54 protein-coding genes and 1 pseudogene (1 of these 55 cut by a window edge) are annotated in these 54,604 nt (G+C 71.7%); 28 read left to right on the top strand and 27 right to left on the bottom strand.

Features of this window, described 5'->3' with window-relative positions:
- Both ASF20_RS11440 and ASF20_RS11435 read right to left on the bottom strand, forming a co-directional pair.
- Positions 1–812, bottom strand: the beginning of a protein-coding gene (locus tag ASF20_RS11440; RefSeq protein WP_056274280.1) for a carbohydrate porin. Its footprint begins 1,324 nt before the window's first position; the window shows 812 of its 2,136 coding nt (coding positions 1–812); its start codon is at positions 810–812; the stop codon falls past the left edge of the window.
- Positions 813–1,169: 357 nt separating this feature from the next.
- A complete protein-coding gene (locus tag ASF20_RS11435; RefSeq protein WP_156389600.1) occupies positions 1,170–1,388 on the bottom strand; it encodes a hypothetical protein in 219 nt (72 codons plus the stop codon).
- A 443-nt stretch (positions 1,389–1,831) separates the two neighbouring features.
- Between ASF20_RS11435 and ASF20_RS11430 the strand changes: the two genes are divergently transcribed.
- Positions 1,832–3,523, top strand: a complete 1,692-nt coding sequence (locus ASF20_RS11430) for a methyl-accepting chemotaxis protein (RefSeq protein ID WP_056274275.1) — start codon at positions 1,832–1,834, stop codon at positions 3,521–3,523.
- Here the strand turns inward: ASF20_RS11430 and ASF20_RS24625 are convergent.
- The 4 genes from ASF20_RS24625 to gntA all read right to left on the bottom strand — a co-directional run bounded on the left by ASF20_RS24625 (position 3,489) and on the right by gntA (position 6,301).
- Positions 3,489–4,124 (bottom strand): DNA-3-methyladenine glycosylase, encoded by a 636-nt coding sequence (locus ASF20_RS24625; RefSeq protein WP_056274271.1) that lies wholly within the window; start codon positions 4,122–4,124, stop codon positions 3,489–3,491. The two genes, ASF20_RS11430 and ASF20_RS24625, sit on opposite strands and share 35 nt — an antisense overlap.
- Positions 4,121–4,894 carry a ribonuclease HI gene (gene rnhA / locus ASF20_RS24620; RefSeq protein WP_056274268.1) on the bottom strand — a complete coding sequence of 258 codons (774 nt, stop codon included), beginning with the start codon at positions 4,892–4,894 and terminating at the stop codon, positions 4,121–4,123. The genes ASF20_RS24625 and rnhA overlap by 4 nt, the downstream gene beginning before the upstream one ends.
- A 95-nt stretch (positions 4,895–4,989) precedes the next feature.
- Positions 4,990–5,613, bottom strand: coding sequence for an urea carboxylase-associated family protein (locus tag ASF20_RS11415; RefSeq protein ID WP_244476400.1), 624 nt, complete (start codon positions 5,611–5,613; stop codon positions 4,990–4,992).
- Positions 5,603–6,301 (bottom strand): guanitoxin biosynthesis heme-dependent pre-guanitoxin N-hydroxylase GntA, encoded by a 699-nt coding sequence (gene gntA, locus ASF20_RS11410; protein ID WP_056274265.1) that lies wholly within the window; start codon positions 6,299–6,301, stop codon positions 5,603–5,605. The genes ASF20_RS11415 and gntA overlap by 11 nt, the downstream gene beginning before the upstream one ends.
- 208 nt (positions 6,302–6,509) lie before the next feature.
- Between gntA and ASF20_RS11405 the strand changes: the two genes are divergently transcribed.
- Positions 6,510–7,736, top strand: coding sequence for a phosphatase domain-containing protein (locus ASF20_RS11405; protein ID WP_056274262.1), 1,227 nt, complete (start codon positions 6,510–6,512; stop codon positions 7,734–7,736).
- A gap of 217 nt (positions 7,737–7,953) precedes the next feature.
- Complete coding sequence (locus ASF20_RS11400) at positions 7,954–9,093, top strand: HPP family protein (protein WP_056274259.1); 1,140 nt, start codon at positions 7,954–7,956, stop codon at positions 9,091–9,093.
- A 339-nt stretch (positions 9,094–9,432) separates the two neighbouring features.
- On the opposite strand, the gene ASF20_RS11395 is transcribed toward ASF20_RS11400, so the two are convergent.
- A complete protein-coding gene (locus ASF20_RS11395) occupies positions 9,433–9,864 on the bottom strand; it encodes a hypothetical protein (RefSeq protein ID WP_056274256.1) in 432 nt (143 codons plus the stop codon).
- A gap of 745 nt (positions 9,865–10,609) precedes the next feature.
- On the opposite strand from ASF20_RS11395, the gene ASF20_RS11390 reads away from it, so the two are divergent.
- Entirely contained in the window at positions 10,610–10,963 is a 354-nt protein-coding gene (locus ASF20_RS11390; RefSeq protein WP_056274253.1) for a cupin domain-containing protein, read from the top strand.
- Between the two features lie 4 nt (positions 10,964–10,967).
- Here the strand turns inward: ASF20_RS11390 and ASF20_RS11385 are convergent, their stop codons facing one another.
- The 4 genes from ASF20_RS11385 to ASF20_RS11370 form a co-directional block, all read right to left on the bottom strand.
- Entirely contained in the window at positions 10,968–11,771 is an 804-nt protein-coding gene (locus tag ASF20_RS11385) for a hypothetical protein (protein WP_056274285.1), read from the bottom strand.
- A gap of 66 nt (positions 11,772–11,837) precedes the next feature.
- Positions 11,838–12,665, bottom strand: coding sequence for a pyrroline-5-carboxylate reductase (gene proC, locus ASF20_RS11380; protein WP_056274251.1), 828 nt, complete (start codon positions 12,663–12,665; stop codon positions 11,838–11,840).
- Entirely contained in the window at positions 12,662–13,165 is a 504-nt protein-coding gene (locus ASF20_RS11375; protein WP_055957499.1) for a YbjN domain-containing protein, read from the bottom strand. Before ASF20_RS11375 ends, proC begins: the two co-directional genes overlap by 4 nt.
- 303 nt (positions 13,166–13,468) lie before the next feature.
- Complete coding sequence (locus tag ASF20_RS11370) at positions 13,469–13,747, bottom strand: accessory factor UbiK family protein (protein WP_056213148.1); 279 nt, start codon at positions 13,745–13,747, stop codon at positions 13,469–13,471.
- Positions 13,748–14,045: 298 nt separating this feature from the next.
- Here ASF20_RS11370 and ASF20_RS11365 point away from each other — a divergent pair, with 298 nt between their 5' ends.
- Together ASF20_RS11365 and ASF20_RS11360 are read left to right on the top strand one after the other, a co-directional pair.
- The gene (locus ASF20_RS11365; protein ID WP_056213417.1) at positions 14,046–14,774 is read left to right on the top strand and encodes a response regulator; all 729 of its coding nucleotides are present in this window, start codon (positions 14,046–14,048) and stop codon (positions 14,772–14,774) included.
- The gene (locus ASF20_RS11360) at positions 14,771–16,204 is read left to right on the top strand and encodes an ATP-binding protein (protein WP_056274247.1); all 1,434 of its coding nucleotides are present in this window, start codon (positions 14,771–14,773) and stop codon (positions 16,202–16,204) included. Before ASF20_RS11365 ends, ASF20_RS11360 begins: the two co-directional genes overlap by 4 nt.
- A gap of 104 nt (positions 16,205–16,308) precedes the next feature.
- Here ASF20_RS11360 and ASF20_RS11355 read toward each other — a convergent pair whose 3' ends face one another.
- Complete coding sequence (locus ASF20_RS11355) at positions 16,309–16,578, bottom strand: hypothetical protein (protein WP_056213152.1); 270 nt, start codon at positions 16,576–16,578, stop codon at positions 16,309–16,311.
- Between the two features lie 260 nt (positions 16,579–16,838).
- Positions 16,839–17,495: a glutathione S-transferase family protein gene (locus ASF20_RS11350; RefSeq protein WP_056274243.1), complete on the bottom strand. Its 657-nt coding sequence runs from the start codon at positions 17,493–17,495 to the stop codon at positions 16,839–16,841.
- A 374-nt stretch (positions 17,496–17,869) separates the two neighbouring features.
- On the opposite strand from ASF20_RS11350, the gene phaZ reads away from it, so the two are divergent.
- Positions 17,870–19,084, top strand: coding sequence for a polyhydroxyalkanoate depolymerase (phaZ, locus tag ASF20_RS11345; protein ID WP_056274239.1), 1,215 nt, complete (start codon positions 17,870–17,872; stop codon positions 19,082–19,084).
- Positions 19,085–19,292: 208 nt separating this feature from the next.
- On the opposite strand, the gene ASF20_RS11340 is transcribed toward phaZ, so the two are convergent.
- The 3 genes from ASF20_RS11340 to ASF20_RS11330 all read right to left on the bottom strand — a co-directional run bounded on the left by ASF20_RS11340 (position 19,293) and on the right by ASF20_RS11330 (position 23,494).
- Positions 19,293–21,056 carry an ABC transporter ATP-binding protein gene (locus ASF20_RS11340; protein ID WP_056213159.1) on the bottom strand — a complete coding sequence of 588 codons (1,764 nt, stop codon included), beginning with the start codon at positions 21,054–21,056 and terminating at the stop codon, positions 19,293–19,295.
- A 255-nt stretch (positions 21,057–21,311) separates the two neighbouring features.
- Complete coding sequence (locus ASF20_RS11335; protein ID WP_244476401.1) at positions 21,312–22,520, bottom strand: MFS transporter; 1,209 nt, start codon at positions 22,518–22,520, stop codon at positions 21,312–21,314.
- A 140-nt stretch (positions 22,521–22,660) separates the two neighbouring features.
- Positions 22,661–23,494 carry a PRC-barrel domain-containing protein gene (locus ASF20_RS11330; protein ID WP_244476399.1) on the bottom strand — a complete coding sequence of 278 codons (834 nt, stop codon included), beginning with the start codon at positions 23,492–23,494 and terminating at the stop codon, positions 22,661–22,663.
- Positions 23,495–23,897: 403 nt separating this feature from the next.
- On the opposite strand from ASF20_RS11330, the gene ASF20_RS11325 reads away from it, so the two are divergent.
- The 4 genes from ASF20_RS11325 to ASF20_RS11310 all read left to right on the top strand — a co-directional run bounded on the left by ASF20_RS11325 (position 23,898) and on the right by ASF20_RS11310 (position 29,014).
- The gene (locus ASF20_RS11325) at positions 23,898–24,275 is read left to right on the top strand and encodes a hypothetical protein (RefSeq protein ID WP_056213166.1); all 378 of its coding nucleotides are present in this window, start codon (positions 23,898–23,900) and stop codon (positions 24,273–24,275) included.
- Positions 24,276–24,813: 538 nt separating this feature from the next.
- The gene (gene aqpZ / locus ASF20_RS11320; RefSeq protein ID WP_056213419.1) at positions 24,814–25,554 is read left to right on the top strand and encodes an aquaporin Z; all 741 of its coding nucleotides are present in this window, start codon (positions 24,814–24,816) and stop codon (positions 25,552–25,554) included.
- Positions 25,555–25,790: 236 nt separating this feature from the next.
- Positions 25,791–27,947 (top strand): FUSC family protein, encoded by a 2,157-nt coding sequence (locus tag ASF20_RS11315; protein ID WP_056274228.1) that lies wholly within the window; start codon positions 25,791–25,793, stop codon positions 27,945–27,947.
- 392 nt (positions 27,948–28,339) lie between these two features.
- Positions 28,340–29,014: a response regulator transcription factor gene (locus ASF20_RS11310; protein WP_056213171.1), complete on the top strand. Its 675-nt coding sequence runs from the start codon at positions 28,340–28,342 to the stop codon at positions 29,012–29,014.
- Between the two features lie 119 nt (positions 29,015–29,133).
- Here the strand turns inward: ASF20_RS11310 and ASF20_RS11305 are convergent, their stop codons facing one another.
- Both ASF20_RS11305 and ASF20_RS11300 read right to left on the bottom strand, forming a co-directional pair.
- On the bottom strand, positions 29,134–30,537 hold the full coding sequence (locus ASF20_RS11305; protein WP_056274226.1) for a flagellin: 1,404 nt from the start codon (positions 30,535–30,537) through the stop codon (positions 29,134–29,136).
- A 333-nt stretch (positions 30,538–30,870) separates the two neighbouring features.
- Positions 30,871–31,164 carry a PilZ domain-containing protein gene (locus tag ASF20_RS11300; RefSeq protein WP_056274220.1) on the bottom strand — a complete coding sequence of 98 codons (294 nt, stop codon included), beginning with the start codon at positions 31,162–31,164 and terminating at the stop codon, positions 30,871–30,873.
- 140 nt (positions 31,165–31,304) lie between these two features.
- Here ASF20_RS11300 and ASF20_RS11295 point away from each other — a divergent pair, with 140 nt between their 5' ends.
- From ASF20_RS11295 to ASF20_RS11245, 11 genes are all read left to right on the top strand, one after another.
- Complete coding sequence (locus ASF20_RS11295) at positions 31,305–31,856, top strand: hypothetical protein (protein WP_056274217.1); 552 nt, start codon at positions 31,305–31,307, stop codon at positions 31,854–31,856.
- Positions 31,857–32,025: 169 nt separating this feature from the next.
- Entirely contained in the window at positions 32,026–32,802 is a 777-nt protein-coding gene (locus ASF20_RS11290; protein WP_056274215.1) for a DUF1217 domain-containing protein, read from the top strand.
- Between the two features lie 6 nt (positions 32,803–32,808).
- Positions 32,809–33,534, top strand: coding sequence for a flagellar basal-body rod protein FlgF (gene flgF, locus ASF20_RS11285; protein WP_056274212.1), 726 nt, complete (start codon positions 32,809–32,811; stop codon positions 33,532–33,534).
- A 4-nt stretch (positions 33,535–33,538) separates the two neighbouring features.
- The gene (fliI, locus tag ASF20_RS11280; RefSeq protein WP_056213188.1) at positions 33,539–34,864 is read left to right on the top strand and encodes a flagellar protein export ATPase FliI; all 1,326 of its coding nucleotides are present in this window, start codon (positions 33,539–33,541) and stop codon (positions 34,862–34,864) included.
- A 142-nt stretch (positions 34,865–35,006) separates the two neighbouring features.
- On the top strand, positions 35,007–36,245 hold the full coding sequence (locus ASF20_RS11275) for a flagellar hook protein FlgE (protein WP_056274209.1): 1,239 nt from the start codon (positions 35,007–35,009) through the stop codon (positions 36,243–36,245).
- 125 nt (positions 36,246–36,370) lie between these two features.
- Complete coding sequence (gene flgK, locus ASF20_RS24975) at positions 36,371–38,266, top strand: flagellar hook-associated protein FlgK (protein WP_056274205.1); 1,896 nt, start codon at positions 36,371–36,373, stop codon at positions 38,264–38,266.
- A 5-nt stretch (positions 38,267–38,271) separates the two neighbouring features.
- Positions 38,272–39,321, top strand: coding sequence for a flagellar hook-associated family protein (locus ASF20_RS11265; RefSeq protein WP_056274202.1), 1,050 nt, complete (start codon positions 38,272–38,274; stop codon positions 39,319–39,321).
- A 143-nt stretch (positions 39,322–39,464) separates the two neighbouring features.
- Positions 39,465–39,812: a flagellar biosynthesis regulator FlaF gene (gene flaF, locus ASF20_RS11260; RefSeq protein WP_056213195.1), complete on the top strand. Its 348-nt coding sequence runs from the start codon at positions 39,465–39,467 to the stop codon at positions 39,810–39,812.
- Between the two features lie 8 nt (positions 39,813–39,820).
- A complete protein-coding gene (gene flbT, locus ASF20_RS11255; RefSeq protein WP_056274198.1) occupies positions 39,821–40,294 on the top strand; it encodes a flagellar biosynthesis repressor FlbT in 474 nt (157 codons plus the stop codon).
- A gap of 28 nt (positions 40,295–40,322) precedes the next feature.
- Positions 40,323–40,742: a flagellar hook assembly protein FlgD gene (gene flgD, locus ASF20_RS11250; RefSeq protein ID WP_056274195.1), complete on the top strand. Its 420-nt coding sequence runs from the start codon at positions 40,323–40,325 to the stop codon at positions 40,740–40,742.
- 55 nt (positions 40,743–40,797) lie between these two features.
- The gene (locus ASF20_RS11245) at positions 40,798–41,064 is read left to right on the top strand and encodes a flagellar biosynthetic protein FliQ (protein ID WP_056181443.1); all 267 of its coding nucleotides are present in this window, start codon (positions 40,798–40,800) and stop codon (positions 41,062–41,064) included.
- Here the strand turns inward: ASF20_RS11245 and ASF20_RS11240 are convergent.
- Genes ASF20_RS11240 through ASF20_RS11225 form a run of 4 tightly spaced genes read right to left on the bottom strand, consistent with a single transcriptional unit; the run spans position 41,037 to position 43,985 of the window.
- Positions 41,037–41,819 (bottom strand): 5-oxoprolinase subunit PxpA, encoded by a 783-nt coding sequence (locus tag ASF20_RS11240; RefSeq protein WP_082487887.1) that lies wholly within the window; start codon positions 41,817–41,819, stop codon positions 41,037–41,039. The two genes, ASF20_RS11245 and ASF20_RS11240, sit on opposite strands and share 28 nt — an antisense overlap.
- Positions 41,820–41,868: 49 nt before the next feature.
- On the bottom strand, positions 41,869–42,924 hold the full coding sequence (locus ASF20_RS11235) for a biotin-dependent carboxyltransferase family protein (protein ID WP_056274192.1): 1,056 nt from the start codon (positions 42,922–42,924) through the stop codon (positions 41,869–41,871).
- Positions 42,924–43,685, bottom strand: coding sequence for an allophanate hydrolase subunit 1 (locus ASF20_RS11230; RefSeq protein ID WP_056274189.1), 762 nt, complete (start codon positions 43,683–43,685; stop codon positions 42,924–42,926). Before ASF20_RS11230 ends, ASF20_RS11235 begins: the two co-directional genes overlap by 1 nt.
- Positions 43,686–43,733: 48 nt before the next feature.
- Positions 43,734–43,985, bottom strand: coding sequence for a hypothetical protein (locus ASF20_RS11225; protein WP_056213202.1), 252 nt, complete (start codon positions 43,983–43,985; stop codon positions 43,734–43,736).
- Positions 43,986–44,232: 247 nt separating this feature from the next.
- On the opposite strand from ASF20_RS11225, the gene flhA reads away from it, so the two are divergent.
- The 6 genes from flhA to ASF20_RS11195 all read left to right on the top strand — a co-directional run bounded on the left by flhA (position 44,233) and on the right by ASF20_RS11195 (position 48,864).
- On the top strand, positions 44,233–46,314 hold the full coding sequence (gene flhA, locus ASF20_RS11220; protein WP_056213205.1) for a flagellar biosynthesis protein FlhA: 2,082 nt from the start codon (positions 44,233–44,235) through the stop codon (positions 46,312–46,314).
- Positions 46,311–47,081: a flagellar biosynthesis protein FliR gene (fliR, locus tag ASF20_RS11215; RefSeq protein ID WP_056274186.1), complete on the top strand. Its 771-nt coding sequence runs from the start codon at positions 46,311–46,313 to the stop codon at positions 47,079–47,081. Before flhA ends, fliR begins: the two co-directional genes overlap by 4 nt.
- Before the next feature lie 4 nt (positions 47,082–47,085).
- A complete protein-coding gene (locus ASF20_RS11210; protein WP_056213209.1) occupies positions 47,086–47,487 on the top strand; it encodes a hypothetical protein in 402 nt (133 codons plus the stop codon).
- Between the two features lie 87 nt (positions 47,488–47,574).
- Positions 47,575–48,066 carry a rod-binding protein gene (locus ASF20_RS11205; RefSeq protein WP_056213211.1) on the top strand — a complete coding sequence of 164 codons (492 nt, stop codon included), beginning with the start codon at positions 47,575–47,577 and terminating at the stop codon, positions 48,064–48,066.
- A gap of 6 nt (positions 48,067–48,072) precedes the next feature.
- Entirely contained in the window at positions 48,073–48,402 is a 330-nt protein-coding gene (locus ASF20_RS11200) for a hypothetical protein (RefSeq protein ID WP_056213212.1), read from the top strand.
- Between the two features lie 15 nt (positions 48,403–48,417).
- Positions 48,418–48,864, top strand: a complete 447-nt coding sequence (locus tag ASF20_RS11195) for a hypothetical protein (protein WP_056213214.1) — start codon at positions 48,418–48,420, stop codon at positions 48,862–48,864.
- A gap of 63 nt (positions 48,865–48,927) precedes the next feature.
- On the opposite strand, the gene ASF20_RS11190 is transcribed toward ASF20_RS11195, so the two are convergent.
- The 5 genes and pseudogenes from ASF20_RS11190 to ASF20_RS11175 form a co-directional block, all read right to left on the bottom strand.
- Positions 48,928–51,669 (bottom strand): heparinase II/III family protein, encoded by a 2,742-nt coding sequence (locus ASF20_RS11190; RefSeq protein ID WP_056274179.1) that lies wholly within the window; start codon positions 51,667–51,669, stop codon positions 48,928–48,930.
- A 162-nt stretch (positions 51,670–51,831) separates the two neighbouring features.
- Positions 51,832–52,101 carry a hypothetical protein gene (locus tag ASF20_RS24015; RefSeq protein WP_156648037.1) on the bottom strand — a complete coding sequence of 90 codons (270 nt, stop codon included), beginning with the start codon at positions 52,099–52,101 and terminating at the stop codon, positions 51,832–51,834.
- A 290-nt stretch (positions 52,102–52,391) separates the two neighbouring features.
- Positions 52,392–53,669 carry an MFS transporter gene (locus ASF20_RS11185; protein WP_056274175.1) on the bottom strand — a complete coding sequence of 426 codons (1,278 nt, stop codon included), beginning with the start codon at positions 53,667–53,669 and terminating at the stop codon, positions 52,392–52,394.
- Positions 53,670–53,881: 212 nt separating this feature from the next.
- Positions 53,882–54,202, bottom strand: a complete 321-nt coding sequence (locus tag ASF20_RS11180) for a hypothetical protein (protein WP_056213219.1) — start codon at positions 54,200–54,202, stop codon at positions 53,882–53,884.
- A 170-nt stretch (positions 54,203–54,372) separates the two neighbouring features.
- Positions 54,373–54,604: pseudogene (locus ASF20_RS11175) on the bottom strand (transporter); the annotation flags it as partial.

The following is a 54,604-nucleotide window of genomic DNA, read 5'->3' as shown; positions in this document are numbered from 1 at the left end:
GACAGGCGCGCCATCATCTGGTGCGAGGTGAAGGAATCCTGCCGCGTCGCCACCGGGCCGAGGCCCGGTACGGCGCCGAGATCGAAGCGGTCGCTGCCGCCGAGGTCGAGATAGCGGTAGTCGATCCCGAGGGCGAGGCTCTCGGTCACGGCGAACTGCACGCCGGCTCCCAGGGTGAAGCCGAGCGAGGAGAGGTCGCGCCGCGCGGTGGTGACGCGGCCGGTGCCGGGGTCGGGATAGCTCGCCAGGATGCGGGCATTGGCGCCGGCGAGCCCGAAGCTCGCATAGACCAGCGACCGCTCGAAGGCGTAGCCGAAGCGCCCGCGCAGGGTGCCGTAGACGTCGGTCTTGGCGCGGATCAGGCCGAGGCCCGGATCGCCGTCGCCGACGAAGCCGGGGGTGGGCAGGAGCACCGGCCGCTTCAGGTTCGCGCCCGCGACATCAGCCTCGATCCCGTACAGCCAGGGGCCGGTCTGCCAGTTGTAGCCGCCGAACAGGCCGCCGACGGCGGTGGTGGCGTCGCGGCCGAGGTCGGACCGACCGGTGGCGTCGCCCGTCTTGAACGGACGGACCGGGCGACCGCCGACCGTGGTGTCGCGAAAGGTGTAGGCACCGTAGGAATTGCCGGCGCTGCCCTCGATTCCGAGATAGGGTCCCGACCAGTCGACGAAGGCCGGTGTCGTGGCCAGGGGGCGTGGCGTGCCGAGATCGGCGGCGTGGACGCCGGAAGCGGCCGTCAGCGTGAGCAGGGCGAGGCCGGCGGCTCCCGCGCGGTCAGGGACGCCGCGTCCATAGCGATTTGCTCTCGTCATACCGCCCCCGCGCCGTTTGTCTGAGGACGGGGTATAGACGGTGCTATAACTATGACAATATGGTTTAATCCAAGCCGGGACGGGATCGGGGCCACTGTTGCGCAAACAGCGCAGGGGCGATCCGCGCGGGATCTCGCGTCCCTGCGATCGACCGTCCGGAGCGCGGCCCGTCGGGACGATCCCTTAGCCGTTCTCTGCGAAGATCGGATGACCCGCTCGGCACCCTCCATTTGGGGGATGTCAGGCACCGGGGCTGCGGTCTAGCCTGGGCGTCTCCAAGGTTTCGGACCGTCTCGGCCCGCAGGGCATCGCCCCTGCGGGCTTCTTTTTCGGTCGCGGCGGCCGATCCACTCTCCGTCAGGCGGTGCCGGTCTCGATCTTCTCGATGAGCGCCGTCAATTCACCGATGCGCAGGCGGAGGCCTTCCCGGGTGCTCTCGTCCATGTCGCGCAGGGCGTACCCGTCCTCGAACTGGCGCTCCTCCGTATGGGCCTCCTGCCCGCGTGCGGCGAGTTCCGCCATCAGACGATCGCGCTCGGCGCGGTACTGGGACTTTCGGTCATCGGTGACGGGCATGGTCATTCCCTGGCGGATGGCGCGCAACGCGTCCGGCTCGCCTGACGGGCGGGCCTTGGGCGGGAAACGCGGACCTTCGCCCCCGGGTTCAGACGGCGCGGACCGGAACCATAGCGCCGGCCGACCGTTGAACCGACGACCCAAGCTCGAAGACCTCATCCCCGCCCGGCTCGCGCCGAGGCGGGTTTTTTCGGGCCTGTGTCCGCTCTCCGATCCGGCCTCCGCCCCCGGCGGCCCGCGTTCGTCGAGGTATTGCCACCGGTCCGGTTCGGATAAGGCCCGGATCAAGTCCGTAATCGGAGACGTTCAGATACGATCAGGAAAGTAAATATAATTCAATAACTTCGTAATCCAGCGCAAACGATGAGCAGTCACGATGCTTTAGCGGTGCCTTAAGTTTCCCGCTGCTAGCTCTGGCACCGATACCGGTCCGGAGATCTCTCGTGGCTTTGCTCGCGCGCTTCAGCATCATCACCAAACTGATCGCGGTGGTCAGTCTGATCGGGGTCATCGTCAGTGGCTGCCTCTGGTACGCCACCACCCAGATGACGCAGATCGACGAGGCCTACAGCCGCTTCGTCTCCCATGACACGAAGGCGATCGCCGACCTGCGGACGGTCAACCGGCTGGTCTTCACGATGAGCTACTTCAACTTCCGCAACATCGCCGAGGGCAGCTCCGACGAGATGCAGAAGACCGACAAGGGATTCGACGAGGCGAGCGAGCGCCTGAACAAGGTGCTGGCGGAACTGCGGGATGCCGCTCCCAGCTTCGCGCCGCGCATCGACGGTCTGAAACAGAAGGTCAACCGCTTCATGGCCGACAGCTCCGAGGCACGCACCCTGGCGAGCAGCGGCCTGAAGACGGAGGCCCTCGTCCTGCTGCACCAGACCGTCGACCCGACCTTCGACGCGATGGTGTCGGAGGGAAGCGCCCTCGGCCGGGACATCCGGACCTTCGTCGACGCGGGCGCCCGCGATCTCGCGGCGATGACGGACCGGACCCGGACCAACACCCTGCTCCTCGGCGGCCTCGGCCTGCTCGCGGGCCTCTTCGCGGCCGGGCTCGTCGCCGTGTTCGGTATCACCCGTCCGATCGGCCAGCTGGTCGAGGCCCTGCGCCGGATGGCGCGGGGGGACAGCGACGCGGTGATCCTCGGGCGCGACCGGCGCGACGAGGTCGGCGCCGTGGGTCGCGCGGTGGAGGAGATCCGCGCCCTGGTCGCCCGCAAGGCCTCGGAGGAGGCCGAGCGCCGGCAGATCGCCGATGCGGCGGCGGCGGCCGAGCGCCAGCGCACCATGCATGAGCTCGCCGACGGCTTCGAGGTGGCGGTCGGCTCGATCATCGCCACGGTGTCGGCCTCCGCCGGCGCGCTGCAGGAGACCGCCGCGGCGATGAGCACCAACGCGGCCCGGACCACCGATCAATCGGTGACGGTGGCGGCCGCCGCCGAGGAGGCGGCCTCCAACGTCAACACCGTGGCGGCCGCAGCCGAGGAGCTCGGTTCGTCGGTGCAGGAGATCGGCCGCCAGGTCGACGGCTCGGCCAACCTCGCCCTGCGGGCGGTGGAGGAGGCGGCCCAGACCGCCGGGCTCGTCCAGGACCTCAGCAGCGCCGCCGCGCGGATCGGCGACGTCGTCGCGCTGATCACCACCATCGCGGGCCAGACCAACCTGCTGGCGCTGAACGCGACGATCGAGGCGGCGCGGGCTGGCGAGGCGGGCCGCGGCTTCGCGGTGGTCGCCGCCGAGGTCAAGGAACTCGCCAACCAGACCACGCGGGCGACCCACGAGATCGAGGAGCAGATCGGCCGCATCCAAGCCTCGACGGAGCAGGCGGTCGGGGCCATCCGCACCATCAGCGGCCGGATCGGCGAGATCAGCCAGGTGACGACCTCGATCGCGGCGGCGGTGGAGGAGCAGGGGTCGGCGACCCAGGAGATCGTGCGCAACGTCGGCCAGGCCGCCAGCGGCACCAGCGAGGTCACCGAGAACATCTCGGGCGTCGCCCACGCGGCCGAGGAGACCGGCGCCGCCGCCCGTCAGGTGCTCGTCTCGGCCTCCGACCTGACGGCCCAGTCGGAGCACCTGACCGTGCAGGTCACGCGCTTCCTGGAGACGGTCCGGGCGGCGTGAGGGGGCCGCCCGGCGTCGCGTGGCGCGAGGGCGGCCGGCTCACGGCCCGCGAGCCGGCGAGCAGGAAGCGCCAGGGCGTCTCCACCGCGCGGGAGATGCCGATCCGGCGATCGGCGATCCAGGCCGGCGCCGTCTCGGGGGCGGCCAGCGCGAAGGGGGGCGCGTCGAGGGCCAGGCCGTCCATCGCGAGGGTGACGGCGAGCGCCTGGCAGAGGCGGCCGGGTCCGGCGCAGAACAGGCGCGGATCGGACAGCCTCCGCCGCGCCGCCATCGCGTCGAGCCCGTGGCGGGGCTCCAGCGCCCGGATCAGGACCGCGCTGCCCGGCTCGCAGACGAGGTTCAGGCACCAGTGCAGGCCGTAGGAGCGGTAGACGTAGGCGTGCCCCGGCGGCCCGAACATGCTGGCATTGCGCCGGGTCGGGCCGTTGACGCTGTGCGAGGCCGGGTCGCTCCGGTCATAGGCCTCCGTCTCGACGACCATCCCGCCGATCCCGTCCACCCGCAGGTCACAGCCAATGAGGGACGCGGCCACGTCCGCCGCCGGGCGGGCGAAGAAGCCGGCCGGGAGGCGTGCGCCGAGGGGATCGCCCGCTGGACTCAAGGGGTGGAGACGCCCTTGCCCGCGTTGGCAGCCTTGGCGCCGCGCAGGTCGGCGCGGGCCCGCTCCAGCCCCTCGGGGCCGAGGTCGAGGGCGAGCCGCACCGCCCGTTCCACGTAGGCCTGCGGCGTCAGGCCGGAGGCTTTCGCGGCGCGCGAGACCTCCAAGCCGAGGCCGAGATCGAGGGGGATCGCGCTCGTGCGCGCCGGGGCGGGCTCGGACGCGGCGGGCGCCGTGGCCAAGGCTGCCTGCGAGACCGCCTGCGAGACCGCCGGGGCAACCGCCGCGCGCAGGGCGGCCGTTCCGGTGAGCGGTGCCGGTCCGCTCTCCGGGCGCAGCGCCAGGCCGAGGGCCTCGCGCCGGCCCTGCGCCGCGAGCCGGTCTGCGCGTTCGTTGCCGGCCTCGCCCGCATGGCCCCGGACCCAGGTCCAGCGCACGTCGCGGCGGGCCGCCAGGCCATCGAGTTCCTGCATCAGCTCGACGTTCTTCACCGGGCCGGTGGCGGTGCGCCAGCCCTTGGCCTTCCAGCCGCGCATCCACTCGGTCACCGACTTGATGACGTACTGGCTGTCGCAGCGCATCTCGATCTGCGCGCCCTCGGGGAAGTGACGCAGGGCGTTGATCGCCGCGGTCAGCTCCATGCGGTTGTTGGTGGTGGCCCGGTCGCCGCCGCAGAGCTCGATGCGGCCGTTCTCGGCCTCGATGACGACGCCCCAGCCACCGGGGCCGGGATTGGGATCGCATCCGCCGTCGGCATAGACGATGGTTCGCATGGGACTCGCTTCGACCTGTTCACGACGGGGCCCCCCGGGAGAGGGGGCGCCGGGCGCCGCCCATAGCACGGGCGCGGCCCCGTCGGGCACCCGCTTCAGAGGCGGGCCGGGTCGATGCGGTAGCGGATCGGCTTGAAGCTGTTGTTGTTCGATTGCAGGGCCGAACAGGCGGTGAGCCCGATCACGAGGTCGCATTCCGCCTCGAAGGTGACGTGGTCGCCCGCCCGACTCAGGGGCGGCTCGACCTTCAAGTCGCCCGTGCCGCCATCGACGGTGACGTTCATGAACACGTTGAAGGCCACCGGGATCCGGTCCGGCACGACGCCGTAGGGCGCCAGCGCCGCCGCGAGGTTGCCGAAGCAGCCCCGGTGCGGGTGGGTGTCGCCGTAGATGATCCGGAAGGTGTCGGCCGAGCATGGGGTCAGCAGGAAGTCGTGGCGGCCCACCGTGTCCGCGACGATGCGCAAAAGCACATTCGAGCGGTTGGAATAGATCGGGTCGCCGGTGGTGAGGTAGATTCGGCTGGCATAATCGAGGGTCCGGCCCGAGGAGATCACCTCGTCGAGGTCGCCGCGGACGAAGGCGAGGAGGTCGGCCACCTGCTCGCCCTGCGGGTCGATCACGGTGAGGCGCTCGCCCTTGTCGAGGGTGAAGGCGACGCCGGAGCGCGGCGCGATCTCGTGCATGGTCGATGGGTGCGGGCGGGGCTCAGGCGGCATCGCGGGCCTCCGCGTCGCGGCCGCGGAACGGGCAGACCCAGTCGGCGTCGACGGCGCGGCCGCTGTACTGGCGCGCCTCCGAGGCGTCGCCATGCCGGGCGAGCATCGGGTTGATCGAGCCGGCCAGCGCCTCGTCGCGCGAGAGGATTGCGCTGCGCAGCTTCTCGTAGCGCCCCTCGGCGCGCAGCTGCTCGAACTGGGCGCGCAGGTTGAACACCAGGACCGGATGCGGGAAGCGCCGGGCCGGCCGGCTGGCACCGGGATGCATGCCGACCACAAAGAACGCCTCGCCGCCGAAGGAGAGGGAGAAGTGCGGGTCGTTCGGATCGGCCTCGACGCGGGTGTCGTAGCGCTGGCCGAGGAACGCGTCCTTGTCCGAAAGGGACTGCACGCGGTCCCAGAGGTGGCCCTCGAAGGCCTCCTCGCCGAGATCCGTCGGACCTTCGAAGATCACGGCGAAGCTCTGGAACAGGTTGGGCTTGGCCCGGTAGCGGCAGATGAAGGCGAGAAGCGCGGGATAGAGCCGGGGATCGTCCCAGCTCGAGGCGATGCTGCGCGCCACGACGATCTTCATCTGGCCCTTCGACAGGGCCGATTTCGCGCCGACGCAGGGGAAGGGCTGGCTTCGGATGAAATCCTGGAACTCCACGGCCAGGGGATGGCCGCTGTCGTCGGTGGGAAGATGCATGGAGACTCGACGCTGACAGCACCCGGAACGCAGGGTGCATGGGGTGAACCGGAGGGACATGGCCGAGTTCCGTTCGCGCGACGGCATGGCACGCATGCTCCACAGCCCTCCCGGCGACGGCGGCGATGCCCCGCGGCGAACCTTTGCCGGCGCCGGGCATTGAACCGACGATGTCGAGACGGGGCCCCACGACGATGGCGACGCAACCATGACCGGCCGACAGGGGGTCGCCCGGTTCGCGAAAGGCACCCTGCGGGCGTTGCGCCTGCTGGCCAAGCCGGTTCGACGGTCTCAAGGCCGCGCCGGGACGGTGGTGGAAACTTATCGGGGCTACGGCTCCCGCGACGAGGTCTTCCTCATCGGCCGGGTCTTTCGGCAGTCGAGCCGGGCGGCCGACGCGCCGGACGAGGGCTGGGCCGCCGAGCTGCGCGACATCCGGCGCCGCATCACCCGCCGCACGGTGGCGGGTGCCGCGCTCACCGCGCGCTTTTTCGGCTGCGAGGAGCAGGTCGTCACCGACCGGGACGGCTACTTCCGCGTCCACCTGCGCCCGAACCTGCCCGCGCCGCCGCAGGCCTCCTGGCACAGCCTGGAGCTCGATCTGGCCGGCCCCGAGCCCGTGCGGGCGAAGGCGCAGGTGTTCATCCCCTCGGTCGATTGCCGGCGGGTGGTGATCAGCGACATCGACGACACGATCATGCACACGGGCGTGGCCAACAAGGTCAAGATGCTCTGGCGGCTGTTCGTGGAGGATGCCGAGAACCGGGTCGCCTTCCCGGGGGCCGCCGCCCTGTACCGGGCGCTCTATGCCGGGCCGTGCGGGGCGGAGGGCAATCCCATGCTCTACGTCTCCCGGGCGCCGTGGGGCATCTACGACATGCTCAGCGAATTCTTCGTCATGCACCGGATCCCGGTCGGGCCGGTGCTCTTCTTGCGCGAATGGGGTCTGTCCTGGACGAGCCCGCTGCCGCGCCGGGCCGAGGATCACAAGCGCCACCTCATCGACCACATGCTGACGCTCTACCACGACCTGCCCTTCGTGCTCATCGGCGACAGCGGCCAGCACGATCCCGAGGTCTACGCGGGCATCGTCGCGGCCTATCCCGGCCGGGTGGCCGCGGTCTATATCCGCAACGTCTCGCGGGATGCGGGCCGGCTGGAAGAGATCGCCAAGCTCGCCGAGGCGGTGGAGGCGGCCGGCAGCAGCCTGGTTCTGGCCGCCGACAGCCTCGCCATGGCCGAGCATGCCGCCGAGCACGGCCTGATCGCCTACGCGGACGTTGCCGATGTGGCGCGGGAACACGGGACCGTGCCGGAAACCCGCCGTCGCGCCGGCCGCATTCGCGCCCGCGGCCTGCGCAAGATCCTGGGCGGGGCCGGGCCGACGCCGCCCAACGTCATCGTCGAGCCCGGCCGGTCCGATCCGCCGGCCTGAACCCGCCATCGGAGCGCCGGCTTGCGCCGATCCGGGCCGGTCTCCGGGAAACCGCTCGCCGCCCTGCGCAGGGCTCTGCCGTCGAGGTGGGCAATCTGCCCTAACCGTTTGCAATTCTGACCTCGCCCTGTAAGGTCTCTCTGGTATACCAGAGGCGTCGGCCTGCATTTTCAGCGTTCGCTCGAGCAGCGCGCGCTTCGCGAGCGAGGGGGAGAGGATGTCAGACCCTACCGGTCCCGACCGCCCGGCCGGCGCGCTGCTCGGCGCCCGTCTGTTCCGGCCGATCCTGGCCGGCGCCACCCTGCGAGAGCGCCTGATCGGCTGCCTTGGCGCCCTCATCGGCATCGCCCTGACGGGACTCGTGACCGGCTGGATGGTCGGGCAGGGCCCATACATTCCCCTTATCGTGGCGCCCATGGGGGCCACGGCGGTGCTGCTCTTCGCCGTGCCGGCGAGCCCCTTGGCTCAGCCCTGGCCGATCATCGGCGGCAACACGATCTCGGCCCTGATCGGCGTGACCGCCGCCCACTTCATCCCCAATCCGGTGCTGGCCATCGGGGTCGGCGTCTCGCTGGCCATCGCGGCGATGTCGTTCACGCGCAGCCTGCATCCGCCGGGCGGGGCCGCGGCGCTCACCGCGCTCATCGGCGGCCCGGCCATCGCCTCCTCGGGCTTCCTGTTCCCCTTCGTGCCGGTCTGCCTGAACTCCATCATCCTGGTCAGCCTCGGCATCGCCTTCCACCGGATTTCCGGGCGCACCTATCCGCACGTCCCGTCGGCCCCCCCGGCCAACCTGCACGGCACGACCGACCTGCCGGCCCCCATCCGGGTCGGCTTCAACGCCCGCGACGTCGACGCCGCGCTCCTCAACCTCAACGAGACCCTCGACATCGACCGCAGCGACCTCGACCGGCTGCTGCGGGAGGTCGAGAGCCAGGCCCTGGTGCGGGCGCACGGGGCCCTGGACTGCGGCGCGGTGATGTCCCGCGACGTGGTGACGATCGGCCTGCACGAGTCGCTCGCCCGGGCACGCGACCTCCTGCTCCGGCACAACATCCGGACCCTGCCGGTGGTGGACGAGGCGGGCCGCCTCGCCGGAACCCTGGGCCTGCGCGAACTGGCCCTGCGCGGGGAGGGCAGCCTCGCGCAGGTGATGTCCGAGGCGCACACGGCCCGGGCGGCCGAGCCCGTGCTGAGCCTGGTGGAGCCCCTGACCAACGGGCACGCGCATGCGGTGGTGGTGACGGGCGAGGACCGCCGGATCCACGGGATCATCACCCAGACCGACCTGCTCGCCGTGCTGACGCGCCTCGCCTCCGCCAAGGCCTTCGACGCGAGCCCGGCCGCGGCGGCCTGAGCGGGGCAGGGGCCGGCGGCACTTGGTCCGACACTTCGCCCCGGGCGCTTGGCCCGGCGCTTGGTCCCGGGCGCGTGGCGCGGTTGTTGCGAGGAGACGTACTCCCTCGCACCGAAGCCCACGGGTTCGAGCCGATGCACGACGCGCCGCTTCTCCTCCACCTCCTGTACGCCACCCTGATGGTGGCCAGCATGATGCTGACCTGGCAGGTCCATCGGCTCCTCGGCCGGGCCTGACGGATGATGGCCGGCAGGCGTGCCGGCCGGCTGCGTGGTCCATTACGACGGCAGGGGGCCCCGCCGTCGCCGGTCGACGCACGCCCCGCACCGTGCACCTGTCTTAGGGAGCCAATCGGAAACTGGCGCTCTCGATCGTCTCCGGGTCGTTCATGGTGAGCCGCCATTCGCTTTGCGCGGCAGAGAACATGACGGTGAAGACATCGCTGTCGTCGACGCGGGAGATGCCCTTGAAGGCGATCGACACGAGGTCGCCCCAGAACCTCACCGTCCTCATGTTGTCCGGCAACTGCTCCTTGAACGCCCGTGCGAGCGGCTTGCTCATGCGCGCGAGTTCCGGGCTGCCCCGCTGGGTCGCCTCGATGATCCGACGCAGAGCCGCTTCACTTCCAGGGGCCGGCGTATTCGCAGCCTGCCGCGCCTCCCGCCGTGCCTCGATGGCGTTCGCCCGGTCTTCCCTGATCCGCGGAGAGGTCTGTTCAAGCCCGTTCTGATGAAGGATGGCGGCAGTCGCGGTGCCATCCGGACCGACCATGAAGCTGATCTGTGCCTGGATATTGCGATTTCGATAGAAAATTTTCGACTGCTTTCCGGGATGATCGAGTAAAACGACTGTCCCGTGAGGCGAACGATGAGATCGTTCGCGTCCCGCTGTACAACGATGATGGTCTTGGGAGTCAGTTCGTAGAAGCCGACGTATCCGTCCACGACCTTTGGATCGATCCGGACTTCCATTCGTGGACGCGCCTGCCCGATCCTGAGCCGCTCCATGCGGTCTTTGTCGGTCTCCGTCCGCCCCTCGGTCAACCGCCGGACCTCCGCCCGGAGCCGGCGCCAACTGGGGAAACCGTAGTCACGGGCGAGATCGCGTTGCGCCGTCGCGAACTGCGCTGTCGGGTCGGCGGCGCGCATCTGCTTCAACCGAGACTTGGCTTCATTTCGCAGGTGTTCGAGGTTGGGGCGGTCGGGGAGTGCGCGGGGGCAAGCGCCGCTCGACGGAAGCGTAGCCGTCATCGAATCCTTCCTTCCTCAGCGCCCTTTGTCCGCGTTCTCGGGCAGGAAGTCGGGGAATGATCAGACGACGACGAACGGGCTGAGCCCTTCACGCGGACCGTTGGCTTATCCTGAGGCCGAGGCGATGTTAGGATCAGGTCCGCAAAACGACGAGAGGGGCCGCCGCCCGTCCATGGCGGACCCTCACGGGCCAGTCGGGCAAATCCGGTTCCGGCCGCTCATGTCGGAACCCTTCTTCAGTCGCCCAAACGACCAGGATCCGCCGCATGACCCGCCCCGCCCACGCGGGCAACCTGCTCGCGAACCTGCCCGACGCCGCGGCGGGCGAGGTCTTCACCGAACTCCTTGCGCGGCCGGGCTGCCGGATCGAGCGTATCGTCTCGCAGGGCCAGGTCACGCCGCCGGACGAGCCCTATCGCCAAGCCCACGACGAGTGGGTGCTGCTTCTCGCGGGTGCGGCCCGCGTCGCGCTGGCGGGCGCTGAGGTCGCGCTCGGGCCGGGCGATACCCTGTTCATCCCGGCCGGGTGCGTGCACCGCGTCACCTTCACGGATCCCGACCGGCCGACGGTCTGGCTCGCCGTCCATCTCGGCGAGAACGATTGCCCGGCCGGGGCCTAGGGCTTCAGATCGCCGCGGCCGGGTCGCCGCCGAGGGGATTGCCCGCATCCTCGTTGCGGTCGTCCGCCGCGTGCCGTTCCCGGCGCGCGCGGCCGCCGCGGTCGAGCAGCGAGCGGCCGAGCGCCCGGAAGGGGGCCGTGAGGCGGCGGGCATCGTCGGCGCGCTCCATGAAGCGCTCGCCGTTGCGGATCTCCTTGTCGAGGCGCGCCATGGTGCGCGCCAGGGCCGGATCGTCGTCGTCCAGCCAGACCTCCACCGTGCGGGCGAAGGCGATGACCACGCCCTGGAGCTTGAGGCGGCCGAGCGGACCCTCGGTGTTGATGCCGGCGGCGGCCAGCATGAAGCGGTGCGAGTTCAGCGCGACGCCGTTCAACGCCAGCATCGAGAGCGGATCGCCGCGCAGGGCGTAGGAGATCCGACGCAGGGCGTCCTTGTAGGGCGTCATCGCGTCGAGGCGGCGCATCAGCACGTCGAACAGGCGCTCGCGGGTCGGCTCGTCGGCGAGATCGGCGGTGTCGCCCTCCAGCACCGCGCGGTCGATGAGGCGCGACAGGCCGCCGAGTACGGCGCCCTTCGAGGGGAACAGGTCGCGGAACTCCGCCAGCGTCAGGCCGGCCTCCCGGGCGATGTCGCCGATCTCGATGTCGTTCCACGGCTGCTCGGCGGCGAGCCGCATCAGCGCCTCGACGGCCGCCTCGCGTGGGGGCAGCGCCTTCTCGGGCGCTGCGGCCGCCACCGGCAGGGTGTCGGCGGAGTCCGTCTCGGTCGTCTGGGTCTCAGGCTTGGGAGAGCCGGGGCGTTTGGCCATGGTCGTGCGATCCTCGTCCAATCAGGCCTTCATGTAGGGTCCCGCGGCCGGATCGTCAGGTCCGGCTCAGCCCGCGAGGGCCCCGGCGCGGCGCCGCGCCGCGTCCACGGCCTCGCGCATCAGGTCCGGCAGGCCGCCGCTGCGCATCAGCACCGCGAGGGCTTCGGCGGTGGTGCCGCCCGGCGAGGTCACATCCTGGCGCAGACGCGCGGCGTCCCGGGGATCGGCCGCGAGGAGCGCGGCGGCCCCCGAGACGGTTTCGCGGGCGAGGCGCGTGGCCATGTCCGCGGGCAGGCCGGCGGCGATGCCCGCCTCGGCCATCGCCTCGGCCAGGAGGAAGACGTAGGCGGGCCCGGAGCCCGACACGGCCGTCAGGGCGTCGATCAGCCCCTCGTCGTCGAGCCACTCCACCAAGCCGACGCTGGCGAGGAGCGCGTGCGCCTGCGCCCGCTGCCCGTCATCGACCTCCGGGCTGGCCACCGCGCCGGTGGCCCCCCGTCCGATGCTGGCGGGCAGGTTCGGCATCGCCCGCACGATGGCGCGGGCGCCGGGCAGGCGGTCGCGCAGGTTGGCGATGGTCTTGCCCGCTAGCACCGACACCACCAGGGTTCCGGGACCGATCAGCGGCGCCAGCGCGGGCTCCGCGGCGTCCAGCCCCTGGGGCTTCATGGCGAGCACCAGGGCCTCCGCGACCGGGGGCGCGGCGGGGTTCAGGGCGAGCCCGCGCGCGGCGCAGAGCGCCTGCAGTTCGGGGGAGGCCTGCGGATCCAGGATCGTGGTCCGGGCGGGGTCGAGCCCCCCCGCCAGCCAGCCGGAGAGCATGGCGCCCCCCATCTTGCCGGCCCCCACCAGAGTGAGGGAGGCGGGGAGGGCGGCGTCGACGGGCGCGCTCACGCCTCGCCTTCGGTCTCGAACAGCACCGCGTCGAGGGCCTCGCGGGCGGACTTGCCGGCCCAGAGCACGAACTGGAAGGCCTGGTAGTAGCGCTCGCAGGCATCGACCGCCGACTTCAGCATCATGGTGCACTGGCCCTGGGTCGGGGCCGCGCCGCCGGTCAGCAGCAGCGAGTGGCGGAACATCACGACGTTGTCGGTGGACCACAGGTCGAAATGCCCGACCCACAGCTGCTCGTTGACCAGGGAGACCAGCGTCAGGATCTCGGTGCGCCGGCGCTCCGGCACCTTGAGGTCGAAGGCGGAGGCGACGTGGAGCGCCTCCACGTCCTCGATCCAGGTGAAGGCCACGTGGTAGTCGGCCCAGCGCCCGGCGACGGAGACGGACATCTCGTCGGTCTCGGCCCGGTCGAAGATCCAGTCGCGCAGCGACGCGAGGCGCTCGACGATGTCGAGGGGATGCTCGTGCCGATCGTGATCTTCGATGTGGAGTTGGGTCATGGCGGTCCAGTGTGTCGATCTCGTCGAAGATCGGCGAAGTCGTTGTGAAACGCGCTCCGGTGACCGTCGGCCCTCTGTTCCGGACTTGCTCCACGCCCACCCGGACGGGTGTGGCAGGGAACGATTCTGTTCGGTTCAGGGCGTTTCGGGGCAGGAGCGAATCAGGTCATGACCCACTATAGACCGTGCCGGACTCGCGTTTCAAAGCGGCCCGGGAAGCCGGTGAACAGGAAAGCGACCGTCCACCGTTCCTTCCTGTGCACAAGCGTGGCGGGGCCGGAGCCCCCGCGAATCAACCTGGAATCAGATCGCCTCGCTGGCTCCGGCCACGGGCTCGGGGCCGAGTTTCGCCTCGAGCGCGGTGATCCGGGCGGCCAGGGCGTCGTTCTGGCTGCGCAGTGCCGAGACGAGGTCGCGCAGCACGTCGAGCTCCTCGCGGGAGGCGATGTCCATGTCGCGGATCAGGCGCTCGACCTGGGCCTTGAACACCGTCTCCGCCTCGCGGCGCACGCCCTGCGCGGCGCCGGCGGCATCGGTCATCAGGCGGGCGAAATCGTCGAACAGCCGGTTCGAGCCTTGCATCGTCGTCTCCCGGAGCAATGAGGCCGCCATCCGTCCGTGACGGCCACGAGACCGGCGCCTGTGCGGCACGACATAAGAATCCCCGCGCGTCCCGGCAATCCGCGCCGGTGCTTCGAGAGCCCCGACGGGAATGTTTCCGCCGTTGTCCGATGGGGCCGCGCGAAACAGGCGTTTACAAAATCCTGCCCCGCCGGCCCTTCGAACTCCGGGCGTGCCGGCGCATAGTCGCGCGTTGACAGATCCGCAGGAGAGCCGGGCACCGGCCCCGGATGCGGAGGGAGCCGCGATGCTCGGGACCATGACGCAGACGACCACGACCCATCCGCACATCCTCCTCGTGGAGGACGACCGCGAGATCAGCGCCCTCGTCGCCCGCTACCTGCGCGCCAACGAGTGCCGGGTCAGCCTCGCCGGGGACGGGGCAGCCATGGACAAGGTCCTGGCCGATGCCCGGGTCGACCTCGTCGTGCTCGACCTGATGCTCCCGGGCGAGGACGGCCTGAGCCTGTGCCGACGCCTGCGCGCCACCTCGCGCATTCCCATCCTGATGCTCACCGCCAAGGCCGAGGAGATCGACCGCATCATCGGCCTCGAGATCGGCGCCGACGACTATCTCGGCAAGCCCTTCAACCCGCGCGAGCTCCTGGCACGCATCCGCGCCATCCTGCGGCGGGGCTCGGGCACGGAGGCCGAGGCGGAGGAGGGCGTACGCCGCCTCCACTTCCTGGGCTGGACCCTCGACGTCTCCCTGCGCCAGCTCCTCAGCCCGGAGGACGCGCGCATCGCCATCACGGGGGCGGAGTTCGACCTGCTGCACGCCCTCTGCCTGCGTCCCGGCCGGGTGCTTTCCCGCGACCAGCTTCTCGACCTGACGCAGGGGCGCGCCGCCGGCCCGTTCGAGCGCAGCATCGACGTCCTGATCAGCCGCATCCGCCAGAAGATCGAGCCGGATCCGCGCAACCCGGAGATCATCCGCACCATCCGCTCCGGTGGTTATCTCTTCACGCCCGAGGTCACCCGTACATGAGGCCCCCCTGGAGCCGCCTGCGCGCCCTCGTGCCGTCGAGCGTCGCCGGGCAGATCGCCCTGCTCATCGTCGCCGCCGTGGTCCTGGCCCACGCCATGGCGACGCTGGCGTTCTTCACCCTGCGCGAGCCCTGGCGGCCCGACGACCATCCCGGCGTCGCCGCGAACCGCCTCGCCACCGTCGCCCGCCTCCTCGACGGTGCGAGCCCGGCCGATCGCCCGGCGCTCCTGGCCAACGCCGCCCGGATGCTGCCGACCCTGCGGATCGAGCCCTGGGACGCGGCCGATTCCGGGGCCGCCGCCACGGAGCCGGCCGGCGGCGATCGGATCGGCGATCATTTCGTGGTCCAGCGCCTGCGCGACGGCTTCGGACGCCCCCTCGCCATCACCGACCTGTCGGCGGCCAAGCGACCGGCGGAGGCGCCCACGGGCGTGCGCGTGGGCCTCGCGACGCCGGGCGGCGCCCGGCTCTCCGCCCTGGTGCCGGACGACGACCGCCCGCCCATGCGGCAGGGCGCGATCATCTTCACCTTCGTGTTCCTGGGCGTGGCCGTCTCGCTGATCTGCCTCTGGGCCACGCGGGCGCTGACGGCGCCCCTGGCGCGCCTCGCCGAGGCCGCGGACGTGTTCGGCACCCGCATGAACCTGGTGGATCTGCCCGAGAACGGCCCGCGCGAGGTCGTCGCCCTGTCCCGCGCCCTCGACCGGATGCGGGCCCGCGTGCGGCGCCTGATCGACGACCGCACCCAGATGCTCGCGGCCATCAGCCACGACCTGCGCACCCCGATCACCCGCCTGCGCCTGCGCGCCGAGTTCATCGAGGACGATCACGCGCGGACCATGACCCTGCGGGACCTCGACCAGATGAACGGCCTCGTGGAGGCGGCCCTGTCCTTCGTGCGGGACGGCCACGGCCCGGAGGGGGGCGCGAAGATGCTGATCGACCTCGCCTCCATCGTCCAGACCGTCGCCGACGAGTTCGCTGATATCGGCGCCGACGTCCGGGTGGCCGAGACCCGCCACGTGCTGGTCCAGGGCCGACCGGAGGAGCTTCAGCGCGCGATCATGAACCTCGTGGACAACGCGGTGAAGTATGGCGGCGCGGCGCGGCTGACGGTGACCCAGACCGAGCGCGGCGTCGCCGTGGAGGTCAGCGACGACGGCCCCGGTATCCCGGAGGCGGAGCGGGACGCGATGCTCCAGCCCTTCGTGCGTGGCGACCGGGCGCGCAACCTCGACACCGCCAGCGGCTTCGGCCTCGGCCTGTCCATCGTGCTCGCCATCGCGGATTCGCACGAGGGTCGCTTCACCCTGCGCAACCGGACCCCGCGGGGCCTCACGGCGCGGATCGAATTGCCGCGCGCCGCCACCGCCCAGGCGACCCCAGCGGGCGTCACGGTCGATGCGGACCACCGCGCCGCCGCCGCCTGATCGCGCCGGAGGGGCGCAGAAGCAAAGGAGACCCGCCCCTCCCGGGGCGGGCCTTACCGCGAGGCCGGGCGCTCCGCGCCGGCTTGCGTCACCCCGTCAGGGCGTCAGCAGCGCGGGCCGCCCGAGGTCTGGCCGTATTGCTGGACCGGGAAGTTCTGCTGGTTGGCGTTGCCCTGGCTCGCCGAATTGTCCGCACAACGGCCGGTCACCGGGACGTCGTAGGAGCGGATCGACCCCGTCGTGATGTCGTCGTAGCGCGAGGCCGGCACATCGCCGTAGGTCGGCGCGACGCGATCGAGCGCGAAGCTGCCGGTCGCCGGGGCCGCAACGGCAAGAACAGTCGCGGCGGCGAGGGCGAAAAGACGATGTTTCATCGAAAGAATATCACTCTTGTGGGAGGCGAGGACCGTATGTCCCTGCGTCTCGACTGCGGTGAGGGTGATATGGGACGCGTCCGACCGGGACGACGTGCCACCGCGCACGTAGGCGCGGCGGGGCGCCGACGCTGTGCCCCGGACCCTTGTGGCCCCGACGTCGCGGCGCTTCGGAACGCGGAGGTTCAGAACCCGGAGTTTCGGAACCCCGAGTTTCGGACCTCGGAGTTTCGGACCTCGGGGCCTCAGAGCTCGGGACCTTAGAACTCCATGTCCAGTTCCTCGATCTCGTCGGGCTCCCGCGCCGCGTCCGCCGCCCATTCCGTCATCAGCGGCCAGGCCAGGATGGTGTCGCGATAGGCCTCGGTCCGGCGCGGCAGGCTCACGTCGTAGGTGCGGAACCGCGTGCACACGGGGGCGTACATGGCATCGGCGAGGCTCGGCGTCTCGCCGAACAGGAACGGTCCGTCGTAGCGCCCCAGGCATTCGTCGACGATCGTGATGATGCGCTCGATATCGCCGCGCGCGCCGTTGAAGATCCTGAAGTTGGCGTGGCGCGCCTTGAGGTTCATCGGCAGCGCGGAGCGCAGGTTGATGAAGCCGCCATGCATCTCGCCCGAGATCGAGCGGCAATGGGCGCGCGCCACCGCATCGGGCGGCAAGAACCCCGCCTCGGGACGGATCTCGTTGAGATACTGGGCGATGGCGAGAGTGTCCCAGACGATGATCTCGCCGTGGACCAGGCGGGGCACGAGGAACGACGGCGACAGGTGCAGCAGCTCCGCCCGGGTGGAGGCGTCGTTCCCCGACAGAAGCTCCGTCTCGAAGTCGAGGCCGGCCATGCGGCAGACCAGCCAACCCCGCAGCGACCACGACGAGTAGTTCCGGCTTGAAATCGTCAGCGTTGCCGCGGGCATCGATCCGTCCCCCCTGTTGGTCCCTCGCCGACACGTGATCCAAGACTTGTGCCGCCCGAGGCCCCGACACGCAGGATGTTTCCGGTTCACCCGCCGCATGCTCGGCGGACACGGGAGCTTTTTCCCACCGTGACGGTTGACCTTTCACAGTCACGACCACCGGCGATCCGTTGTTCACCTGTTATTCCGATGCGACGTGCGACATGTCTCCGGTGATGCATACGCACAACAATCGCAGGATATCACACGTTAAGGCCGTTGCGTCCGGGCCCAGCCTGCCGCAGCCTAGCGCCTCATCGTCGGCGGCTCTGCCGTCGCGCCCGCTTGCCGCGGACGATCTGCGATTTGACCGTTCGCGTAGGAGTTCGGGCTGCATGCTCTATCGTGCCTTCGATGCCCAGTCGGATCTGGCGGAGCAGACGCGCGCCTGGGGACGGCTCGTCCACGACGCCGTCTCGCCCTGGACCGCGGCCGGCTTTAAGGAGCCGCTGAGCTGGTGGTCGGCCGGTGCCCGGATGATGATGCGGGCCGGCTTGACCTTCTCGCGGCCCGCCTACGGCATCGACAGCGTGACGGTGGGCAACCGCGAGGTGCCAGTGACCGAGGAAACGGCGTTCGCGACGCCGTTCGGGACCCTGCTGCGGTTCAAGAAGGACATCGACACCGATCAGCCCCGCGTCCTCGTGGTGGCGCCCCTGTCGGGCCATTTCGCCACGCTGCTGCGCGGCACGGTGCGCACCCTGCTGCCCGATCACGACGTCTACATCACCGACTGGCACAATGCCCGCGACGTGCCCCTCGAGGCCGGCCCCTTCGGCTTCGACGACTATGTCGACCACCTCGTGCAGTTCCTCGGGGTGATCGGGGAGGGGGCCCATCTCGTCGCCGTGTGCCAGCCGGCCGTGCAGGCTTTGGCCGCCGCGGCCGTGATGGCGCATTCGAAGGACGTGGCGCATCCCCGCAGCATGACGCTGATGGCCGGCCCGGTGGATTGCCGGATCTCGCCGACCTCGGTGAACCACCTCGCCACCTCGAAGCCGATCGCGTGGTTCGAGAAGAACCTGATCGCCACCGTGCCCGAGCGGCACAAGGGCGCCGGGCGGCGGGTCTATCCGGGCTTCATGCAGGTCTCGGCCTTCGTCTCGATGAACGCCAAGCGCCACGTCCAGGGCCATGCCGACCTGTTCTGGCATCTCGCCAACGGGGAGACCGAGAAGGCGCGCCAGATCGAGGGCTTCTACGACGAGTATTTCGCCGTCCTCGACCTCGCGGCGGAGTTCTACATCGAGACGGTCAAGACCGTGTTCCAGGATTACACCCTGGCCAAGAACGAACTGACCTATCGCGGCAATCCGATCGACATGGGCGCCATTCGCAAGACCGCGCTCATGACGGTCGAGGGGGAGCGCGACGACATCTGCGCCGTGGGCCAGACCATGGCGGCGCACGACCTCTGCTCCAGCCTGCCGCACCACATGAAGAGCCATCACCTCCAGGCCGGCGTCGGCCATTACGGCGTCTTCTCGGGCCGCAAGTGGGAGAGCCAGACCTACCCGCTGGTGCGCAACTTCATCCAGTCGCACAACTGAGCCGACGGCGTCCCGCCGGACCATCCCGACGGCGCGGGCGACCGCGCCGAACGGTTTCGCGCGCGGCCGAACCGCTCGGATCGCGGTGCGCGCCCAGGAGACCGCCCAGCGGGGCCGGCTTCGCATCCCAACGGCAAAACGCCCTCCCCGCGGGGGGGGGGAGGGCGCCGGTCGGTGTCGACGGGTCGGGTGCGTCGTCCCGCGCGCCTCAGGCGGCGGCGAGCGCCATCGACATGGATTCCTTCTTCATCAGCTCGCGGTAGAAGCCGTCGAGGTGCGTCAGCTTGTCGGGCGACCCATCCTGGATGATACGGCCGCCTTCCAGCACCACGATCCGGTCGAAGTCCCTCAGGGTCGAGAGGCGGTGCGCGATCGCGATGACCGTGCGGCCCTTCATCAGATTGGCGAGGGCATGGCGGATCGCCTCCTCGGACTCGGCGTCGAGGGCCGAGGTCGCTTCGTCGAGGAGCAGGATCGGCGAGTCCTTGAGGATGGCCCGCGCGATGGCGATGCGCTGGCGCTGCCCGCCGGAGAGCTTCACGCCGCGGTCGCCCACGATGGTGTCGAAGCCCTCGGGCAGCGCGTCGATGAAGTCGGTGCAGTGGGCGGCGGCCGCGGCCTTCCAGACGTCCTCGTCCGACGCATCGGGCCGGCCGTAGCGGATGTTCTCGCGCAGGGTCCGGTGGAACATCGAGACGTCCTGCGGCACCACCGTGATGGCCTCGCGCAGCGATTCCTGGGTGATGCGCTGAATGTCCTGGCCGTTGATCAGGAGACGGCCGCCCTGCGCGTCGTAGAAGCGCTGCAGCAGGGAGAACAGGGTCGACTTTCCGCCGCCCGACTTGCCGACGAGGCCGACCCGCTGGCCCGGCTGGATCACGAGGTCGAAGTCGGTGAAGACGCCGCGCCCGTCCGGGTAGGAGAAGGCGACGTGGTCGAAGGTGATCTCGGCCCCGGTGCCGGTGAGGGGCTCCGCCTCCGGGTGATCGATGAGGTCGTGGGGCTGCAGCAGCGTGTGGAGCGCCTCCGAGAGACGGGCGGTGTGCTGCGTCGCGTCCACCAGCGCCACGGCGAGGTCGCGGGTCGCGGCGAGAATGCGGATGCCGAGGGTGCAGACGAGCACGACCTGGCCGTTGGTCGCCTGGCCCGCTTCCCACATGGTGATCGCCCAGTAGAGCAGGCCGAGCACCGCCAGCACCGTCAGGATGGCGTGCACGATGCGCAGCTTCTCGAGGTAGAGCAGCGACGAGCGGCGCGAGCGCATCTCCTGGCCGATGGTCCCGTCGAAGCGGGTATACTCGCGCTTGAAGGCCGAGAAGGCCCGGACCAGCGGCATGTTGCCGACGAGGTCGACCATCTCGCCGTCCACCGAGGCGGCCTTGGCGGCGAAGTCGTGGTGCAGCGGCTTTCCGGCCGCCGCCATCTTGAACATCAGCAGCACGACGGCGGCGAAGATACCGGCCAGCACCAGGGCCATCGTGAGGTTGACGGTGGCGATGTAGAGGATCGAGCCGAAGGCCGCGACGCAGGGCGGCATCACGTTGAACACGAACATGTTCTCGACCGTGAAGATCGCGTTCGAGGTGGCGGTGATGCGCGAGGCCAGGGTGCCGGGCTGCCGGTCGGCGAAGAAGGTCGGCGAGTGCCCGGTCATGTGCCGGAACAGGTCGCGCCGGATGTCGCCGGTGACGCCCACGAAGGTGAACGAGCCGACGAGGCTCGCCACGCGCCAGAGCATGTTGTCGGCCGCGATGAAGGCGATGAGAAGGGCGAGGGCGCCCCAGATCAGGCCGGCCTGCGGGCCCTTGCTCAGCGCATCCACGACGCCCTTCAGGGCATAGTCCGTGCTGACGGAGAAGCCCACGGCGCCGAGCACGGCGCACAGGATGACGAGGTGCGGCAGGGCGCGCCGGCGCAGATAGCGTCCCACGAAGGCGAACGGCCTATCGGCATAAACGCAGAGGTCTTCCATCGCGGTGACCGTCCCGGTTTCGAGGCCCGCCCGGACGTAGGGTGGACCGGCTACTGTTAAGGCGTCCTCGCGGACCCTGGTTTCCCGCGCGTGCCCCACACAGGTTTCGGAGCCCCCCGGACTCGCAACGCGAAGCGGACGCAAGCGTTGCAGTGTCTGGCGGAGGTTTGCGCGTTTTAGCGTGCAAACCTGAACGTCGCTTGAGCGGCAAGCGAATTCGATGCCGCCCGGATCCGTCCGCGGACCCGCCCGAGGTTACACCGCGGGGTCGCGGCGCGTCTCGGGCATGATGAGCGCCACGAGGGCGAAGGCCGCGAAGCCCACGATCGCGAGGCCCAGGAACGCGGTGTGGCTGCCGAGCCGATCCGCCATCACGCCGGCGAGCGAAGTGGACAGGGCGGCGCCGATGCCCATGGCGGTGCCGACCGCGCCGAGGGCGAGGTTGAAGTGGCCGGTCTTGCGGGTGGCGTCCGAGACCACGAGGGGCACCATCACGCCGAACACCGCCGCCGAGATGCCGTCGAAGATCTGCACCGCCACGAGGAGTTCCGGGCTGTCGACGTAGGCGAAGAGCAGCCCGCGGATCGGCAGGGCGGCGAAGCCGAGGAGCAGCAGCGGGCGGCGGCCCCAGCGCTCGGCCAGTCGCCCGATGGTGGGCGCCGACACCGCAAGGACGACCTGGGGCACCACGATGCAGGCGGCGATCAGCGCCGTGGCGGTCTCGCTGGCCCGCAGGGTCAGCATGCTGCCCACGAGCGGCAGCATCGCCGCGTTGGCGAGGAAGAACAGGGTCATGCAGGCGCCGAAGCACAGGAGCGCGCGATTGGTGAGGAGGGCGCGCAGGCCGGCCTCGCCCTGGAGCGCGCCGGCGGTCCCGCTCGCCTTGACGTGGGCCGGCCCGTCGATCTCCTCCGGCCGGATCCGCGACAGCGCGATCAGGGTCGGCACCATCAGGGCCGCGGTCAGGTAGAACACCGCGTCGTTCGAGAGGTAGTAGCCGCAGGCGCCCATGCCGGCGGCGGCCACGGCATTGCCGAGGGCCGAGAAGCTGGCATTGCGGCCCAGCCGCTCGCCCGCCCGGGCATGCCCGACGAGGCCGATGCTGATCGCCGCGATGGCGGGGGTGAGGATGCAGCTCGCCGCCGAGTGGGCGGCCATGGCCAGGAGCACGACGAGGAAGTTCGGCCACATCGCCAGCGCGAAGGCGCTCAGCGCGATGGCCACGACCGAGAAGCCGGCGGCGAACCGGCGCGCGTGCACCGCGTCCACGAAGGCGCCGCCGGGCACCTGGCCGAGCAGGCTCACGAGGCTCCCGACGGTCAGCGCGAAGCCGATATCGGACTGCGTCCACTTCGCCTGGGTGAAGTAGACGGCCAGGAACGGGCCGAAGCCGGTCTGGAGGTTCGCCACGAAGAACGCGAACCCGTCGAGGCCGCGCGTGCTCCGGCGCGAGATCACCTTCATGTCGGCCGGGTTCTCCGCTGCCGTCGCCGACGGGGCGTCGTCCGTGAGGGCGTCGCGGCGCGGGAGCGACCGCGGCCGGAACTCCGGACGCGCCACCTCCCGCGGCTTGAGGGCCCGGCGATCCTTCGGAAGCGGGACCGTCATCGATCCGGCGACTTCTCGGCCGGTTTGTCCGGCGCTTTCTCAGGCGCCGGCGCGGCGACCGGGGCGGGCGGCATCGTGGCGGCGGGCGCGGTCGTCGGGGCGGGACCGGCGGCCGGAGGCGACGCGACGGGCGCCGGCGGCGCGACCGGACCCTGGACCGGGGCCGCCGCCTGCTCGCCCTCGGCCGGAGCGGCCGGGCTCGCCGGGCCGAGCACCACGATCGGCTCGCCCGGCTTGTATTCCGGCGAGACGCGGACCTGGTTGCGGCTGAGCTGGAGCACCGGCCGGCTCGCCTTGCCGTCGGTGGTGAAGCGCATGGCGCGCCAGTCCACCGCGATCTTGCGGGAGCCGACGCCGAGGAAGCCGCCGAAATCGATGATGGCCGCGCGCGGACGCCCGTCCTTGTCGAGGATGATGTCGATGATCCGCCCCATATCCTCGCCGGTGGAGCTGCGCACGGCCTTGCCGAGGACGCCCTCGTAATCCTGGGTGTCGAGAACGGTGGCGGGCGTGCCCGTCGCGGGCGCCCCGGCGGCGGGCGCGCTCGGCGCGGGCGGGCCGGCCACGGGCGGCGTCCCGGGCGCCGCCGGCTGGGCGGGCGCCGGGGCAGGAACCGGAGCGGGTTGCGCGGGCGCTTGAGCCGGCTGCGCTTGGGTTGGCGGCGCCGGCGTCGGGACCGGGGCGGACGCCGGCGGCGTGGACGAGCCCGTCGTCACCTCGCCGGAGCTCGGCGCGGCGTCCTTGCCCGGCGCGGCCGGGGTCTCGGCGGCCGCGGAGGCGGCCAACAGGGTGATCGTCGCAGTGGCGATCATCCGGACAGTTCTGAACACGCGCGTTCCCCGAATGGTGCGTCTCGCCGGCCTGACACAATGGAAGCTTGGGCGGCGGGTTCCGCCTGACGGGCGGTTCCGGCCTCATTGCGCGTGGACCAAGGCGAAGTTGTGGATGGGCGGCAGGAAGGGACGCGCGAGCGGCGTCCCTTCCTGCCGATCCCCGGGGAGGGATGACACGGACCCCGGGGACAGCAGGACGACGCGATCGCGCGCAAGAAACGGACCGGGCTGCGACCGATCTGGGTTCCGAGACCAGCACTCTGGCACCGGGCCAAGCGTGGCCGCAATCCTCTTGCGCACCGGAGCGTGTCTGGTTTTCGACAAATCTGCGTCGTACAGAGGCGAATAGCTTGCGTGGGCGTCCGAATGCGGTCGCCGGTGTTACCGAGGACCAGACCCGATGTCCCTTCCGTCCAGAGCCTGCGCCGTCGCGCTCGTTGCCGCCGCGCTCGCCGGGTGCCAAGCGCTCGGCGGCGGCGGCGGCGTGATGCCCGAGACGGAGGTCGGGCCGCCGCCCTCCATGCGCGGCGCGGTGCCGGGTCCCCAGCGCAGCCGCTCCGCCGAGGTCGACCCCGACGGGGGCCCGCTGCAGACCGCGCCGACGCGCCGCCTCAACCTGCCGAGCTCCGCCGGCGGCCAGAGCCGCGCTGCCGCGAACGAGGAGCGCCGGATCCGCCGCGAGGACATCGAGGGCGAGACCACGAGCCGGTCGAGCTCCGGCGGTCTCGCCCCCCAGATGGGGCAGGGCGGCAGCGTCGGTCTCGGCGGCAAGTTCTGACGACCGGGTTCGTTCTGACGACCGGGACCTGAGGGCCGAGGTCGGAACGGAACGTCCACGTCCGAAGGTCCGGCCCCGCGACGCCGCCCAGCCTCGCGGGGGCCGGATTCGCGCGGGTGTCGCGCCGCGTCGGGGCGCGCCTCCAGACCCCGACCGAAACCCGCGGAGGCTCCGGCCCTTACCCGACGGGAGTGCGAGGAGATCCGCGCGGCGTCCGAACAATTCGGACCCGACGCCGTGACTGATGGACGTCACCCCGTGGGGGATGGCCCGCGCGCCGGCCTTCCCCCGGTCCTGTTCAGTCTTCGGTCCGGTTCGTGTTCGCCGACAACTGCAACACGAAAGGTTTCGGTCCTGGGCGGATGCGTGACAATTTGATTGTCCGGCGCCGTTGCTGTCGTCCTGCGACTGTGTAATCCTGAGATGGTGCGCCGCTCGCGCGGCGGCGGAGGAGATTCGGTCTCGCGTCGTGCCGGCGATGGCGGCGAACCCGCCATGGGACGAGTGCCTCGCGACCCTGCGAGCGGGAGGCATCGTCATGGATCACGATACGATGCGGCGGGCGACCGCCGAGTTCTTCGGAACGTTCTGGCTGACCTTCGGCGGCTGCGGCGCCGCGATCCTGTCGGCGGCCTTCCCCGAACTCGGGATCGGCTTCCTCGGGGTCGCCCTGGCCTTCGGACTGACGGTGCTGACGATGGCCTACGCGGTGGGGCACATCTCCGGCGGGCACTTCAATCCGGCCGTGACCCTCGGGCTGTGGTCGGCCCATCGCTGCGCCAACCGGCACGTCCTGCCCTACATCGTCGCCCAGGTGACGGGCGCGCTCCTGGCGGCGGGCGTTCTCTATTCCATCGCCTCGGGCAAGGCCGGCTGGGTCCCGAACGGGTTCGCGGCGAACGGCTACGGAGATCTCAGCCCGGGCAGATACAACCTCGCGGCCTGCCTCGTCACCGAGGTCCTGACGACGTTCTTCTTCCTCGTCATCATCGTCGGCACCACCTCGAAGGGGGCTGCGACGGGCTTTGCCGGCATCCCGATCGGGTTCGCCCTGGTGCTGATCCACCTGATCTCGATCCCGGTGACCAACACGTCGGTCAATCCGGCGCGCAGCACCGGTCCGGCCCTGATCGCGGGCGGCGAATACGTGGCGCAGCTCTGGCTGTTCTGGCTCGCGCCGATCGTCGGTGCGATGGCGGCGGGCGCCATGACGCGCTGGCTCTATGAGCCCGCGGACGTCGTGGACACGACGGTGGTCGAGAAGGGCAGCGCGATCTGACCCCGGCCACCGGCGCCGGGCGCTGCGGGCGACGGAAGGCTCCCGCGTCACGCAGGGCTTCCGTGCCGAGCCCGGCGGTTCCACGCGGGGCGGAGACGCCCTAGATCGCGGAGGTATGGCGGGCCTGCGCCCGCCGGGAGTCCCCCTCGTCCGCGATGCCCTCGTCTTCCGCCCGGTCCGCTCCCGGCCCGTCCGATCCCGCCCCGACCGGCCCCGCGGCCGGCCGACGCCGGCGGATGCGCGCGGCCGCCTTCCTGCGGGGGCGCGGGACGCTGACCAATCCGGGGCTCGACCTCACGCGCCTGCCGATCGGCCTCGACCCCCGCGGCCTCAGCCTCGTCGACGGGGTGCGGGCGGCCCTGGCCTTCGGCCTCGTCATCCTGCTGCACGAATGGTTTCCCTGGCCGCCGCTCCTCACCGTGGCGCTCGCCGCGAATCTCGCGTGCTTCGCCGATGCGGGCGGGCCGATGCGCTCGCGCCTCCTCGTGCTCACGGTCTTCTCCCTCCTCGGCGGAATGATCTGGGGGCTGTTCGGCCTGATGCAGCCGCTGGGGCCGGTGCCGGTGGTGCCGCTCGCCGGCATCGTCATCTTCGGCTGCACCTATGCCCGGGTCTGGGGGGTGCAGGCCCAGGCCGCCGGCAACGTCCTGGTCCTCGTCCTGTGCTTCGCCCTGGACCGGCCGCTCACGCCCGACCAGGCCCTGGTGGCCGGGCTGGTCTTCACCGCCGGAGGCCTCTGGGCGACGCTGCTGGCGCTCCTCCTGTGGCGGCTTCACCCTTATCGCCCGACGCATCGCGCGGTGGCCGAGGTCTGGCGCCGCCTGACCCGCCTCTGCGACGATCTCGAGGACCTCGCCTCCCTGGCCTGGCCGGAGACGCTCGAGACCAGGACCGCCCCCCGGGGCGGCGCCCGCCAGATCTTCGACCGCCAGACCTTCGACCTGCAGGCCTTCGACCGCCACGCCCGGGCCCATCGCCGGGGCGTGCGCGAGGCGATCGAGCAGGCCCGCACGGTGATCGTCGACCTCGCCCGCAGCCGCGAGCGCATCTCCGACCGCACGGCCCAGGCCCTGATCCGCCTGGAGGCGGCCGAGCAGATCTTCGCCGCCCTGATCGCGGTCTCGGACCTGATCGAGGGCGAGCCGGACCCGCGCCGGCGCCGCATGGTCCGCCGCTTCCTGCGCCGCCTGCGTCCGCTCCTCGGGGTGATCGCGCGGGCCATCCGCGACGACAGCGTGATCGACCTCGCCCGCCTGGACCGGGCGATCGACCGCAGCACCCGGCGCCTCGCCCATGACCGCGGGCTGCACGATCTCGCCACCCGCATCCTCGACCGCGTCCGCATCGGCGCCAAGCTCTCGACGCCGGACGGCTACCGGCCCGGCGGCGCCCTGCTGGGCCGGGCGAGCCTCCCCCTCGGGACCCGGCTCCTCGGGCCGCTCAGCACCAACTTCACCGTCGCCTCCGCCAACCTGCGCCACGCCGTGCGCGCCACCGTGGTGGCGGCCCCCGCCCTCTGGGCGACCCTGGTCTGGGCCGGACCGTTCGCCCACTGGCTCACCATGACGGTGGTGCTGACGATGCAGCCGTTCTACGCCGCCACCTGGCAGCGGGCCCTGGAGCGGATCGGCGGCACGGTGCTCGGCGGCCTGATCGGGGCCATTCTCGCGAGCTTCGCCACCTCGCCCCTGGTCCTGGCCGCCCTGGTCTTTCCCTTGAGCATCATCGGCTTTGCCGCCCGGCAGGTCAGCTACGGCGTCTTCATCGCCTGCCTGACCCCGCTCGTGGTCCTCCTCGTCGAGGTGGTGGAGCCCGGGCACGGCTCCTGGGAGGTGGCGGGCATGCGCGCCCTCCTCACCCTCCTCGGCGGCCTGATCGCGGTGGCGAGCGCCCTCGTGCTCTGGCCGATCTGGGAGCCCGACCAGGTGCGCCTCGAGCTGCGCAGGGCGGTGCGGGCCCATGCGGCCTTCGCCCGGGCGGTTCTCTGCGCCGGACCCGAGGCGGAGGCCAGCGGCCTGCGGGCCCAGGCCGCCCGGGGCGCCGGCCTCGCCCTCAACGACCTCGAAGCCGCGCTCGCCCGCGCCCTGCAGCAGCCCCGGGCCGGGCGACACCCGCAGGTGGAATCCGCCATGGTGGCGGACGCCACCCTGCGGCGGATCTCGGCCCGCCTCACGGCCCTGCGCTACGCCGTCGAGGTGGCCGAACCCGAGGCCCTCGCGGCCTGGAGCGGCTGGATCACCGCGACCCTGGCGAGCCTCGGGGGCGAAGGCGAGGAGACGCCGCCGCCCATGCCCGCCGTGCCCCGCAGCGAAGGCCTGACCCGCCTCGTCGCCCAGATCGAACTGCTGGGCGAGACCCTGGCACCCGCCGCGGCGCGGAGCCCCCGCGGGTAGGCGCCGGCCCATCGTCCGGCGCCCCCGACCAGGCCCGCCGGCCGGCCGCACGATTCGTGCGCTGCGGCGCGCGTGCCGGGCCGCTCGCGAAACCGTGATCGATTTGCCACATCCGGCCCGTCCGAGGCCGTCCCTGGTATCCCAGAGGCCCGAAAATCGGACCGGGATCACAGGACGCCGAACCACTTAATCCAAAATTAACCATTTCCTTAAAGAAACATTTCCAACGCAAGGCGACGGACGGCAGCGAATAGATCCTCTTCAAGAGAGGCCGCTGCGAAGTCATCATCAAGTAAAACCTGGATGCCAAGGGCGAACAACGAAGTCGCTCCGCTTCCAAGGTGATCGTCCGGTGGGCTTGCAGAACAGTTCGTTTTCGGCGGGGCGCTGAAATGTATATCGTTGTCGATGAGAGGCACTCGGTGGCCGCCGAGTACGTGGCGGGCTTCAACGCGCAGGCGGTTCCGGCACGCAGCACGAATGCGGACGACTTCCTGGCCTGGCTCGCCGGAAACCCGGCCGATGCTCTCCAGGGGATCGTGCTCGGCGAATGCGCCGATCGCGCCAGCCGGACCGCCAGGATCCGCAGCTTCTCCCAGGCGCCGATCATCGCCCTCAACGAGACCCGCTCCCTGGAGCAGACCCTCGACCTCTTCACCGCCGGCATCGACGACGTCGTGCGCCGCCCGGTCCATGTCCGCGAGATCCTGGCCCGGGCCGAGGCGATCCGCCGGCGCGGCATCCGCGGCGAGATCCAGGCGCCCGCCGCCCAGGATCGCAGCGGCCGCCTCAAGGTGTTCTCCGACGGCCGCGACCCCGAGATCGACGGGATCAGCCTGATCCTGCCGCGCCGCGAGCGGCACATCCTCGAGTATTTCGCCGGCCATCGCGGCCGGCAGCTCAGCCGGGCGCAGATCTTCACCGCGGTCTATGCCGACCACGGCACCGACGTCGAGGAGAGCGTGGTCGAGGGCCACATCAGCAAGCTGCGCAAGAAGCTGCGGATGCGCCTCGGCTACGACCCGATCGAGGCCAAGCGGCTGGCCGGCTACACCTTCGTGGGCTGATCCGCGCCCGGGTCCCGCCGCGGTCGCGCACCCTCCGGAATGCAAAAGGCCACGCCTCCTCGCGGAGGCGTGGCCTGTCTTGCGTGGAGCGCCCCGGAGTCCCCGGGGCGCCGTTCGGCTTAACGGAAGAGCGAGAGGACGTTCTGGCTCGCGGCGTTGGCGATGCTGAGGGCCTGCACGCCGAGCTGCTGCTGGGTCTGCAGGGCCTTGAGCTTCGTGGACTCCTCCTCGATGTCGGCATCGACGAGGGTACCGATCGTCCGGTCGTTGGCCTTCATCAGGGTGTCGATGAACGACTTCTGGCCGTCGATCTGGGTCTTGTTGGCACCGAGCTTGGTGCCGGCGTCGGTGACCTTGGCGATCGCCTTGTCGACCATGTTGATGATGCTGCTGAGGTCGGCGTCGCCGGCGGTCCCGACCAGTTTCGAGATGTCGAAATCGGCGACGGTGTAGTTACCCGTGACCCCTGGGGTGGTGTAGGTGCCGCCGGCCGTGTCCAGGATACCCTTGCTCACCACCGTGGTCGCATCCGTGCCGGTTGCCAGCTTTCCGGTGGCCGTCGCGCCACCATAGCCGAGGTCGACGGTGTTGGCTGCGGTGGTGTTCACCTGGAGGGACTCCGGCGAACCGACCGTGCTCCGGGTAAACGTGAGGCGGCCCTGGGTGTCGAGACCGGCGGTGACCTTGCCGGCCAGATCGACTGAGCCGGCGATCTGGTTGTTGATCGCCGAGAGCAGCTCATCGGTGGTCACGCGGGCCAGGTTCGAGACCGCCGAGGTGAGGCTGGCCTTGTTGAGCGTGATCACGGCCGCGGTGGCGGAGCCGTCCACGCGGATGTCCAGCGCGACCGTGGCGGCGCCCGAGAAATCGGCCGTGCCCCGGTTCGCGGGCGTTGCGTCCGCCGGACGGAAGGCCGCCAGACCGGTCATCGTCTGGGAGCCGAACACCTGGGCGGCCGTGCCCGGCACGTCCACGCTGGTGCCCGCGTTGGCGTCGTAGAGCTTGATCTCGTTGACGTTGATCTTGACCGTCGAGAACGCGATGTCGCCGTCGGCCTCACGCGAGAACCCGGCGATGACCAGGCGATCCTTCTGATAGGTCGATGCGGAGGAATCGACCGAGAGCCAGTTCTGGCCGCTCGACACCGACGACTTGGCGGTGCTGTCCATCTTGTTCTGGATGGCGTCGATTTCGACCTGCACCTTGGCGCGGTCGACGCCGGGCTGCAGGGCCGTCTGCAGCTTGGCGCGCATGTTCTGCAGATCGGAGATCGCGGAGTTCAGGCCGTTGTAGGCGGTGTCCACCGCCGAGGAGCCGAGGCCGAGGGAGTCCTTCACGGCACCGAGCGAGGCGTTGTCGGTGCGGACCGTGGTGGCGATCGACCAGTAGGCGGCGTTGTCCGCGGCGCTCGAGACGCGCTGGCCGGTCGAGACCCGGTTGCTGGTCATGTCGAGCTGGGTGTTGATGCTTTTCAGGGTCGTCAACGCCGTCATGGCGGCGTTGTTGGTCAGCAGGCTGGTCATTGCGAGGATGTCCGGTTGGCAGGAATTGCAAGGAATTCGTGTGCGTAGCCGAGCAATACGCCCCGAGGGCTAAAGATCTCTCTCAGGAGAGGTCAAGTATTGCTTCATACATCCCGGAGTTTCACCGGACCGGTGGGACGACATCATGTCTATAGGTCCACGAAACCTATCCACCGCGTTCGTATCGAGGGGCTTCCGTCCCGCTCCGGGACAGTCGCTTGCCGATGAGGCGACTATGCCCGGTCCGGCTTAGCAGGAGCTTAAGGCCGATCGCCCGGGCCTGTGCCCGGATGTGCCGCAGGCCCGCGGGACGCACCCCCGAGGGGAACGGTTTCAGTCCTGGGCCAGGAAGGTCACGCCGGCGAAGTCGGCGCGCTGCCAGCGCAGCCGGACCGCGACGGTCCGGAGTTCGTGGCCGGCGATGACGAGATCGAAGCACTCGGGCAGGGGGGTCGGGCGCGGCAGGCGCAGGCTCGCGCCCTTCGGCGAGAGGTCCCGGACGATGCAGGGCACCAGGCTCTCCGGGCCGAGGACGATGCGGCCCTGCTGCATCACGCGGAAGCGCTTCGGCGAGGGCGTGCGCGCGGGCCGGTCTCCCCGGGCAACCGCCTCCTGCCAATCCGCCATCGTCCCGCCGTCCCGTCCGCGACCTGCGGGCAGGCTTAACAGCGGGTTTCCGGACTGTCGATCCGGGCCGGATCTTAACGGCTTGGTAACTATAACATGTGAGTGTTTTGGCTCGTCCGCCGGCTCCCCTTGCGATGGCCATGACCCCGACTTTCTCCCGTCGCGCCGCCACCCCGCTCTCGCCGCGTCCCGGCTACACCCGTCCCTCCGCCGGGGCCGAGATCCTGCGCCGGTCCCGGGCGGCCGCCGTGGAGCGTGCCGCCGTCGGACTCTGCCTCGGCCTCGCCGTGGTTTCGGGCACCTTCGCGGCCTTCGCGATCACGGGCGCCTCGAACACCTATTCGGTCCAGCCGTTCCTGCCGGCGGTGGGCGGCGGCTTCGCCTGGAAGCGGACGGCGACCCCCGTCCGCGAGGCGGCCCTCGACCTCGATCCGACCACCACCGGCGCGCTGCCCGATCCCGTCCCGCCGCGCGCCGACGAGCCGCGGGGCGACTCCGCCGCGAAGGCACGGGCCTACGTCCTGCGCCGGGTGACGGAGGGCGCGGCCCTGGTGGAAGGCCCCGAGGGCCTGCGCCAGGTGGTGCCGGGCGCCGTCCTGCCGGGCGCGGGCCGCATCCTCTCCATCCGCGCCACCGGGTCCGGCTGGGTCGTGATCACCTCGGAGACGATCATCGGGCCGACCCCGCTGTGACGGCCGCCCGCGGCCCGGTCTCGGCGCCAGCCTCCGGCAAGCCCCGCGGCCTAGGCCGGACGGGGGCCGCCCCGGCTCCGTTCCGCGACGCCTCGGGCGCCCGGCCGTCCCGCCCCTCTCTTTGCAATCCGGCGATGCCACCGCGCCGCACGAGCGATCGCGCCCTGCCATGACGAGCACCTTCACGAGCTACCGCCTGATCGCCCGCGACCTCGACGGCACCCTGGCGCGCAAGGCCGCGCAGCCCGACGTCGCCCGCGAGACCGCCTACTACAAGGCGAAGATCGGCGACGTGAAATCCATCGACGATTTTCTCGGCGACCGGCGCCTCTACGCCTACGCGATGAAGGCCTACGGCCTGGAGGACATGACCTACGCCAAGGCGTTCATGCGCAAGGTGCTGACCGAAGGGGTCTCGGATTCGAAAGCCTTCGCCAACCGCCTCGCCGACGACCGCTACGTCGCCTTCGCCAAGGCCTTCGACTTCAACACCTACGGCGCCTTCACGACGACGCTGCCCGCCGCCACCACGGACACCACCGCCGCCTACCTGCGCCAGAGCCTGGAGACCGATGCGGGCAGCGAGGATGCCGGCGTGCGTCTCGCCCTGTACTTCGCCCGCATGGCGCCCACCGTCTCCTCGGGCTACGGCGTTCTGGGCGATCCGGCCCTGTCGCAGGTGGTCAAGACCGTCCTGGGCCTGCCCGACAGTTCCAGCGCGGACGGCATCGCCGGCCAGGCGGCGATCATCGAGAAGCGGGTGGATCTCGCGAGCTTCAAGGACCCGGACAAGCTGCAGCGCTTCGTGCAGCGCTTCACCGCGATCTGGGATGCCCAGAACAACGCGGCGTCGGCCCCCGTCCTCAACCTGTTCGCCGATTCCACCGCGCAGGGCCTCGACGCGAGTCTGCTCCTCAGCCTCCAGCGCATTCGTTTCGGGAACTGAGGCGCCATGCAGAACGCCCTCTACGTCTCGCTCTCGGCGCAGATCGCCCTCGACAAGCGGCTGAACGCGGTCGCCAACAACGTCGCCAACCTGTCCACCAGCGGCTACCGCGCCGAGGACACCAAGTTCACCGCGCTCCTCGCCCAGGCCACCAAGGGCGCCGTCGCCTTCGCCTCCTCCGGCGACACCTACATCTCCCAGCGGGCCGGGCCGACGATCAAGACGGACAGCCCCCTCGACGTGGCGGTCCAGGGCGAGGCCTGGTTCGCGGTGCGGGGCGCCAAGGGCCCCGTCTATACCCGCGACGGCCGCATGACGATGGACGCGCTGGGCCAGCTGCGCAGCCTCACCGGCCAGCCGATGCTGGATCCCGGCGGCGCGCCGATCCTGCTCGATCCGCAGGCCGGCCCGCCCACCATCGGGCGCGACGGCAGCGTCTCGCAGGGCATCAACCAGGTCGGGGCCATCGGCCTCTTCACCCTCGACCCGAAGACCACGCTCACCCGCGCCGAGCCGAACGGCGTCAGCACCAGCCTGCCGGCGGTCCCGGTGCAGGACTTCACCCGCATGGGCATGGTCCAGGGCTATGTCGAGGGCGCCAACGTCAACCCGGTGCTGGAGATGACGAAGCTCATCACCATCCAGCGCGCCTTCGAGAGCGCGGCGACGCTCAGCGCCGAGACCGAGACCACCTTCTCCGGGGCGATCCGCTCCCTGAGCCCCCAGGGCTGAGCCGATGCCCGATCTCCTCGACCGCCTCGGCGCGGCCCTGGCGAGGGGCCGCGAGGCCCTGCCCCTGGTGCGCGTCGGCGGGCCGATCCAGGAGGTCACCGCCAGCGCGGCCCGCGTCGCCGGCGTGGCGCCGTTCATGACCCTCGGCGACCGCATGGGCTTCCTGGCCAACGGCCGCGAGCAGATCGGCGAGGTCGTGCGCGTGGATGCGGGCGGCGTGACCGTGAAGCCGTTCGATTCCCGGATCGAGGCCGGGATCGGAACCCTGGCGTATCGCCTCGGCGACCCGACCCTGCGCCCGGACCCGAGCTGGAAGGGCCGGGTGATCGATGCCCTCGGGCGCCCCATCGACGGCCTCGGCGACCTCGTCCCGGGCGCCCGCGCCGTGCCGCTGGAAGCCGCCCCGCCCCCCGCCATGGAGCGGGCGCGGGTGACGCAGCCCCTGCGCACCGGGGTTCGCGCCCTCGACCTGTTCACCCCCCTCTGCCTCGGCCAGCGCATCGGCATCTTCGCCGGCTCCGGCGTCGGCAAGTCGACCCTGCTGGCGATGCTGGCCGGGGCCACCGGCTTCGACAGCGTCGTCGTCGCCCTGGTGGGCGAGCGCGGCCGCGAGGTGCGCGAATTCCTGGACGGCGCGATGGCGCCCAACCGGGCCCGGTCCGTCATCGTCGTCTCCACCGGGGACGAGAGCCCGATGATGCGCCGTCAGGCGCCCAAGATGGCGCTCGCCATCGCGGAATCGTTTCGCGACGCCGGCGAATCCGTGCTGCTCATCGTGGATTCCGTCACGCGCTACGCCCACGCGGCCCGCGACGTCGCCCTGGCGGCCGGCGAGCCCGCGGTGGCGCGGGGCTATCCGCCGAGCGTGTTCTCCGACCTGCCCCGCCTCCTCGAGCGGGCCGGCCCCGGCCTCGACGGCGCCGGCACCATCACGGGCGTGTTCTCGGTGCTCGTCGACGGCGACGACCACAACGATCCCGTGGCGGATTCGATCCGCGGCACCCTCGACGGGCACGTGGTCCTCGACCGGGCCATCGCCGAGCAGGGCCGCTATCCGGCCGTGCACCTCCTCGGATCGATCTCGCGCCTGGCCTCCGAAGTCTGGACGCCCGAGCAGCGCGAGCTCGTCCGGCGCCTCAAGGCCATGATGGCCCGGTTCGAGGAGACCCGCGACCTGCGCCTGATGGGCGGCTACCGCACCGGCGAGGATGCCGAGCTCGACCAGGCCATCCTCCTCGTGCCGCGGATCTACGAGGCCCTGCGTCAGGAACCCGGCATGGCGGCGAGCCAGGACGCGTTCCTGGAGCTCGCGCAGTTCCTGCGGACGTGAGGCCGATCATGCCGCCCGCTGCCCCATCCGCCCCGTTCCGTCCCCCGCGCGCGCGACCACCCAGCCCCGCGCAAGCCTGCCTTCCTTTAGTGCCCGCCACACCGTCGCGCCGCGCCGCGATCCCCCTCTTCGAGGTGACGTCATGAGTCTCATCAGCGTTTTGCGCACCGGCGTCTCCGGCATGAATGCGCAGTCGAACCGCATCTCCACCGTCGCCGAGAACGTCCAGAACTCGAGCACCACGGGCTACAAGCGCTCGGCGGCCGAGTTCTCGTCCCTGCTGATCGATGGCGGCTCCACGGCGAACTACACCTCCGGCGCGGTCGAGACCACGATCCGCCGGTCGATCGGCACCCAGGGCCCGGTCACCTTCACGTCCTCGAAGACCGACCTCGCCATCCAGGGCAACGGCTTCTTCGTGGTGCAGGACGACAACAAGGCGTCCTACCTGACCCGCGCCGGCAACTTCGTGGTGGACGGGCCGACGGGCAACCTCGTCAACGCCGGCGGCTTCACGCTGATGGGCTACAGCCTCGTCGACGGCCAGGCGCCGACCCCCGCCCTCAACAGCACCGACGGGCTGGTGCCCGTGAACATGGCGAGCCTCGGCCTCCGGGCGTCGCCCTCCACCAAGGCGACGATGGGCGGCAACCTCGCGGCCGACACGCCGACGCTCGGCGGAACCGTGTCGCCGACGAACTACTCGAAGAAGACCTCGCTCGTCACCTACGACAAGCTCGGCAACAGCGTCACCCTCGACATCTACCTGAAGCACACGCCCGCGGACGCGACCGCCACTCCGCCGGTCCTCCCCAACACCTGGACCGCCTCGGTCTATGGACCGGACCAGACGGCCCTGACCGCGCCGATCCAGTTCGTCTTCAACGCCGACGGCAAGCTGTCCGGCCCGACCACCGCGAGCTTCACGATTCCCGGGGGCGAGCCCTTCACCCTCGACATGAGCGGCATGACGCAGCTCGCCGGCGCCGATGCCCTCAAGGGCACCGCCAACGGTAAGGCGCCCTCGGCCGTGACCGGCACCGAATTCGGCCCGGACGGCCTCGTCTACGCGACCTACGCCGACGGCACCCGCCTCGAGGCCTTCAAGATCCCGATCGCCGAAGTGAAGAGCCCCGACAATCTCGATCCGCGCGCCGGCAACGTCTACCTGCCGTCGCTGAACTCCGGCGACCTCCAGATCGGCTTCGCCGGTCTCGGCGGCCTCGGCACCCTCAAGGCGAGCGCCCTGGAGCAGTCCAACGTCGACGTCAGCACCGAGCTGACCTCGATGATCGAGTCGCAGACCGTCTACACCGCCAACTCGAAGGTGTTCATGACCGGCAACGAGCTGCTCGAGACCCTGATGAACCTCAAGCGCTGAGGCCACGCCGGAGCCCGGCGCCGGACTCCGGCACCGGGCTCAGGGCCTCGAAGCCCCGTCCGCCGCGCCCCCCGGTGCGGCGGCGCCCGCTGCCCACCACCCGCCCGCTTTCCAGGACACACCCGATGGGCCTCGCCCTCGCCCTCAACTCCGCCCGGACCTCGCTGCTCGCGACCTCGACGCAGATCGCCGTCGCCGCGCGCAACACGGCCGGGGCGAGCGATCCGTTCTACACCCGCAAGATCGCCAACCTGGTGGCGGCCGGCGGGGGCAGCGCGGTCTCGATCCAGCGGGCCACTGACGTCGCCCTGTTCGACCGCAAGCTCGCCGGGACCTCCTCCGTGGCCGCGAGCGAGGCCGTGCTCGACGGTCTCGCCACCCTTCAGGGCACCATCGGCGACACCGGCGACGGCACCTCTCCGGCTGCGCGCCTCGGGGCCCTCAACGCGGCCCTGAAGGCCGCGGCCAACCAGCCCGACGACGTGGCGCTGGCGCGCGACGCGGTCGACCGGGCGCGCGACCTCGCGACGAGCCTGAACAGCAGCGCGGCGGCCGTCGAGACCGTGCGCGCGCAGGCCGATGCCGGCCTCGCCGAGTCGGTCGTGCGCATCAACGACCTCCTGTCCCAGTTCGAGGCCGCCAACCGGGTCGTGACCCGCGGCACCGCGAACGGCAGCGACGTGACCGACGCCCTCGATGACCGCGACCGCATCCTCGCCGGCCTGTCCCAGGAGATCGGCATCTCCACGGTCGTGCGCGCCGGCAACGACGTCGCGATCTACACCGACAGCGGCGTCCCCCTGTTCGAGCGCAGCGCCCGGCGCGTCGCCTTCACGCCCACCGCCGCCTTCCCGGCCGGCACCACCGGGGCCGCCGTCATCGTCGACGGCGTGCCGGTGACGGGGGCCGATTCCCCGATGCCGGTGCAGTCCGGCCGCATCGCCGGCCTGGCGGAGCTGCGCGACGGCGTGGCGACCCGCTACGAATCCCAGCTCGACGGGATCGCCGCCAGCCTCATCGACGCCTTCGCCGAGACCGGGACCCGCGTCCTGAACCAAGCGACGCGCCAGGTGAGCGCCCTCGGCGCCCTCGCCACGACGGAGGCGTTCCGCCCGGGGGCCGCCGCGGGCACGGCCGGGACGGCGGATCTCGGCGGCGCCAACGAAGTGGCGTTCGCCCTTAGCCTCGCCGACGGCTCCGCCGTCAAGATCGTGCTGAACGCGAGCACGATGGCGGGTGCGGCCGCCGACCCGTCCCGGGTGACCCCGGCCGAGCTCGTCGCCGCGATCAACGGCCGGATCGCCGCCGACACCGCGACGCCGTCGCTCTCCGGCAAGGTCACCGCCGCCCTCGACGGCGCCGGGCGCCTCACCCTCACCACCGCGGCGGCCTCGGGGGCCGCCGCGCAGCTCACCGTCCAGAACCTGGACGCCACGGCCGGCCGGACGCTGGTCGATGTCGGCTTCGGCGTCACGGGCGGGGTCCCGCCGCGGGCGGCCGGCCTGTTCGCGGCGGATGCCGGCGGGTCGGTGCCGAGCGGTCCCTTCGCCGCCACCGGGCTGGCCGCCCGGCTCCGGGTCAACGCCTCGGTCGATCCGCAGCGCGGCGGCGACGTCGCGCTGCTGCGGGACGGCGGCATCGCGGGGGCCGATTACCGGTCGAACCCGGCGGCCAGCGGCGGCACCGCCTTCGCGGGCCGCCTGCGGACGCTGGCCTCGGTCCTGACGGCCGACCGCGCCTTCGACGCCTCGGCGGACCTTCCCAGCCGCGGCAGCCTCCAGGATTTCGCCACGGCGTCCGTGGGCTGGCTCGCGGGCAAGCGGCAGGCCGCCACCGCGGAGTCGAACTACCAGTCGACGCTGCTCGCCCGCGCCTCCGACGCCTATTCGAACGCCACCGGCGTCAACACCGACGACGAGACGGCGACGACCCTCGCGCTCGAACGGTCCTACACCGCCTCGGCCAAGCTGCTGACCCTGGTGAACGATCTCCTGAAAACCCTGATGGACGCGGTGCGATAGACCCCATGCGGACCAACGCCCTCTCCACCCTGAGCTTCTGGAACACGCCGCGCATCGGCGTGGCCCGCATGCAGTCCGACATGGCGCAGGCCAACCAGGAGATCGTCACCGGCCGTTATGCCGATGTCGGCCTGGCGCTCGGCAGCCGCACCGGCCTCGCCGTCGGGCTGCGCCAGAAGAGCGCCGAGCTCGCCGCCCTGCGCGACAGCAACAACGCCGCGAGCCTCCGGCTCGGCACCTCGCAGGCCGTCCTGAAGCAGATCCAGGACGGGGCCGACGCCACCCTGACGGCGCTGACGGGCGTCCCCGAGGACAAGCGGGCCGGCGTCCTCAAGGACATGGCGGCGAACCGGCTCGGCACCCTGACCGCGCTCCTCAACACCTCCGCGGGCGGCCAGTACGTCTTCGGCGGCACCCGGACCGCCGCGGCGCCGATGTCCACCTACGCGACGAGTCCGGCCTCCCCGGCGAAGACCGCCGTCGACGCGGCCTTCCGCGCGGCCTTCGGGCTGTCACAGGACAGCGCCGGCGTGAGCGCGATCACGGAGGGCGACATGGCGGCCTTCCTCGACGGGCCGGCCTTCCAGGGCCTGTTCGCCGAAGCGTCGTGGGGGACGACCTGGTCCGCGGCCGGCACCGCGCCCCTGACCAACCAGATCTCGCTCAGCGAGACGGTGGAGACGTCGGCGAGCGCCAACGCACCGGCCCTGCGCAAGCTCGCCATGGCCTACGTGATGGCCTCCGAACTCGGGTCCGCGAACCTCTCGGCGGCCGCCCAGGGCGTCCTGACCACGCGGGTCGCCGGGCTGCTGGGCGAGGCGAGCAAGGGCCTGATCACGCTCCAGGCCGATCTCGGCCGCTCGCAGGCCGCGATCGCGGCGGCCAACACCCGGCTCGAGTCGCAGACTTCGCTGCTCGACGCCCAGATCATGGACATGGAGGGCGTGGACCGGGCCGAGGCCAAGACCCGGGTCGACCGCCTGTCGACGCAGGTGCAGATCTCCTACGCCCTGACCGCGCAGCTGCGGCAGCTCTCCCTCGTCAACTACCTCTAGCGCGGCGCGGGGCCCGGACGACCGAGCCCCGTCACGACCCGGCGGCGGGCGCCTTCCCCGGAAGGCTCCGTCGGCCCCAACGGCTCATCGGTCCGATCCGCGCCCGGGCGCGGCGGGCCGCGGATACACGGGACAGGACCGATATGTACCAGTTTTCCTACGCCGAGATCCTGGAGGAGGCCCCGGCCATCGCGCGCGAGCGCGAGCGCGCCGCCTTCGACCGGGCGCTCGACCTGCTGCGCATCGCCGACCGGCCCGATGCCCAGCAGCCGGATCGCGCCATGGCGGCCGGCTTCCTGCAGAGCCTCTGGGGTGTGCTCATCGAGGACCTCCAGAGCGAGGAGAACGGCCTGCCGCCGGACCTGCGCGCCGACCTCGTCTCCATCGGCCTGTGGAGCATGCACGAGGCCAACGCCGTCATCGCCGAGCCCGACCGCGCCCTGTCGGCGCTCATCGCGGTCAACACCTCGATCCGGGACGGCCTGCGGTGAGCCGGACCATGCGCCTGTCCCTGCGCGCCGGCGAGCGCGTCTACGTGAACGGCGCGGTCCTGCGCGTCGATCGGAAGGTCTCCCTGGAGCTTCTGAACGACGCCACCTTCCTGCTCGAGACCCACGTGCTGCAGGCGGAGGCGGCGACCACGCCCCTGCGCCAGCTCTACTTCGCGGTCCAGGCGCTGGTGATCGATCCGGCCAACGCGGACGGCGCCCGCGAGCTCTGCCGCACCCTGCAGGCGGGTCTCCTCGCCGTCGTCGCCGATCCGGAGATCCGCGAGGGCGTCCTCGGCGCCGGCCGGCTCGTCGAGGCGGGCCGGCTGATCGAGGCGCTCAAGCTGATCCGCGGGCTCTACGCGGCGGAAGCCGCCCTCATGGCCGCCCCCTCGGCCGCCCCCTCGGCCGCCCCCGCTCCGGTAGGGGCCGCCGCACCGGTGCTGCGGGCCGCGCCCGTCGTATCCCCCGTCCACCCGGCCTGACCGGGCCATCGAACCAGGAGGCCCGCCGATGAGCGTCCCCAGCGTCCCCAGCACGGCCACATCCCAGACGGCCGCCACCGCCGCCGCCACCAAGTCCGCGACCGGCATCGCCGCCTCGATGAACGCCGACACCTTCCTCACCCTGCTGATGACGCAGCTGAAGAACCAGGATCCGACGAAGCCGATGGATTCCACGGCCTATGTCAGCGAGCTGGCGACCTTCTCGCAGGTGGAGCAGGCGACCAAGACCAACACCAAGCTCGACTCGCTGCTCTCCTCGAGCTTCCTGTCGCAGGCCGACCAGATCATCGGCCGCACCATCACGTCCTCGGACGGCACGGTCACGGGCGAGGTCCAGTCCGTGAAGATCACCAGCGAGGGCGCCCTGGCCCGCCTCACCAACGGCCAGGACGTGCTCCTGGCGCAGGGCATTTCCCTGTCGCAGTGACGGCGTTCCGGCGTAGAGTGGACGCGAAACCCCACAGGACAAGGCCGCTCCCCGGATGAACGAGGTCGACGCCCTCGAACTCGTGCGCGCCGCGATCTGGACCGTGATCGTCGCGGCGGGACCCGCGATCGGCGCCGCGATGCTGATCGGCATCCTGGTGGCGCTGCTCCAGGCGCTGACCCAGATCCAGGAGGTCACGCTCACCTTCGTGCCCAAGATCGTGGTGATCCTGCTGGTGCTCCTCGTGACCAGCTCCTTCATCGGGGCGCAGATCTACACCTTCGCCGAGGCCACCTACGGGCGCATCGTCACCGGGTTCTGACCGAGGCCCCGCAGGACGATCCCGGCCGTCTCCAGCCGCGCCCGCACCGCCCGCGCCAGGCCCACCGCATGCGCGCTGTCGCCGTGCACGCAGACCGAGTCGATCCGCGTCGGCAGCAGGGAGCCCTCCGCCGTGAGGAGGCCGCCGGCCTGCACCATCGCCAGGACCCGGTCCGCCGCCGCCTCGGCCTGCGTGATGAGCGCGCCGGGCTGGCCGCGCGGGATCAGCTGGCCCGCCTCTGTGTAGCCGCGGTCGGCAAAGATCTCCGCATGGACGGCCAGGCCCGCCGCCTCGCCGGCCGCGACCTGCTCAGTCCGGGCGATGGCCAGGAGGCCGAGGGCGGGATCGACCGCGCGCACCGCCCGCGCGATCGCATCCGCCACGTCCCGCTCCGCCGCCGCGCGGTTGGCCAGCGCCCCGTGCGCCTTGACGTAGGTCAGGCGATGGCCCGCCAGGGCAGCCAGCGCCTGCGCGGCGCCGACCTGGTAGGCGACCTGCCGCTCGATCTCGGCCGGGCCGAACGGCATCGGCCGGCGCCCGAAGCCGGCGAGGTCAGGAAAGCCCGGATGCGCCCCCACGGCGACGCCCCGCGCCCGCGCCAGGGCGAAGGTCTCGGCCATGATCTCGGGGTCGCCGGCATGGAAGCCGCAGGCGACGTTGGCCGAGGTCACCAGGGCGAGCATCGCCGCATCGTCGCCGCAGCGATAGGCGCCGAAGCCTTCCCCCAGATCGGCATTCAGGTCGATGGTCGGCATCTGGCGCATCCCCGGCTCGGCGCGACCCCCGGCCGCTGGCGGCGCGATCCTAACCGACGACGCCGTCGATGAGGTTGGTCCCGAGCAGGAATTCGGACGTGAAGTCGGTGCGCAGGACGGGCTGGCGCGGGATGTCGGGGATCAGGGCGTCGCGCTCCGCCCGCCGCGCCGCCACCGCCTGCGCGCGGTCGACGGCGGCGAAGCGCAACGCCGTGCCCGCCTGGGCCTGGGCCAGGCGGCCGAGATCGGCGCCGATCACCGTGGCGATCTTCGGGTAGCCGCCGGTGGGCTGGCGGTCGGCCATGAGCACCAGGGGCTGGCCCGAGCCCGGGACCTGGATCGCCCCCATGGCGATGCCGTCGGAGACGATGTCGTGGGTCCGAGCCCGGAGGGACGGGCCCTCGAGGAAGCTGGCCATGCGGTCCCCGCGCGGGCCGATCCGCCAGGGACCCGCCAGGAAGGTCTCGATGGCGGACGCCTCGAACAGATCGTCCTGCGGTCCGAGGACGACGCGGATCACGTCCGGCGGCCGATGCAGCCAGGGCGCCGCGAGGCGGCACGGGTCGCCGACCGAGGCGCGCGCAGCCCGGACCGCGAGGGCGTCGCCCGCCCGCAGGCCGCGACCGTGCAGGCCGCCGAGCCCGGAGCGGGTGTGGGTCGCCGTCGAGCCCAGCACCGGCGCCACGGCGATCTCGCCCGCCACCGCCAGGCTGCACCAGGCCCCGGCCCGGCCCGCCCGCAGGGTGAGCCGCGCGCCCGGCCGCAGGGTGAGGGCGACGGCGCCGGGCAGGGGGCGCCCGTCGAGGTCGATGCGCAGGTCGCCGCCCGCCAGGGCGACGTCGAGGGCGGTCGCCTCCGCCGTGAGCGACAATCCACCGAGGGAGACCTCGATGGCGGTGGCGCCCGGGGGATTGTCGAGGGCGCGGTTGGCGGTGGCGTGGGCGAGGGGATCCATCGGCCCGGCCGGCGTGATGCCGTAGCGGAGATAGCCGTGCCGGCCGGCATCCTGCAGGGTGACGCCCGCCCCGGCCGAGAGGATCCGAAGCGTGGCCCACGCCGTCACGGGCTCCTCCTTCACGGGCTCTTCCGTCACGGGTCCGTCCATCACGGGTCCCTCCGCGCGAGGATCTCCCCGCGCGCCGCGCGGGCCTCGAGAGCGGCGAAGGTGGCCGCGTCGATCGGCTCGAAGCGCAAGCCGTCGCCGGGCTCGACGAGGAAGCCCTGCGGGCGGGCCTCGGAATAGAGCCGCTCCGGGGTCCGGCCGACGACGTACCAGCCCGTGGGCATCGGGACGGTCGCCACCGCCGCGAGGCCGCCGCCCACCAGGAGGGCGTTGGCGGGATGGGGCGGGCGCGGCGTCCGGCGGCGGGGAATCGCGAGGGCGTCCGGCAGGCCGCCCAGATAGGCGAAGCCCGGCGCGAAGCCGTACATGTAGACCCGGTAGGTGCCGCTTGCGTGACGCGCGGCCACATCCGCGGGCGCCAGGCCGGCCCAGTCGGCGACCGCCCCGAGATCCTCCGCCAAATCCTCCGCCAAGGCCGGGTCGTAGCAGCAGGGCAGCGTCCAGATGTGGCCGGGGCGCGATCCTGCCGGGGGCCGATCGAGGAGACCGCCGACCCGGGCGGCAAGGGCGTCGCGGTCGAGCACCAGCGGGTCGTAGTGGATCATCAGCGAGCGATAGGTCGGCACCGTCTCCAGCATGCCGGCGACCGGGTCCTGCGCCAGGGCCGCGTCCAGGGCGAGCACCCGCGCGTTCAGGGCCGGATCGACCCGCGCGCCGAACTCGACGACGAGCGCCGCCTCGCCGGCATCGCGGAACCGGACGGCGTCCGGATCGGTGGGCGTGCTGGCCTCGGCCTGCGACACGGGGTGATCCTGAGACGGTTGCGGCGGGGGGCCCAGCGCGGGCGGCCCTCAGCGGGTGGACTTCTTCTCGCGCTGGTAGGACCGGATCGCCCGGGCGCAGTCCGGCGAGAGCTTGCGCAGGTTCTGCCGGAAGCAGGCCTCGACCTCCGGTCCGCCGGGGGGATGCATGCTGCAGTGCTCGAGGTAGTCCCCGGTGCAGGAGAGCTTGAGCAGCTCGCGGATCGGCGTGGGTTCGGCCGACGCGGTGCCCGAAACCAGGACGGCACCGAGGAGGGGGAGGACGAGGCGTAGATCAGGCATGGGGCGATCGGGACTTTCCAGGGACACGGGACGGGCGACGCCCGCTGGGTTCGAAATCCCAACGCGCGGCGCCGATGCAGACAATGATCTTAGCACGCGCGCACCCGCGCGGCGGAATCGACGTCCCCTCAACGCGCGTCGCGCCCGTTCGGTCGCGTCTCCGAGGCCGTGCCCGATGCCAGGCGACCCTCGCGCAAGCTTGCGGCGCGACAAGCCCGTGTTGATTCACGGGGGTTGAGGATCCGCCATGGCGGCAAGCGCCACGATCGCAGGAGAGCGCCGGTCCCAGAGGGACATCGGGTTCGCGGCGGGCATCGTCGCCATCCTGGCGATCCTGTTCCTGCCGGTGCCGGCGATCCTGCTCGACATCGGGCTCGCCTTCTCGATCGCCCTGTCGGTGCTGATCCTGATGGTGGCCCTCTGGATCAAGAAACCGCTGGAATTCTCGGCCTTCCCCACCGTCCTGCTGATCGCGACCCTGCTGCGCCTGGCCCTCGGCATCGCCACCACCCGGTTGATCCTGGCCAACGGCCAGCACGGCGTGTCGGCGGCCGGCCACGTCATCCAGGGCTTCTCGCAGTTCGTGATGAGCGGCGACTTCGTCATCGGAATCGTGGTCTTCCTGATCCTGATCACGGTGAACTTCCTCGTCATCACCAAGGGCGCCACCCGCATCGCCGAGGTGGGCGCGCGCTTCACCCTCGACGCGATCCCCGGCAAGCAGATGGCGATCGACGCCGACCTGAACGCGGGCCTGATCGACGACAAGGAGGCCCAGCACCGCCGGCGCGAGCTGGAGGAGGAGAGCGCCTTCTTCGGCTCCATGGACGGCGCCTCCAAGTTCGTGCGCGGCGAGGCCATCGCCTCCCTCATCACCATCGCCGTCAACGTGTTCGGCGGCATCATCATCGGCACCACCCGCCACGGCATGCCGCTGGGCCAGGCGGCCGACGTGTTCACCAAGCTCTCGGTGGGCGACGGCCTCGTCTCGCAGATCCCCGCCCTGATCGTCTCGCTGGCCGCCGGCCTCCTGGTCTCGAAGGGCGGCACGCGGGGCACCGCCGAGCAGGCGGTGATGGGCCAGCTCGGGGCCTACCCGCGCGCCCTCTCGGTGGCCGCGGCCCTCATGTTCCTGTTCGCCCTGGTGCCGGGCCTGCCCTTCGTGCCCTTCATGGCGCTCTCCGGGCTGATGGCCTTCACCGCCTACGCGATCCCGAAGAAGCTCGCCGCCCAGAAGGCGATCGTCGATGCCAAGGCGGAGGCCGAGGAGGAGAAGAAGCAGGTCGCGCTGCGCGAATCCGTCAAGGAGTCGCTGAAGACCCCGGAGATCGAGCTCTGCCTCGGGCGCCAGATCGCGGCCCAGGTCCAGGGGACGCAGTCCGAGCTGTCGCACCGGGTCGCCAAGATGCGCCGCAAGTTCGCGCGCCAGTACGGCTTCGTCGTGCCCGACATCAAGCTCACCGACAGCCTGGCCGTGCCGCCGAAATGCTACCAGATCCTCATCCACGGCACCGTGGTGGCGACCCAGGAACTGCGCCCGGGCGAGCTCCTCGTGGTCACCGGCGACGGGCCCGTGCCGGACGTGCCGAGCGACGAGGTCCGCGAGCCCGCCTTCGGCATGAAGGCGCGCTGGGTCCTCGACGCCTATGCGGGCGAAGTGCGGCGCGGCGGCTTCGAGCCCATCGACGGCTCCTCCGTGCTGCTGACCCACCTCTCCGAGGTCATCCGCAACAACCTGCCCACGCTCCTGTCCTACAAGGACATGCGCAACCTGCTCGACCGGCTCGACCCCGAGTACAAGCGCCTGCTCGACGAGATCTGCCCCTCGCAGATCTCCTATTCGGGCCTGCAGGCGGTGCTCAAGCTCCTGCTCTCCGAGCGGGTCTCGATCCGCAACCTGCACCTCATCCTGGAGGCCGTGGCCGAGATCACGCCCCATGCCCGCCGGGCCGAGCAGATCGCCGAGCACGTCCGCATGCGCATCGCCCAGCAGATCTGCGGCGACCTCGCCGAGAACGGCGTGCTCGCGGTGCTGCGCCTCGGCAGCGCCTGGGACCTCTCCTTCCACCAGAGCCTGAAGCGCGACGGCAAGGGCGAGGTCATCGAGTTCGACATCGACCCGCGCCTCGTGGAGCAGTTCGGCACCGAGGCGTCGGAGGCGATCCGCAAGCAGATGCGCGAGACCCGCAACTTCGCCCTCGTGACCGCGCCGGACGCCCGCCCCTACGTGCGCATGATCATCGAGCGGCTCTATCCGACGCTCGCCGTCCTCTCGCACCTGGAGATCGCGCGCGGGGTCGAGATCCGCTCCCTCGGGACGATTTCGTGACGGCGCCGCTCCTGGCGGTGCTGGGCCCCGAGAGCTTTCTCGGGGTGTTCCTGATCTTCTGCCGGGTCGGCGCCTGCCTCCTCATCGTGCCGGGCTTCTCCAGCCCCCGCGTGCCCGCGCAGGTCCGCCTCCTGATCGCGCTGGCGGTCTCGCTCGCCCTGACCCCGATGCTGCTGCCCCTGTTCCAGGGCAAGCTCGCCGCGCAGGACCCCGGCGCCACCCTGGGCTGGATCGTCACCGAGAGCCTGACCGGCCTCGTCCTCGGCTTCCTCGGCCGGATCTACTACGTGGTCCTCGAGACCGTGGTGAACGCCGCCGCCACCATGGTGGGCTTCGGCGGCATGCCGGGGTCGGTGGCCGAGGGCATGGACCCGGTGCCGGCGGTGGAGGCGATGATCATGATGGCCGCCGCCGCCCTGCTGTTCGCCGCCGACCTGCACTGGGAGCTGTTCCGCGGCCTCGTCGATTCCTACGGCCGGATCCCGCCCGGCGAGGGCATCGGCTCGCAGGTCGCCCTGGTGCGCATCGTCGACCAGGTGACCATCGCCTTCGTGCTGGGCCTGCGCATCACCGCGCCGTTCCTCGTCTACGCGGTGGCGGTGAACCTGGCCGCCGGCTTCATCAACAAGCTCGTGCCGCAGATCCCGGTCTACTTCATCGCTACGCCGTTCATCATGGCCGGCGGCCTGATGCTGCTGTACCTCATCAGCAACGAGTTCATGATGCAGTTCGTCATGGGCTACTTCGACTACCTGCGCCGGGGCTGAGACCATGACCACCCGCCTCCGGCTCCTGCGCGCCCAGCGCCTGCTCAAGGTCCAGGAGCAGATGCGGGGCCTCGCCGAGCGCGACCTCGCCGCCAACCGCGCCCGGACCGCCCGCGTCGAGGCCGACCGGGCGGCCATGCTGGCCACCCTGGCCGGCGAGACCATGCACGGCCTGTTCCTCGACGCCGCCGCGCGGCGCCTGCGCGCCCTCGCCACGGAGGCGAGCGAACTCGGCGCGACCTCGACACGACTGTCTGAAATACTGAAGGCCCGCGGCCTCGCCGAAAAGCGCGCCGAGCGCCAGGCCGACAGCCTCCTGAAGCTGCGCGACCACGAGCGCGAGCAGCACGCCCTGCTCGAGCAGCTCGACCTCATGACCGCACGCGGGGCAAGGCCGCTCGACTGATCCCCAGGCCACGATGCAAGCCTGCCGAAAGCCAGGGCGCCTATGCCTTCCGGGGACCGGCTCCCCGAACCCGCTGAAGCGCCTGCCATGAGCATCTCGCCTCCCTCCGACATCGTCCTCGATGTGGCCCGCGCCGCCGATCCCGGCCGCGTGCAGGAGGCCGCCGCGAAGCTGTCGGCCCCCGGGACCGATCCGGCGGCGTTCGGCGATGCCTACCGCATGGCCGGCGTCTCGGTGCACATGCCCCTCGACGCTCGCGGGACGTTGACCGCCCTGCAGACCGACAACGCGGTCTCGGGCGCCGGCAAGGCGGGCGATCCCTACAAGCAGTTCGAGGCCTTCGTCCTGCGCCAGTTCGTCGAGACCATGATGCCCTCGAAGGCCAGCGCCGTCTTCGGCAAGGGCAATGCCGGCGGCATCTGGAAGTCGATGCTCGCCGATCAGGTCGGAACGCAGGTCGCCCGGGCCGGCGGCGTCGGCATCGCCCGGATGCTCGAGGCGGCGCGTCCGCTGAACCCGCCCGCGGCGGCCGTCGCGCCGTCGACCAAGACCGCGTCGACCAAGACTTCGGAGAGCTGAAACCCCATGCTGCTCGCATCCCTGAAGCGCCTGGAAGCCACCGTGACGGCGGAGACCGAGGCCCTGCTGGCGCATCACCCCGTCGACCAGGAGGCGGTGAACCGTCGCAAGAGCCAGAGCCTCCTCGAACTGACCCGCCTGACCCGCGACCTCGATCCCGCCGAACTCGACACGCCGGTGCTCGACCAACTGCTGCGTCTGCGCGGCGCTCTCGAGCGCAATCAGGACGCCGTCGGCCTGCACCTGCGGGCCGTCGAGGAGATCTCCGGCATCGTCGCGGAGTCCCTGCGCGCGGCGGAATCCGACGGCACCTATTCCGGCCACGTCCGGCGCTGAGGTCCGCTCCCCGCCATGCGCATCCTCGTCACCGGCCTGTGGATCTGCGGCCTCACCATCCTGTCCTGCTACGCCGCGGTGACCTGGGGGGCGGGGCTGTTCGCCAAGAAAACCGAGCCTTACCTCGAAGGTCTCCAGTACCAGAAGCTGCCACCCATCAATGTGCCGATGGTCGTCGATGGCAAAGTACAGGGCTACATCGTCGCCGTCCTGGTTTTTACTGCCGATGCGCGGCTGATGCACACGCTCTCTGTGCCGCCGAATGCCTTCGTCGTCGATGAGACGTTCCGGCAGATCTATACGGACCCGGCGATCGATTTCAAACGCCTGTCCCGCTACAACGTCACCCAGCGCCTTGCCGAGATCCGCAAGCAGGTGAACGCCCGCCTCGGCTCCGACGTGGTCAAGGACGTGCTGGTCGAAGAATTCAACTTCGTCGCCAAGCGCGAAGTCCGTTCCTGAAGGGATGTCCGATCCCGAAGGGACCTCCCTTCCTCATGCGAAGTCCGTGCCCGAGGATGGGCCTCACGCCTCCGCCAGCAGGCGCTCGAAGGCGGGCTCGTCCAGGAGGGCGGTGAGCCGCCGGTCGGCATCGGCATCGGCCGCGAGGGCGAGACCGCCGCAGACCGTGCCGGCACCGGCGAAGGCGTAGCCGAGCACGCTCGTCGGCTGAAGGCCGCCGGCGGCCGCGGCGACGAAGCCCCGCAGGGCCCCCGGATGGGCGTTGCAGCCGTTGCGGAGAGTCAGGCCGGCACAGCGCCCGGCGACCGTCACGGGGGAGAGCGAGAGCCGGTGGCGCCCGGCCTGGGCCATGGCCCGGCGCGGACCCGCCAGGGCCAGCAGGATCTCCGGCGACAGGTGGACCGCGCCCTCGAAGCTGAGGCTGCCCGACCCGCTGAAGCGGTCGAACACCGCCAGTCCGGAGAGGTCGTCGAGAACGAGGAAAACGCGCCGGTGCGCGACGTCGGGACCGTGGACCTGCGTGGCGAGGCGGTGGGCGGTGGCGCCGATGAGGCGCTCGGCCCCGAGGTAGAGGGCCGGCCCCGCCATCGGTTCGCGTTGGTCGAGGGCCGCCACGTTGTGGCCGGCCCCCGAGAGGAGGTGGTGGCGGGCGGCGCCGCTCTCGACTTGGCTCGACCCGCCGGCCTCGACGATCCAGCGCACCCCTTCGCAGGCGTAGACGAAGGAGCCGACGTCCCGATGGCCGGGTCCGGGACCCTGGCCCTGGCTGGCGAAGGTGCAGGCGAAGTGGCCCCAGCCGCGGCCGGGGGCGTCGTGGCGCTGCGCGATCATGCCCGAGGACGGGTCGACGCGGCCCGCGGCGGGCTCCAGGGTGACGCGTGGTATACCGGGACGGTCGCGTCGCGGTCGCGCGTCTCCGGACCAGCGCGTCGCACTGAGCGCGCGACCCGCCTGCGCACCGAGGCGCCCGATCCAGCCGGCGGCATCCTCGCCGGCGGGCGCGTCCCCGAACGGTGGCAGGCGCCCGGTCGGATCGAGGAGACCGGCGACCGCCGGGAGCCCGGCCGCCACGAGCCGGTCGAGGCGGCCCCTGAGCGCCGACTCGGCGGGGTCGTCGGCGTCGAGGCCGAGCCCGAGGGCGCGCAGGAGGGTCAGGAGCTCGAGGCGCGGGTGCAGGGCGGGGTCGGAGAACCGCCCCTCCGCGTCTAGGAGCGGCGTGAGGCCGGTCTCGAGGGCGTCCTCGGCCAGGGCGAGCCAGTGTGCCGCGAGCGGCAGCAGCGGCAGGGCGCGGGCGACGATGCGCAGGGCCGCCGCCGCCTGGAGCTGGTGGATCGAGCGGCCGAAGGTGTTCTGGCCCAGAATCTCGGCGAGGGCGAAGCCGTGCCGCACCGCCTCACCCGTGAGGGTGAGGGAGGCCGGGCCGCCGGGCTTGCCGGCCCGGGCGAGGAGCCGCACCAAGGTCTCGGTGCGGGCGGCGAGGGCCGCCGGGTGCAGGGCGAGGCCGTCGGTGGGCGCCCCCCAGGGGTTGGCCCGCGACCAGGACAGGGCGAGGCCGACGGCGGTGGCGCCGCCGCCCGGTGCCTCGGCCAGCGCCGCGAGCCAGGCCAGGGACTGGTACTCCAGGCGCCAGGGCACCGAGCGGAACGGATCCTCGGTCCAGTCCGGTGCCTCCGGCAGGGTCCAGGCGGGCTGGCCGGCGAGGCGCATGGCCCGGTCGAGGCCGGCGGCGCGGTGGCCCTCGCCGCGCTGGATCGCCCGGGCGCGGGCGAGCACCGCCGGCACGGCGGCCACCGCCTCGGGCTGCGGACACCAGCCCGCGAAGGCGGCCCCGGGCAGGGACAGGCGCTCGGCCAGGCGGGCGAGGAAATCCGGGGCCGCGAGGAGGTCGTCGGCGCAGAGGCTCTCCAGCCGCATCCGGTCCTCCAGGGCCAGCTCCGGGGGGGCGAGGAGCTCCGCCTCCGGCCCGTCCGCCTCCCAGGTGGCGAAGCCCACCGCCACCCGCGCCGCCCCGGCGGGGGGCTGGAGCTCCAGGGTGAAGCGGCGGGCCTGCTGGTGGGCGGAGAGGTCGACGAGGGCCCCGAGCCCCGGCACCGAGAGGGTCCCGGGATAGGGGGGGGCGAGCTCCGCCCCGGACCGATCGCGGTAGACGATGCGGGCGAGCGCCGCGTGGGTGCCGGGCTGCGGCGTGTGGAGCTGGCCGCGCAGCACGAGGCCGCAGCCCGGCACCAGGGCGTGGTCGCGCCAGGCCGGCTCCGGCCCGAGGCGGTGCCGGGCGCGGGGGATCAGGGCCGGCGACGGTGCCAGATCCGTCCCCTGGGCGAGACGCGCTTCCGAGACCGCGAACGGCGCGCTGTTGCGCCAGGAGCGGAGCGTCACCGTGATCCGGGTGGCCGGGGCCGGGACCCGGAAGGCGAGCTGGAGGCGCCCGGCCCGCGCCCCGTGCGTCTCGGGCGGCAGGGCGGCCGGGCCGGCGATCCAGGTGCCATGCGGGTCGAGGAGCGTCCGGTCGAGACCGGGCACGTGGTCGAAGTCGAGGCTCGAGCCGTCCTCGGCCAGGAAGTCGATCCCCACCAGGGCGAAGTCGAGGGCGGACCCGGCGGCCTCCTCCGCCGCCCAGGCGAGGCGGAAGCCGAGGCAGCACCACGCCTCCGGCATCAGCCCCCCGAAGGGCAGCACCACCCGCGACCAGCGGTTCTTGGCCGGAACCCAATGCTCGTTCTCCCCCGGCCCGACGCGCGCGCCCCCGGCATAGCGGGCGGCCTCGGGCAGCAGGACCCGAAGGCCGGGCGCGCTCGGTTCGCTCACGAGGCGGACCGGGCGGAGGCGGGGGGAGGGGACATCGGCAAGGCGGGGTGCGGCGCGGGGGTAAGTCGGTCTGGCCGACGTGGTGGTCCAGGGCGCCCCGGTGTCGGCGCGATGCCGCCACTGAGGCGGTCGGGTCGCTCCGTGTCAAGCATCCGCCGGCCTTCAGGGGGCAGCATGCCCGACAGCCGGTGCCCGGTTCCGACCGGCGGTTTCGGTCAGGCCGGTATGGCCCGGATGCGGATTTTGGTGGTGGTCCTGCGCGAGAGCGGAAAGGCTCCGGAAAACCGGACCGTTGCCGTCGGCTTCGCGATACGCGATCGCGGACTGGAACATTCTGATCGGTCGGATCCGCGATCCAATTTCGATCGCGCCTGCCTGCTGGAACGGTGCGCCGGCGCGGAGCCGGGATGCGGGATCAGTCGCGATCCGCATCCTCGGGGGCTCGGTGCCGGATGCCCGACCGGACGTTCCGGAAATCCAGGCCGTCCCAGGAATGGGCGCAGGGCGTTAGAGAACGCCCTCGCAAGGCGCCTGGCCGGACCATGTCGCAGGTCCGGCCCGTGCCGGGAAACGGGGTGCGATGAGGAGGGCGACGTGCTGTCGACCGGAGGAGTAGAGACCGGCACGGGTACAAAATGCACGTTCGTCGGGACGGTAGGGGGCGCGGGGTCCCGCCAGCGCTCCCCTGTTCTCGCCTTGTGAACGGCTCCCTGATCTCGCGGTCACGCAGCCAGTGGTGCGCCCATCACCCGGGCGACGCGGGTGCCGATGAGGAACAGCAGGGCGACGCCGAGGGCGACGAGGCTCGGGGGAACCGCCGCGGCGAGGCCGCTGGCGAGCGCCGAGCCGGCGACGTCGCCGAGGTTCATCGCCGCCATGTAGATCTGGAACTGCGTGGCCGAGGCCCGTCCGGTCCGGCTCGCCAGGAGGACGGTCGGCAGCAGGGCGACGTAGAGGAGGGCCGGCACGACGTTGGCGAGGCCCAGGATGACGGGCCCCGTGGCCGCCTCCAGCCCGGCCGCGATCAACCCGCCCGCGATCCCGAAGGCCGCCGCGCAGGCGACCAGGAGGGCGCGCAGGGCCGGCCCCGGGCCGAGGCGGTCGACGGAGGCGCCGATGCCCGCCGCCCCGAGGGTTCCGCCCAGGAGGGCGAGCAGGGCCTGCAGGCGCGAGAGTCCGCCCGCGTCCCAGCCATGCACCCGCACCAGGGCGACGGCGAAGGGCACCTGGAACAGCGCCAGGGCGAAGTCGATGGCGAAGCACAGCGCCAGCAGGCGCGCGGCGTCGCGGCTCCGGAAGCCGTCGGCGAGCCCGCGCGCGAAGGCGGCCGCCGCGGCGATCCGGCCCGGTCCGGCAGCACGGGCCGGCCCGCGCCGCGGCCAGGCGAGGAGCCGGTCCCCCGGGGCCTCGCGCACGAGCGCGGCTGCCAGGGCGATGGGTGTGGTCAGGCCGAGGAGGGCGCCCGCCGCCGCGGCGAACCCCCCGGCTTCCAGCACCCAGGCGAAGAGGGCGGTCCCGGCCGCGCTGCCGAGGACGAAGCCCGCCCGCGTGGCCGCGCTGGTGCGCCCCAGTTCGCCGGCCGGCACGCTGTCGGCGATCAGGCGGTCGGTGGCGGTGTCGGCCAGGGAGGCGGCCAGGCTGTGCAGGAGGAGGACGAGGCTGACGGCCGTGAGGCTCGGGACGCCGCCGAGGAGGAGCAGGCCGGCGAGGCTCGCCTGTGCGCCGGCCAGGGCGAGGACGAGCCAGCGGCGGCGCGGTCCCATGCGGTCGGGTGTCGCCCGGTCGATCACCGGCCCCCAGAGCAGGGGCTGCAGCACCCAGGGCAGGCCGACCACGGCGAGGTGGCGGCCGACCTCCGCGGTGGAGGCGCCCACGGCGGCGAAGTGGTTGGCCAGCGCCGTCAGGGCGAAGCCGGCGACGAGCCCCTGGTAGAGGTAGAGCAGGGTGAAGAGGCCGACCCGCCAGCGCGCGTCCTGCAGGCTCGGCGGCCACGGCGGCATCGGGTCCGGTCCTCGCTCACGCCGGCATTGCGCCGCCGTCCGGGCCGCGCGGACCCCGTGCTTAGCCGACGCGGCCGGCCGGCGTCACCCCATCCGATGGGATGCGCCGGCCGGCCGGGCCGGACGGGTCATCGGCGCGGCGCGGGGCCGCCCCGGACACTCCGCGCAAGGCGACGAACGGCGCCTCGGGGCTTTGCCCCGCGCGGGCGGCCTCAGTAGCGCGGGCCGCCCGAGGTGCTGCCGCGCTGCTGGGCGTAGCCGGGCAGCATCGGATTGCGGGCGTTCGGATCGCCGTGCATCAGGCGGTTGCGGGTGTGGTGCAGGCGATGGGCGCGCGAATGGTGGATCGCGTCGTGGCGATGGCCGCGATGGCGCATGTGGTCCTTGCGCGCCTTGTAGTTGCCCGCGTGGCCGATCGACGAGCTGGCACGCATCCGCTCGGCCGGGGTCAGGCCCGGAGCGGCCGAGGCCGAGCCGAGGGAAAAGCTGGCGAACATCAGGCCGGAGGCCAGAACCATGGCGAGGGTTTTCATGTGAGACTTCCAGTCATGTGCTCACGAGCGGCACAGTGCGGCTGTAAGTCTGTTCCGAACTTGATGTTCCGCGGTGTTGCTTGACATTAATGTCATGGATTATCCGGCCTGGCCTGCACGTGGACTTGAGGAATTCATAGAGAATTCAATAGACCACGCGCAGGCAGCGGCTACCGGCCTGCGATCCGGCCCGGGCCCGCGACCGGCAGGGTGGGCGCGGCGGCGTTGGTGCTCTCCTTGTAGATCGGCACGATGACCCGGAGCCAGCCTCGGGTCTCGCGGCCTCCGTAATTGCGCTCGACCACATCCTGGGTGACGTAGGCCTGCAGGTTCACCGGGCCGAAATTGTACCCGACGAGGCCACCCACCGCGATCTGGCCCTGGCGCCGGTAGCCCGGGAAC

Source organism: Methylobacterium sp. Leaf88 (assembly GCF_001422795.1).
Lineage (GTDB): Bacteria > Pseudomonadota > Alphaproteobacteria > Rhizobiales > Beijerinckiaceae > Methylobacterium.
This window is presented reverse-complemented; position numbering and strand designations above follow the sequence as displayed.

Excerpts from the sequence above, each read along its gene's own strand:
- fliI (WP_056213188.1), top strand. The coding sequence starts at position 33,539 with ATGCCCGATCTCCTCGACCGCCTCGGCGCGGCCCTGGCGAGGGGCCGC.
- ASF20_RS11240 (WP_082487887.1), bottom strand. The coding sequence starts at position 41,819 with ATGCCGACCATCGACCTGAATGCCGATCTGGGGGAAGGCTTCGGCGCC.
- ASF20_RS11340 (WP_056213159.1), bottom strand. The coding sequence starts at position 21,056 with ATGGAAGACCTCTGCGTTTATGCCGATAGGCCGTTCGCCTTCGTGGGA.
- ASF20_RS11355 (WP_056213152.1), bottom strand. The coding sequence starts at position 16,578 with ATGAAACATCGTCTTTTCGCCCTCGCCGCCGCGACTGTTCTTGCCGTT.
- ASF20_RS11405 (WP_056274262.1), top strand. The coding sequence starts at position 6,510 with ATGACCGGCCGACAGGGGGTCGCCCGGTTCGCGAAAGGCACCCTGCGG.
- ASF20_RS11225 (WP_056213202.1), bottom strand. The coding sequence starts at position 43,985 with ATGCCTGATCTACGCCTCGTCCTCCCCCTCCTCGGTGCCGTCCTGGTT.
- ASF20_RS11185 (WP_056274175.1), bottom strand. The coding sequence starts at position 53,669 with ATGCCGCCGTGGCCGCCGAGCCTGCAGGACGCGCGCTGGCGGGTCGGC.
- flbT (WP_056274198.1), top strand. The coding sequence starts at position 39,821 with ATGCGCCTGTCCCTGCGCGCCGGCGAGCGCGTCTACGTGAACGGCGCG.
- ASF20_RS11395 (WP_056274256.1), bottom strand. The coding sequence starts at position 9,864 with ATGGTCGGTCCGGATGGCACCGCGACTGCCGCCATCCTTCATCAGAAC.
- flgF (WP_056274212.1), top strand. The coding sequence starts at position 32,809 with ATGCAGAACGCCCTCTACGTCTCGCTCTCGGCGCAGATCGCCCTCGAC.
- ASF20_RS11385 (WP_056274285.1), bottom strand. The coding sequence starts at position 11,771 with ATGGCCAAACGCCCCGGCTCTCCCAAGCCTGAGACCCAGACGACCGAG.
- ASF20_RS11210 (WP_056213209.1), top strand. The coding sequence starts at position 47,086 with ATGACCACCCGCCTCCGGCTCCTGCGCGCCCAGCGCCTGCTCAAGGTC.
- gntA (WP_056274265.1), bottom strand. The coding sequence starts at position 6,301 with ATGCATCTTCCCACCGACGACAGCGGCCATCCCCTGGCCGTGGAGTTC.
- ASF20_RS11265 (WP_056274202.1), top strand. The coding sequence starts at position 38,272 with ATGCGGACCAACGCCCTCTCCACCCTGAGCTTCTGGAACACGCCGCGC.
- phaZ (WP_056274239.1), top strand. The coding sequence starts at position 17,870 with ATGCTCTATCGTGCCTTCGATGCCCAGTCGGATCTGGCGGAGCAGACG.
- ASF20_RS11290 (WP_056274215.1), top strand. The coding sequence starts at position 32,026 with ATGACGAGCACCTTCACGAGCTACCGCCTGATCGCCCGCGACCTCGAC.
- ASF20_RS11390 (WP_056274253.1), top strand. The coding sequence starts at position 10,610 with ATGACCCGCCCCGCCCACGCGGGCAACCTGCTCGCGAACCTGCCCGAC.
- ASF20_RS11245 (WP_056181443.1), top strand. The coding sequence starts at position 40,798 with ATGAACGAGGTCGACGCCCTCGAACTCGTGCGCGCCGCGATCTGGACC.
- ASF20_RS11305 (WP_056274226.1), bottom strand. The coding sequence starts at position 30,537 with ATGACCAGCCTGCTGACCAACAACGCCGCCATGACGGCGTTGACGACC.
- flhA (WP_056213205.1), top strand. The coding sequence starts at position 44,233 with ATGGCGGCAAGCGCCACGATCGCAGGAGAGCGCCGGTCCCAGAGGGAC.
- ASF20_RS11350 (WP_056274243.1), bottom strand. The coding sequence starts at position 17,495 with ATGCCCGCGGCAACGCTGACGATTTCAAGCCGGAACTACTCGTCGTGG.
- ASF20_RS11400 (WP_056274259.1), top strand. The coding sequence starts at position 7,954 with ATGTCAGACCCTACCGGTCCCGACCGCCCGGCCGGCGCGCTGCTCGGC.
- ASF20_RS11375 (WP_055957499.1), bottom strand. The coding sequence starts at position 13,165 with ATGACCCAACTCCACATCGAAGATCACGATCGGCACGAGCATCCCCTC.
- flaF (WP_056213195.1), top strand. The coding sequence starts at position 39,465 with ATGTACCAGTTTTCCTACGCCGAGATCCTGGAGGAGGCCCCGGCCATC.
- ASF20_RS11360 (WP_056274247.1), top strand. The coding sequence starts at position 14,771 with ATGAGGCCCCCCTGGAGCCGCCTGCGCGCCCTCGTGCCGTCGAGCGTC.
- ASF20_RS11435 (WP_156389600.1), bottom strand. The coding sequence starts at position 1,388 with ATGCCCGTCACCGATGACCGAAAGTCCCAGTACCGCGCCGAGCGCGAT.
- aqpZ (WP_056213419.1), top strand. The coding sequence starts at position 24,814 with ATGGATCACGATACGATGCGGCGGGCGACCGCCGAGTTCTTCGGAACG.
- ASF20_RS11195 (WP_056213214.1), top strand. The coding sequence starts at position 48,418 with ATGCGCATCCTCGTCACCGGCCTGTGGATCTGCGGCCTCACCATCCTG.
- ASF20_RS24015 (WP_156648037.1), bottom strand. The coding sequence starts at position 52,101 with ATGCGGATCGCGACTGATCCCGCATCCCGGCTCCGCGCCGGCGCACCG.
- ASF20_RS11180 (WP_056213219.1), bottom strand. The coding sequence starts at position 54,202 with ATGAAAACCCTCGCCATGGTTCTGGCCTCCGGCCTGATGTTCGCCAGC.
- ASF20_RS11275 (WP_056274209.1), top strand. The coding sequence starts at position 35,007 with ATGAGTCTCATCAGCGTTTTGCGCACCGGCGTCTCCGGCATGAATGCG.
- ASF20_RS11235 (WP_056274192.1), bottom strand. The coding sequence starts at position 42,924 with ATGGACGGACCCGTGACGGAAGAGCCCGTGAAGGAGGAGCCCGTGACG.
- ASF20_RS11415 (WP_244476400.1), bottom strand. The coding sequence starts at position 5,613 with ATGCCGCCTGAGCCCCGCCCGCACCCATCGACCATGCACGAGATCGCG.
- ASF20_RS11205 (WP_056213211.1), top strand. The coding sequence starts at position 47,575 with ATGAGCATCTCGCCTCCCTCCGACATCGTCCTCGATGTGGCCCGCGCC.
- ASF20_RS11295 (WP_056274217.1), top strand. The coding sequence starts at position 31,305 with ATGACCCCGACTTTCTCCCGTCGCGCCGCCACCCCGCTCTCGCCGCGT.
- ASF20_RS11365 (WP_056213417.1), top strand. The coding sequence starts at position 14,046 with ATGACGCAGACGACCACGACCCATCCGCACATCCTCCTCGTGGAGGAC.
- ASF20_RS11335 (WP_244476401.1), bottom strand. The coding sequence starts at position 22,520 with ATGAAGGTGATCTCGCGCCGGAGCACGCGCGGCCTCGACGGGTTCGCG.
- flgD (WP_056274195.1), top strand. The coding sequence starts at position 40,323 with ATGAGCGTCCCCAGCGTCCCCAGCACGGCCACATCCCAGACGGCCGCC.
- ASF20_RS11310 (WP_056213171.1), top strand. The coding sequence starts at position 28,340 with ATGTATATCGTTGTCGATGAGAGGCACTCGGTGGCCGCCGAGTACGTG.
- rnhA (WP_056274268.1), bottom strand. The coding sequence starts at position 4,894 with ATGCGAACCATCGTCTATGCCGACGGCGGATGCGATCCCAATCCCGGC.
- ASF20_RS11370 (WP_056213148.1), bottom strand. The coding sequence starts at position 13,747 with ATGCAAGGCTCGAACCGGCTGTTCGACGATTTCGCCCGCCTGATGACC.
- ASF20_RS11200 (WP_056213212.1), top strand. The coding sequence starts at position 48,073 with ATGCTGCTCGCATCCCTGAAGCGCCTGGAAGCCACCGTGACGGCGGAG.
- flgK (WP_056274205.1), top strand. The coding sequence starts at position 36,371 with ATGGGCCTCGCCCTCGCCCTCAACTCCGCCCGGACCTCGCTGCTCGCG.
- ASF20_RS11315 (WP_056274228.1), top strand. The coding sequence starts at position 25,791 with ATGCGCGCGGCCGCCTTCCTGCGGGGGCGCGGGACGCTGACCAATCCG.
- ASF20_RS11325 (WP_056213166.1), top strand. The coding sequence starts at position 23,898 with ATGTCCCTTCCGTCCAGAGCCTGCGCCGTCGCGCTCGTTGCCGCCGCG.
- ASF20_RS11300 (WP_056274220.1), bottom strand. The coding sequence starts at position 31,164 with ATGGCGGATTGGCAGGAGGCGGTTGCCCGGGGAGACCGGCCCGCGCGC.